Raw genomic sequence first — 57,671 nt, forward strand, 5'->3', positions numbered from 1 at the left:
GCGGGGCCTGACTCCTTCGTCTCGAAAGAACCGATGTATTTTGCCAACTGTGGCAGCAGCCCTCTCGATCAGCGGTAGTCGTCCACAGCGGTGCACGCCCGTCCATCGCCTGACCGCAGCGGTCGTTGCTAGCCGGGCTGCTGTCGACGGTTGAGTGCAAGAGTGGCTGTTGGCTGGCCGTAATGCATAGACGAAGGGACTCGTTGCCGACGTCGGTTGACGCATGCTCGCCTGCTCGCCCCGGCGGCCAGCACAGGCTGTACTCGCCTCCGCTGGCCAGCCTGCTGCCAGGATGCAGTGGCTGCACGATAGCCCCCCGTGACGTCCAAAGCGGCGGCAATGTCAATAGATTGTGATCAAAGCCTCTCTAGTGTTTACGCCTTTACTGGCTGATTTCCTTTGATTACCTTGGGTAGGTCAGCAGCTTCCATAGGAAGGGGTACGCCGAGATTATGGGCGCGAAGAGGTTTCTCGTCGTCGGATTGACCGCTGCTTTTGCAGCCCTGTCAGCAATCAGTACCAGTTCACCGGCGATTGCAACTGACGTCGGACCCGCCGGCACTGCCTACGGTTGCGGATATCCGCAAGTCTGCTTCTACAAGACTCAGGCTAATTGGAACGCAAGGGACTGGACTGCCGCGTATCAGGACATCACCAGCGGCTACCAGAACCTAAGCTCCGGCGCTTACGGTGCCTACTACGTATACAATTCTCGGAACGACGATGGGGCGCTGCTGCATTTTAGTAATGGCTACACTTACTGCCTTGCCCCCAGCACGTACGTCAACAACTCGGCAACTCCCACAGGCTTCTGGACGGTAGACAAAATTCGAATTATGGATTCGCCCACCTGCTAGCAGCCTTCAAAACGCACGCAATCATGGTGTTAGTTTCCGTACGATCCTGCTTGCTTTTGTCCTCCCGTCTGCCGGCCCGGACATCGTGGAGCGGGGCAGGACCAGGGTGACCGCCCTACTGGCCGAGTTTCAATGGCCGTTGTCAAGGGCGGGCCTGTTGGGCTTGATTCGACTGCCAGCCCTGGGCATGGGGCGGGGCCGGTGGGTGCGTCTGGTGGCTACGTCAGTGGTGCTGCACCCGTTCCGCTCGCGGAGGCGGCGCCACTACTCGTGCCAGCGAAGATGTGGTTCAGGCCGCCGTGCTCGTCGCGTAGTTCCGGTTGGCCGTTCAGCTGTCTCGCAGCAGTGCCCGCAGCGCGTCGAGCGCGGCGGCAGGCGAGGGCTATCAACGCCTGCTGGTGCGCTTGCCGGAGTTACGGACGACTGGCGCCAGACCTGAGTCGCCGTCGCCGCTGGCACTGGCCTGAGGGGGCGAGTCGCCGGGCTCCGAGGGAATGCGCGTGGCGGAGAAAGTGTTCGGGCACGTGACGACTGCGAGGCGGGTGCCGGAGATCTAATCTTCGTGGACCGCTACACGCATTCGACTCGTGACCGGGATCGCAACGCGCTCGCGTCCTTTGCCGCCTCCGGGCGAGCATGGATCACCTGAAACGAGTCAAGGCCCCTCCGTGGAGGGGCCTTGACTCGTTCTTACCTCTGGTCGGGGTGGCCGGATTCGAACCGACGACCTCTTCGTCCCGAACGAAGCGCGCTACCAAGCTGCGCCACACCCCGAGGCGTGCCGACAAATAGTAGCCCACCCTGCGCGGGGGTCCAACTCGGTACCCCCACCGCCGTAGCGGCCCTCCTGGGTCCTTCCCCCGACCTGGCCCGGAGCCGTCGCCGGGGCCGCCAGGCCGTGCGCTGGCGGCCCCGGCGGATCCAGGCGTACGGGTCAGCGGGGGATCAGGGTGAGCACGCTCGCCTCCGGCGGGCAGGCGAACCGGACCGGCGCGGTCGGGTGGGTGCCGAGCCCGGCGGAGACGTGCAGCCAGGAGTCGGACCCGGGCCAACGGTGCAGGCCGCGCGCCATGGAGCGGGGCAGGCCGCAGTTGGTGACCAGCGCGCCGACCCCCGGTACGCAGACCTGACCGCCGTGGGTGTGCCCGGCGAGCAGCAGCCCGAAGCCGTCGGCGGCCATCCGGTCGAGGATGGCCGGCTCGGGGGAGTGGGTGAGCGCGATCGACAGGTCGGCGGAGGGCGACACCGGCCCGGCCACGGAGTCGTAGTCGTCCCGTTCGACGTGCGGGTCGTCCACCCCGAGCAGCTCGACGACCCGGCCGCCGGCCTTGACGGTGGTGCGGGCGTTGTTCAGATCCGTCCAGCCGGCGCTGACGAGGACGTCGCGCAGCTCCTCGTGCGGCAGTTCGACGCCCTCGGTGTACTCCCGGTCGGGCAGGAAGTAGCTGAACGGGTTCTTCAGGACCGGCCCGGTGTAGTCGTTGGAGCCGAAGACGAAGGCCCCGGGGAGGTCGAGCAGCGGCTGGAGAGCGCGCAGCACGCCGGGCACGGCGTCTGGGTGCGCCATGTTGTCCCCGGTGACCACGACCAGGTCGGGGTCGAGCGCGGCCAGCGACGCCACCCAGCGCTGCTTGCGCCCCTGGTCGGGCATCATGTGCAGGTCCGACAGGTGCAGGATCCGCAGCGGCTCGGCGTCGGCCGGCAGCACCGGCACGTCGTACCGCCGCAGGGTGAACATGTTGCGCTCGACGAGTGACGCGTACGCCAGAGTCGCCGCGCCGAGGGCGGCGGTTCCGGCCGCGAGCCGGAATAGTGTGCGCTTTCGCATGGCGTTCAGGGTAGTTTCACCGTCCATGAGCACGCTGAAGGACCGTCTGACCGCCGACATGCGCGCCGCACTCAAGGGCCGCGACGAGCTGACCACCTCCACGCTGCGGATGGCGCTCGCCGCCGTCGGCACCGCCGAGGTCGCCGGCAAGGCCAAGCGCGAGCTCACCGACGACGAGGTGCTCGCGGTGCTGACCCGGGAGGCGAAGAAGCGCCGGGAGGCCGCCACCGCGTTCGGTGACGCCGGCCGCACCGAGCAGGCCGCCAAGGAGGTCGCCGAGGGTGAGGTGTTGGAGCGCTACCTGCCGAAGCAGCTCCCCGACGCCGAGCTGACCGAGCTGGTCGCGGGGGCGCTCGCCGCGGGCGGCTTCACCGGCAAGGCGCAGATGGGCCCGGCCATGAAGGCGGCCCAGGCGGCGGTGGCCGGCCGGGCCGAGGGTGGCCGGGTCGCCGCCGAGGTACGCCGGCAGCTCGGCCTCTGACCGAACCGCACCGACCCACGTACGCGAAACGGGCGGGCACCCCACGAGGGGGTGCCCGCCCGTCCGGTTGTCCGGCTGGCTCAGCCGCCGGGGCGGCTGGGTGGTCGGCCGGGGTTGGTCGGCGGACTACCCGGGCCACCCGGTTCGCCGCCGCCGGCGCTGATCTGGATGGTCACCACGCCGCCCTTGATGGTCCGGCCGTCGGGGCTGGTGCCGGCGGCCTTACCGGCAGGGCAGCTCGACGGGACCTGGACGTCGGAGATGATCGCGTCGAAGCCCTCCGCCTTGATCCGCGACTTCGCCTGCTGCGGGTCCAGGCACTTCACGACGGGGATCCGGCGCTGGTCGCCCTCGGAGATCTTCTGGCCCGGGGGCGTGAAGTTGATCCTCGGCTTGCCCTTCATGGCGTCGCGCAGCGTCTCGTAGACCGGCGGGTTGATGCCGTCGCGCTCCTTGTGCTTCATCTTGACGTTGGTCTGCGGCCAGTCCGGGTCGGCCATGATGCCGGCCACCGCGTACTGCTTGGTCATCGCGACCAGGGAGGCGGTCTTCTCCGAGTCGGTGGTGCCGGACTTGCCGGCCACCGGCGCGTCGACGATGCCCCGGACGTTCCCGGCCGTACGGCTGCCGCCGCACTTGCTGGTGGAGGAGTTGTCACCGACCGGGCAGCGGGCGGCGTCGACGGCGGCGCGGGCCACCTCGGTGCTGACCCGCTTCTCGCAGCGCGGGTTGGCGATGTCGAGCTTCTTGCCCTCCGGGTCCTTGATCGACTGCACCGGGATGGGCTCGCAGTACTTGCCGTCCGCCGCCAGGGTGGCGTAGGCGTTGGCCAGGTCCAGCGGGGTGGTCTGCGAGACGCCGAGGGTGAAGGCGCCCCAGTCGTGTGCGGCGTCCTTGGTGCCGCTCAGCCGGAGGTCCTCGCTGGTGCGGAACTGGATGCCGAGCCGCTTGGCCGCGTCGACCACGTTCTCCGCGCCGACCTGCTGCTGGAGCGGCACGAAGTACGTGTTGACCGACTGCGCGAAGGCGCTCCACATGTTCTGTACGCCGCCGGCCTTCATGTTGGAGTTGGTCGGGCAGTACAGGTTGGTGCCCGGGCAGGCGGCCTTCCCGGGCTGGATCCTGTACTCCGACTTGAACTGCTGCGGTGCGTTGATCGTGTAGCCGAGCGGGATGCCCTTCTCCAGCGCGGCCACGATGGTGAAGATCTTGAAGACCGAGCCGGCCTGGTAGCCGGTGAGGCCGTCGCCGCCGGTGAGCAGCGGGTTCACGGTGTTCGGATAGTTGCCGAGCCGCTTCTTCTTCTTCAGCTTCGGGTCGCTGTGTGGCTTGTTGACCGGCTTCTTCGGGTCGTCGAGCTTGAAGGTGCGGTTCACCGCCAGCGCCCGCACGTAGCCGGTGCCCGGCTCGACCACCGCCACCATGGCGGCTTCCTTGGCGGACTCCTTCTTGGCCTTGCGGACGGCCTTGTCGGCGCCCCGCTGGGCCTGCGGGTCGAGCGTGGTGACCACGCTGTAGCCGCCGCTCTTCAGCCGCCGCTCCCGGTCGTACGAGGTCGAGCCGAACGCCTCCTGCTGCATCCACCAGCGGTAGAAGTAGTCGCAGAAGAAGCCCCAGCCCTTCTCGTTGGCCGAGACGCAGCCGTTGGGGGCCCGCTTGCCGGTGACCGTGAGCTTGACGGCCTTCGCCGCGTCCGCCTCCTGGCGGGTGATGGCGCCGGTCTCGACCATGTTCTCGATGACGTAGTCGCGCCGGTCGACCGCCGCCTTGTAGCCGCTCGGTCGGGTCGGGTCGTTGCTGCTCGGCGCCTTCACCATGCCGGCGAGCATGGCCGCTTCCTCGATCTTGAGCTTGCTCGGCGGCTTGTTGAAGTAGACCTGGCTGGCGGCGTAGATGCCGTACGCGCCGTTGCCGAACGCGGCGATGTTCAGGTAGCGCTCCAGGATCTCGTCCTTGGAGAGCTCCTTGTCGATCTGGATGGCGTAGCGCATCTCGCGTAGCTTGCGGGCGCTGGTGTCCTCGGTGGCCGCGACCACGTCCGCCGGGTGGCTCGCCGAGTAGGCGATGGCGAGCCGGACGTACTGCATGGTCAGCGTCGAGGCGCCCTGCTGGCTGGCCGCGTTCGACTGGTTGTTGACGAAGGCCCGGGCGATGCCGTTCAGGTCCACGCCGTTGTGCTTGTAGAAGTCGTGGTCCTCGGCGGCGACGATCGCCTTCTGCATGATCGGCGCGATGTCCTTGAGCTTCACGTCGCGACGGTTCTCGTCGTACATGGTCGCCAGCGGGGTCTTGCCGTCGGAGGCGTACAGGTAGCTGATCTGCGGCGCGCGGGCCACGGTCAGCTCCTTGGGCAGTGCGCCGAAGGTCTCAGCACCGGCCTTCGCGGCCAGCCCGGACATCGCCACCGCGGGGAAGGCCGCCGCCGCGACCACCACACCGGCCAGTAGGCCACAGATGAGTAGCGATGCGGCGTTGGTAAAGACATTGTGGTCACGTTTCCGCATCCAGGTCACCTCGACAGGGTACGCGAGTAGGGAACGAGGGGCGCTGGGGCGTTCTTTCCCCATTTCCTGCGCGCGCCGACCTCGTTGTGCTAAACGCACGACCCCCGGTGCGTGGTTGCGTGAATCCGCCGCCGAGTCTCCCTCCTGCAAGAGGGGGCCCGCAGCGTTTTCGCGGACTTCGACGGGGTAACCGGCGGTCGCAAAGCCCGGGAAGCCGGGAGTGTCCGGAATGATGGATTTCGCCGACAACGTTGCGTAATCAGTCGACTACAGAGCATGATGGTGGCGGCGACAGCGCCACATGTCGTCCGTGCCGCCTTGGGGAAGGCAGGCCGGGCGATCGGGGGGAATTGCCGGCTGGTCCGCGACGGGGTCGGTAGGTACTGCAAGGGGGGACGTGTACAGATGGGCATGATCACTGACTGGCCGTCGCTGGCGGCGTGTCAGAACGGGGACCCGGACGCGTTGTTCGTACAGGGTGCCGAACAGAACGTGGCGAAGCGGATCTGCCGGAGCTGCCCAGTTCGGTACGAGTGCCTGGCCGACGCGCTGGACAACCGGATCGAGTTCGGCGTGTGGGGCGGCATGACCGAACGCGAACGCCGCGCGCTGTTGCGCCGTCACCCGCAGGTGGCGAGCTGGCGCAAGATGTTCGAGGCCGCGATGAAGAAGAACGCCAAGGACAAGGCCGGCAAGGACAAGATCCTCGTCACCACGGCCGGCTGAGCGCCGTCATGGCCGGCTGAGTGCCGTGCCGATCGTCCGCAGCCCGTCGACGTCGTGCACGTCGGCGGGCTGCGCGGTCACCGGCACCGCCGGCACCGCCGGGAACGCCTCGGTGAACCGGGCCGCCACCTGCTGCTCGCGTACCGCCTGCTGGGCCAGCGCGGCGTGGGCCCGCAGCACGTCGACGGTGCCCTGGTGCCCACCGAGGCCGGTCAGCCGCTCCGCGGCGGCCAGGCTCTTCGCCGCGTCGAGGCCGGGCACCGCCGGGCGGTGCACCCGGTTGAGCACCAGGCCCGCCAGCGGCATCTTCTCCTCGCGCAGCCGGCCCGCGAAGTAGGCGGCCTCCCGGACCGCGTCCGGCTCCGGCGCCGCGACCAGCAGGAACGCCGTCTCCCGGGCCTGGAGGATGCGGTACGTCTGCTCGGCGCGCTGCCGGAAGCCGCCGAACATCGAATCCAGCGCGGCGACGAAACCGGACAGATCCGTCAGCAACTGGGCCCCGAGCACCTTCTGCACGATCTTGGAGAACATCCCGAACGAGGCCGTGACCAGGCTGAACATGCTCCGCCCGCCGGTACGCGCCGGCGCCAGCAGCAGCCGCAGCATCCGCCCGTCGAGGAAACGGGACAGCCGGGCCGGGGCATCCAGGAAGTCCAGCGCCGAGCGGGACGGTGGGGTGTCCACCACGATCAGGTCCCACTCGCCCCGGGCGTGCAACTGGCCCAGCTTCTCCATCGCCATGTATTCCTGCGTGCCGGCGAAGGTCGAACTCATGGCCTGGTAGAAGGGGTTGGCGAAGATCTCCGCCGCCTTCGCCGGATCGGTGTGCTGGAGCACCACGTCGTCGAAGGTGCGCTTCATGTCGAGCATCATGGCGTGCAGCTCGCCGCCGCTGGCCTCGACGTCGATCCCCTTCACCTGGCGGGGGGTGTTGTCCAGCTCGGTCAGCCCGAGCGACTGGGCCAGCCGGCGGGCCGGGTCGATGGTGAGCACCACCGTGCGTCGGCCGTGCTGTTCGGCGGCCCGCAGCGCGAGCGCGGCGGCCGTGGTCGTCTTTCCCACCCCGCCCGCCCCGCAGCACACCACGATCCGGACGCCCGGATCGGCGAGGATCTGATCGACGTCCAACTGCGGCGCCGCGTCTTCGGAAGGCACCAATCGAGCGTATCGGGCCGAGTCGGTCCGCGCGCCCGTGCCGGGTCCAGGTGTGAGTCAATCCGCCCGCAGGAGAGTCGCGGCGAGCCGGTCCAGGCCGGCCCGGTCCACCCCGTCGGGCAGCAGCGGCAGCTCGATCATCGGCAGCCCCAGCTCCACCAGGTCGGTCCGGAGCGAATCTTCCAGCTCGCGGCGGATGGCCTGGTCGCGTGCCTCGGCGGCCAGCCCGGCGACGGTGTTCCGGTCGGTCGGCAGCCCGGCGGCGCGCAGCCCCCGCTCCAGCTCGGCGGCGGTCACCACCCGGCCCGCGGGCACCGGCGGCCGGGCGCTGTTGACGATCACCCGCCCGACGGGGAAGCCGAGCTGGGCCAGTTCGGTGATCGCGTCGACGGTCTCCTGGACCGGCATCTCCTCGAGCAGGGTGACGACGTGCACGGCGGTGATCGGGGAGCGCAGCAGCGCGGCGACCCCCTCGCTCTGGGTCTTGATCGGGCCGACCTTGGCCAGCCGGGCCGTCTCGGCGGTGACGTTCAGGAACCGGCCGATCCGCCCGGTGGGCGGCGCGTCCAGCACCACCGCGTCGTACGCGCGCCGCTGCCCGCTGGTGCGGGTGGTCGCCTCCTTCACCTTGCCGGTGAGCAGGACGTCCCGCAGGCCGGGGGCGATGGTGGTGGCGAAGTCGATCGCCCCGAGCTTGCGCAGCGCCCGGCCGGCCGCGCCGAGCTTGTAGAACATGTCGAGGTATTCCAGCAGGGCCTCCTCGGCGTCCACCGCCAGGGCCCGCACCTCCCCGCCGCCCGGCGCGTCGGTCAGGTGCCGCTCCTCGTACGGCAGCGGATCGGTGTCGAAGAGCTGGGCGATGCCCTGTCGCCCCTCGACCTCGACCAGCAGCGTGCGCCGGCCGCCGGCGGCCAGCGCGAGGGCCAGCGCCGCCGCGACGCTGGTCTTGCCGGTGCCGCCCTTGCCGGTCACGACGTGGAGGCGGGCCGGCCACTCCGTAGCGGCCGGGTCGGCCGGCGACTCTGCTGCTCGCACCCGTCGAGCCTATCCAGGCCGTGGAGTCAGCCGACCTCGCAGACCCACCAACCCGTCTGCTTCACCACGGTGAACCGCAGGTCCTGGTCGGCCACCTTCTCGTCGGCGGTGGTCATGGTCACCTTGGTGATGACCGTGGCGCGGTCGGCGGTCTGGTTGTCCACCTGTGGGCTGCTCCATCTGAACCGGGGGTTCTGGTGGGCCGCAACGTGCTTCTCGACCTCGGCCACCTTGGCGGCGACCTTCTTCTCGTCGCGGGACGAGGAGCAGACCAGCCCGGCCGCCCGGTCCGCGTCGCGGTCCTGGTAGACGGCCTTGAGGAACTCGTCCACCGCGACCGCCGGCTCCTTGGCGCCCTCGCCACTCTCGGCGTCGCGCAGCGTCAGGAACGCGACGACGCCGCCGACGGCGCAGAGCAGCAGGATCACGGCCAGGGCGATGGAGGCGATGAGCACGCCGCGCTTCTTCCTGGGTGCGGCGGGCGGCTGGTACGCCGGGTCCCCGGCCGGGGGCGGCGGGCTCGACGGGTCCGGGGCGGCCGTCGGCGCGGGCGGGGCGGCGGCGTCGGGAACCGTGGGGGTGTCCGGCTGCTCGGCCGGCGATCCGACGGGACCACCACTGGGCGGTTGGGTCATCTCATTCCCCCGGGGTTGCGACGTCGTCGCCTGCCCCGGCGACGCGCGTGATCGAGCTGGCGGCGAGCCGGCGAGCGCCCGTCCGACCGGAAGGGTAGCGGTCGGTTCCCCGCTCCGGGGGGGCGGCGAGTGCCGTCGGGTTCCTTACCAAGACTGTGTCGCATATGTGACTTCACGTGATCGAACGTGCGCGTCCTGTTTGCGGGTCTGTCGCCACGGACCTACGTTCTCAGCGGTGTGGGGGACGGGGCGGACGGACGGTCCGGGCCCGTGAGCGTTGACGTGACCAGGCACGACGTCCGGAGGCAAGGCATGCGCGACGTGGACAACATCCATCGAGCCCAGTTCCCGGCGGGGGACCGGGCGCGGCGGCCCGGGTCCGGCTTCTCGGGCGAACCCGAGGGTAGCGCCGGCCTGCCCGTCAACGAACGGTCGTACCGGCGGCTCGCCGAGCCCGTCGAGGCGGTGCGCCCGGCCGGCCGGCCGGGCCCGGGCGGCCGGGACGAGGAGGAGCCCGGGTACGTCATCCACCTGCCGATCCGGGTCGCCGACCTGAGGGCGGCCACCGCGCTGGCCGGCACCGTCGCCACCTCGCTGAGCTTCCTGACCGAACTGGACGCCGGCGAGACCACCGTGTCCAGCACGGACGACCAGAACAACCGGCACCGGGTCTTCTGCGACCTGCTGCTGGCGGACCGCTCCCGCTGCCCCCAGCCGTACGAGCACGGTGGGCCCTGCGGGGAGGTGCCGATGCCTCCGGAGCAGCGTCCCGCGTCCCGCCCGTCCGCCGGACCGTAGGCTGTGCGTCGAGAAGTCGAACTCCATCCGAGGGAGCCCTCCACCAATGCAGAAGTGGGAATATTCCACGGTCCCGCTGCTGGTCCACGCGACCAAGCAGATCCTCGACAACTGGGGTGAGGACGGGTGGGAACTCGTCTCCGTGGTTCCCGGTCCCAACCCGGAGCAGCTCGTCGCCTACCTGAAGCGGCCGAAGGCATGAGCGAGCGGAGCGAGCGAGTCATTCTGTTCAGGGCGTCGGTGTCTCCTGACACCGCCGAGCGCAGCGAGGTGGCGGCATGAGTAACGGTCCGCACGCGAAGCTCGCCGAGCTCGGGCACACGCTGCCCGAGGTCGTCCCGCCGGTGGCCAGCTACGTGCCGGCCGTCCAGTCCGGGCAACTCGTCTACGTCTCCGGGCAGTTGCCGAGTGTCGAGGGCAAGCTGCTCGCCACCGGCAAGGTCGGCGCCGGCGTCTCCGCCGAACAGGCCAAGGACCTGGCCCAGCGGTGCGCCCTCAACGCGCTGGCCGCGATCGACTCGCTGGTCGGCCTGGAGAACGTCGTCAAGATCGTCAAGGTGGGCGGCTTCGTCGCCGCCGCCCCCGGCTTCACCGCCGTGCCCGGCGTGATCAACGGCGCCTCCGACCTGTTCACCGCGGTCTTCGGTGAGGCCGGCCGGCACGCCCGCAGTGCCGTGGGCGTAGCCGAACTCCCCCTCGACGCCCCCGTAGAGGTAGAGGTCATAGTCGAGGTCTCCTGACCCACGCCGCCTCCCCCGCGATCTTGCACTTTATGCCCCGGCAAAAGCCGTGAAGTGGGACGTATCAAGGGCTGAAACTGCAAGATCGCGGGGAGTGGCCGGCGGGGCCGTACGATCGCAGCCATGACCGGGCACTTCACCGCGCCGGCGGCGGCGCTTGCCGGCGAGTTGCCGGGTTGGGTTGCGTTGCTGCTTGCTCCTAATCCGGGGCCTATGACGCTTGATGGGACCAACACCTGGGTTCTGCGTGCTCCGGGGCAGGAGCACGCCGTTGTCGTGGATCCGGGGCCGGCCGACGAGGGGCACCTGGCGGCGATCGTCGCGCGGGGGCCGATCGGGCTGGTGCTGATCACCCACGGCCACCCCGACCACACCGACGGCTCGCGCCGCCTGCACGACCTGCTCGACGGGGTGCCCGTACGCGCCGCCGACCCGGCACACACCCTCGCCGGGCAGCCGCTGGCCACGCCCGGCGAGGAACTGGGCGGTCACGGCCTGAGCGTCCGGCTCGTGCCGACCCCCGGGCACACCGGCGACTCGGTCTGCTTCCTGGTCGAGCACGGCGACGAGCGGGTCATCCTCACCGGCGACACCATCCTGGGCCGGGGGACCACCGTGGTCGCCCACCCGGACGGGGACCTCGGGGACTATCTGGCCAGCCTGGAGCTGCTCTCCGCGTACCGGGGGATCCCGGCGCTGCCGGGGCACGGCCCGGCGCTGGCCGACTGCGCCGCCGCCGCCGACTTCTACCTGGCCCACCGCCGCGCCCGGCTCGACCAGGTCCGGGCGGCGGTCGCCGAGGGCGCCAGCACCGCCGCGGAGGTGGTCGCGACGGTCTACGTGGACGTCGACCGGTCGCTGTGGTGGGCCGCCGAGTGGTCCGTCCGGGCCCAGTTGGAGTACCTGGGCCGGGAATCCGGCGGAGGTACCGCGAGGTTGGAGCAAGCGTGACCTGCCCGGTGTGTGGAACCGTCGCCGTGCCCGGCGCGCGGTTCTGCCACAACTGCGGCGCCGCGCTGCCGGCCGCCGCGACGCTGCCCGCGGCCGAGCGCCGGGTGGTGACGGTGCTCTTCGGCGACCTGTCCGACTTCACCTCCTGGTCGGAGGACCTCGACCCGGAACGCGTCGGCGCGGTCACCGACCGGGTGCTCGCCGCCCTGGCCGGCGCGGTGAAGACGTTCGGCGGTCACGTCGACAAGCTCACCGGCGACGGGATCATGGCGGTCTTCGGCGCGCCCGTGGCGCACGAGGACGACGCCGAGCGGGCCGTCCGCGCGGCGCTGTCGATGCAGCGTGCGGTCCGCCGGGTACTCGACGACGAACGGGGCGGCGGCGCGCCGCTCGGCCTGCGGGTCGGGCTGAACACCGGCGACGTGATCGCCGGCATCCAGGCCGCGATCGAGTACACGGTCATCGGCGACACCGTGAACACCGCCGCCCGGCTGGCCGACGCCGCCGCCGTGGGAGCGATCTACGCGGGGTCGCGGACCTCCGCCGCCACCCGGCACGTCGCCTCCTGGCGGGCGCTGCGTCCGCTGCGGCTCAAGGGCAAGCGCGAGCCGGTCGAGGCGTACGAGCTGCTCGGTCTCCTGGACGCCCCGGGCACCCGGTCCGGCCTCGGCGACGAGGCCCCCTTCGTGGGCCGGGAGACCGAGATCGGTCGGGTCGCCGGCCGGCTGGCCGAGGTGATCGACCGCGCCGAGCCCCGGGTGCTGCTGATGACCGCCGAGGCCGGGATCGGCAAGTCCCGCTTCGCGGCCGAGGTGGAACGCCTCGCCGCCGGCTACGACGTCGGCGCCGGCCGGTACGCCGCGCACACCGGCGCCCGGGTGCTCTCGGTGCGCTGTGCCGCGTTCGGCGAGCGGCGCCGGCTCGCACCCCTGGCCGACCTGGTCCGGGCGGCGGTCGGCCTGCCCAGCGACGCCGCCACCGCGCTGACCCGCCCGGCCGTCGAGGAGCGCCTGCGCCGGCTCGGCCAGCGACTCAGCCGCTCCGGCGCTCCGGCGCCGGTCGCCACCGACCAGTTGCTGGCCCTGCTCGGGTACGCCGAGCTGCCCGGCGGCGGCCCGGCCGAGCAGGGCGAGTGGGGCACCGCCCAGCCGGCCGACGCCGACGCGGTGCCGAACGCGGTCGCGGACCTGCTCACGGCGCTCGCCGGGGAGGCGCCCCTGGTGGTCGTCGTCGACGACCTGCACGACGCCACTCCCGAGACCACCCAGGCGCTCGGGGTCACCCTGTCCCGGCTCGCCGGCCCGGTGCTGGTGCTGCTGCTCGGCCGGCCCGAGCTGGTGCGTACCGCCGGGGCGCTGACCCGGGTCGCGGACGCCGAGGTGCACGGGCTGCCGCCGCTGCGTGGCGCCGACGCGGCCCGGCTGCTCACCACCTACCTCAACGGCGGCAGGCTGCCGCAGGCCGACGCCGACCGGCTGCTCGCCACCGCCCAGGGAAACCCGTTCTACCTGGCCGAGCTGGTCACCCTGCTGATGGAGCGGGGTGCGCTGACCGCCGTCGCCGAACGGAACTCCCCGACCTCGGGGAGTTGGCGACTGGTGCCCGGCTCGCTCGGCAGCCGCCTGCTCTCCCGCGACCTGGCCGCGGTGCTCGCCGCGCGCATCGACGCGCTGCCGGCCGAGGCCCGCTCCGTGCTGCGGGACGCGGCGGTCGTCGGCGACACGGTGCCGGACGGGGCGCTGGAGGCGCTGCGCGAGCAGCGGGCCGGCCGTGACGGCCGACCGGCGGCGGTGGTCGCCGTCGAGCTGGAGCGGGCCGTCGAGGAGCTGCTGCAACGCCGGATGCTGCACCGCACCCGCACCGGGTACGCCTTCGCGACCCCGCTGATGCGGGAGGCCGCGTACGCCGGGGTGAGCAAGGCCGAGCTGGCCGAGCGGCACGCGGCGCTGGCCCGGTGGGCCGCGCCCGACCCGCTGTCGGGGGCGGGCACACCGGGCGGCTTCGCCGAGGCGGCCCGGGACGTCTTCGTGGCCCAGCACGTGGAGCGGGCCGCCGCGCTGGCCGACGCGGTCGGGCTGCGGCCGGACGCGCCCGCGCGGGCCGTCGTCCCGCTGGGCGTCGTCGCGCTCGGCGGGGCCGCCCGCCGGTCGCTACAGGCGGGCGAGCCCGCGTTGGCCGTGGAGTACGCCGAACGCGCCGCCGAACTGGCCCGCGACGGCGTGCCGGCGGCCGACCGCGTGGTGCACGCCCGGGCGCTGCTCCAGATCGGCCGCTCCGCCGACGCCCTCGCCTCCGCCGAGAAGATCGCCGCCAACGCCGGCGACGAGTCCGCCGTCCGGACCAGCGCGCTGCTGCTCGCCGGGCAGGCCCACCAGACCATGGGCGACCAGGTGCGTGCGACGGACAACTGGCAGGAGGCGTTGCAGGTGGCCACGGCCGGGGGACTGCCGACGATGCGTGCCTCGGCGATGCGCCGCCTCGGGATGGCCGACTTCATCGCCGGGCGGTTGGGGCAGGCCAGCAGCCGGCTCGCCGCGTCGTACCAGGTGAGCCTCCAGGCGCAGGACCGCCGGGGGCAGGCCTGGTCGTTGCAGAACCTGGCCTGGGTGACCACCACCCGGGGCGACTTCGCCGGCACCGATGCCGTGCTCGGCCGGGCCGCCCGGCTCTTCGCCGAGCTGAAGGACCCGTACGGGCGGGCCTGGCTGCGTGGCACCACCGCCTTCGCCCGGCTGCTGGCCGGCCGGCTGCGGGAGGCGTGCCGGCTGGCGCAGGTGTTCCTGCCGTTCGGCGAGCGGGTCGGCGAGGCATGGGCGGTGGGCACGCTGCGCGCGGTCGAGGCGTTCGCCACCGCCGAGCTGGGCGAGCTGGCCGAGGCGGACCGGGGGGCCCGCCGCGCGTACCGGGAGTTCGCCGCCGCCTCCGACGACTGGGGGCGCGGGTTCGCGCTGGTCGTCCGGGGGGTCGTGGCACGCGGGCTGGGCGAGCCGGGGCACGCCGCCGACCTGCTCACCGACGCGCTGTCGTACGCGGAGCGGACGTCACACCCGTTGCTCACCGGGATGGCCGGCACACTGCGCGGATTCGTGGCGCTGGACCTGGGCGACTACGACACGGCCGAGCGGGCCGCCCGGTCGGTGCTGACCGCAGTGGAGCCGCACAACCCGCAGGCGCCCGCCCAGGTGGGACCTCGGGTGCTGCTGGCCACCGCCCGGCTGGCGGCCGGCGACTCCGCGACCGCCGTCGGGCTGCTCGCCCCGGTGGCCACCGCCGCCGCCAACGTGCCCTCGCTGCTCTTCTCCCGCCGCCAGACCATGGCCCGGTACGCTTCCGCGCTGCTCGCCCACGGCCAGTGCGAGCAGGCGCTGGACTGGGCCCGGCGGGCCGTCACCGCCCCGGCGGAGGACGTGCGCAGCCAGGTGATCGCCGCGAGCGTGCTCGCCGAGGCGCTCGCGGCCTGCGGCCGGTCGGAGGAGGCGCTGGCCAGTGCCGAGGAGGCGGTCCGCCTGGCGTACGCGACCGAGCAGCGCAGCGAGCGTGCCGCCGCCGACGCGCTGCGCGCCCGCCTCGCCACCCCCTAGTCCCGCCGCGAATCCGGGCACGGGGAAGGTCTGCCGATTCCGGGGATGCGGTGTGTCGGGGGTGGCCGATAGCGTGTCAGGTCCGAGGGGCGGTCGGTCGTGCGACCGCGTCGGATGTGGGGAGGGCCGTGATGAGGTTGCCGCGTTCGGCCGCCGGATGGACGATCGCGGTCTTCGGCGTGCTGGCCCTGGTCATGGGCGCGGTCGGGCTGGTCTGGCCGGAGGCGTTGCTGCGCCTGCTCGGCTTCGAGGTGCCGGCGACCCGCGCGGTCGGCGACCACACCGGCACCTTCCTGACGGCCTCCTCGATGGCCTCGTTCAACATGGGGGTCTACTACCTGCTCGCCACCGCCACCGAGTGGCGCCCGTTCTTCCGGTTCACAGTGGTGTTCCGGCTGGTCACGTTCACGGTGTTCAGCATCGCGGTGCTGGCCGACATCGCGCCCGGGCGGTTCTTCGGGGTGGCGCTCTGGGAGGGCCTGGGCGCGGTGGCGACCGCCGCCGGGCTCTGGTGGGACGACCGTCGCGCGGGTCCGGCAGCGGCGGGCGGTGGAGGCGTCTCCGCCGCCGGTGCCGTACCGGCCGCTGATGCGGTTCACTGAGTCGTCAGTCCGATTGGGTATTTTCAGAGCTGTGACCGAGACCCCGCCCGGCGCCCTGCCGTTGCCCATTGTGCCCGGTCTGACCGATCTGCACGTGTTTGCCAGGGGAGGCTACGCGACGATCTACAAGGCGACCCAGATCTCGGTGGGGCGCGAGGTTGCGGTCAAGGTGGAGAATCGCACGCTCGACAGCGAGCATGACCAGGCCCGCTTCCTGCGCGAGGCGCGGGCCGCCGGGCGGATGTCGTCGCACCCGCACGTGGTCGACCTCTTCGACGTTGGGGTCACGATCGACCAGCACCCCTACCTGATCATGGAGCTCTGCGACGGCTCGTACGCCGAGCGGATGCGGACCTCGCCGCTCGGGCCGGCCGAGACGCGTGACCTCGGGGTCAAGATCGCCGACGCGATAGCCCACTCGCACGCGGCCGGCGTGCTGCACCGCGACGTGAAGCCGGCGAACATCCTCCACTCGCACTTCAACCCGGCGGTACTGGCCGACTTCGGGCTGGCCGTGGTGGGCGAGATGCGTGACGCCTCGGTCGCCCTGGAGGTGCTCACCCCGGCCTACGCGCCGCCGGAGATGTTCAACCACAGCCCGCCGTCGCCCGCCGTCGACGTCTACGCCCTCTGCGCCACCCTCTACGCGGTGATGCACGGCCGCCCGCCGCGCTGGCAGTCCGAGCGCAACCCCAGCCTGGTCACCGTGCTGGAGATGTTCCACCAGCCGGTTCCCGGCCTGCCCGGTGTGCCGGCCAGGATGATCGACGTGCTCCGGGTCGGGATGTCCAACGATCCCGGCGAACGTCCCTCGGCCGTCGAGCTACGCGACCTGCTGGCCGGCCTGCCGCTCGACCCGGCGGGTGGCGCGGGCGGCCCGGGGGCCCCGGTCATCGGCGGCTCCGGCCCCGTCGGCCCGTACGCCGTCGACCGGGTTTCCCGGCCCGCCCCGCGACCGCCGGTAGAGGATCCGCACCCCACGGTGCCCACCGTCGGCCAGCGGCGTCGGCGGCGCTGGTTCCTCGGCGGTGCCGGGATGGTCGCGCTGGTCGCCTCGGCCGGCGCCGGTGCCTGGCTGGCCGGCACGGTGTCCACCCCGGGCCCGTCACTGACGGCCGACGCGGCGGCGACGAGCGTGGCGGCGACGAGCGCCGTGCTGCCCGCCTGTGCCCTGACGACCGGGCTGCCCGCCGGCGCGGGCTGCGCCGACGAGTTGGAGTGCTTCGGGCCGATGGAGGTGCTCGGCACGCGGGCCCGCGCTGCCCGGGTGCCGTGCGAGGGCCAGCACACCTGGGAGAGCTATGCCGAGGGCCGGCTTCCCGACACCCTGGTCGGCGCCGACCACGACGAGGTCAGCGCCGACGCGGCGGTGCGGCGGGTCTGCAACGAGACCACCTTCCGGCTCACCAGCGGGATCAGCTACGCCGGCGGCTGGAACCTGGAGGTGCTGCCCCCGGCCGGTGCGGAAGCCGACCGGACGTACCGCTGCCTGGCCGGGCGCGGGCTCGACGCGCTCGCCTCACCCACCCTCACGGGCCGCTGAGCCGCCGCGTCCCCGGTGACGTTCCCGCATGGCGCGGACCGCCTCCCGGTGGTCGAGCGACTCCAGCGTGTCGGCGTCGATGCCGTACATGCCCCCGGCCGGGTGCCCCGGGACGCCCGGCGTGACCGCCGGTTCCGTGTCCTCCTCCTGCCGGACCGCCGCCACCGACACCGCCGCGATCATCGTCGACAGGACGCAGAGTAGCGCCAGGGTCACCCCGACGAGATCCTGACGTCCCCACACGATCAGCGTCACCAGCAGGGAGGCCGCCGTCAGCGCCGCGACGACCGCCTTCGCCCGCGCGTCGGGCCTCGGAATACTCACCCGTCAAGGATGTCCCCGGCGGGGCTGCTGTCAACCGGGAGGCCACCGCCGGTGCGATGATTTCGCGCAAAGATCTTGTTCCGCGCGAGAGGGCGAATAGCGTCGACCGTGAAATATTCGTTACATCGCCTGACGGCTTGTCGGATATATGGCCCCTCGCCAGCCGATATTCATAGCTGGCGCTCCCTAGAGTGACGGAGGTCGAGCCACGGCTCGACCGTCCTGTCGCCCACCGGAAGGCGTCCACATGCCACGACGAAACCGGTCCCTCGCCGCCGCGGGAATCGCCGGCGTCCTCCTCGCTGGCGCCGCGGTCACACCCGCCACCGCCGCACCGTCCCCCGCTGGCGGGGACCGTCCGGTCACCTCCGACCGGACCAGCCCCCAGGAGGCCCGCCGGGTCGACCGGGTGCCCACGCCCGACCTGGACTGGTACGCCTGCTACGACTACGCCGAGTGCGCCACCGTCCGGCTGCCGCAGGACTACGACAAGCCGAACGGCCCGACGACCGAAGTCGCCGTGCTGCGGGTCAAGGCCCGCGACCAGCAGCGCAGGATCGGTAGCCTCTTCATCAACCCGGGTGGCCCCGGCGGCTCCGGCACCTCCGTCGCGCTCGCCGCGCCGTACTTCATCAGTGACGAGGTGCTCGACCGCTTCGACATCGTGGGCGTCGACCCGCGTGGCGTCGGGGCGAGCCAGCAGGTCAGGTGCTTCCCCTCCGTGAAGGAACAGACCCGGGCGTACGCCGGGCTGAACGTGGCGTTCCCGTGGACGAAGGCCGAGGAGAAGGCGTACGTCGCCTCCTCGAAGGCTGTCGGAAAGGGCTGCTCCAGCACGGGCAAGCCGCTGACCGGCGCCATGTCGACCGCCGAGGTCGCCCGGGACATGGACGTGCTGCGCCGCGCCGTGGGCGACCGGAAGCTCACCTACCTCGGCTTCAGCTACGGCAGCGTGCTCGGCCAGTACTACGCCAACATGTTCCCGGACCGGGTCCGTGCCCTGGCGATCGACGGCGTGCTGAACCCGAACGACTGGGTCGGTCAGGGCCGGGCACGCAACCTGCCTCAGGAGGACCGGATGCGCAGCGGGCAGGGCGCGTACCAGGCGCTGCGGGAGATCCTGGTGCGGTGCGACCGGGCCGGCGCCCAGGCGTGCCCGCTGGCCGAGGGCGACCCCGTCGCCTCGTTCGAGCTGGTCGCGAAGCGGCTGCGGGCAAAGCCGGTGGTGATCGAGGATCCCGAGTTCGGCACGGTCACCATCACGTACGCCGACTTCATCGGCGCCAACCTGAGTGCGCTCTACGGGCCGGAGGGTTACGCCGAGGTCGTCGACCTCACCGCCGCGCTGCTGGTGCTCACCGACCCGGCGTCGTCCCCGGCCGCCCGCCGCCCCGCGTCGGTCCACGTGACCCGGCAGGCCGCCGAGGTCCGTGAGCAGGCCCGACGGTACGACTTCCCGTACGACAACGGGCTGGAGACCTTCCTCGGCGTGGACTGCACCGACGGGTACCACCCCAAGGACGCCGGCTCGTTCCCGGCGCTGGCCGCGAAGGCCGACAAGCGCGACCCGTACTTCGGCCGACTCTGGACCTGGCTCACCTCGCCGTGCGCCCGCAAGACCTGGACCGTGCGGGATGAGGACGCCTACACCGGGCCGTTCAACCGGCGCACCAGCGCCCCGGTGCTGGTGGTGGGCAACTACTGGGACCCGGCGACCAACTACCGGGGTGCGGTGAGCTCGGCCCGGCTGCTGCCGAACAGTCGCCTGCTCAGCAGCGACAGCTGGGGGCACACCGCGTACGGGACGTCGGCCTGCGCGACCGGCGCGATCGACGCGTACCTGCTGCGCGGGGCGCTGCCGGCCAACGGCAGGGTCTGCGTGGGCGACGTCCAGCCGTTCGTCGCACTGCCGGAGGCGGCGGCGAGCCGGCGGGCGGAAACGTCGAAGGGCGCGCTGGCCGCCCAGGGGGCCCCGGGCCGGGGCGAGCCGAAGCGGCTACCCCCGGTGGTCGCCCCGCTGCCGGCGGTCGGCACGCTGACCGTCCGCTGAGGACCCGGGGTGCGGCGGGCGTTCGGGTGCCCGCCGCACCCCGGCCGCGTTGGGCACACCGCGCGACGGGTGCCCGGGGCCGGCTGGCCACGACGGCGCTCTCTCGGTGCCAGTCGCAGGGGAGCAGACATGATCACCCTCAGGCGGAGGAAGTCCAGTCACAGCAATGCGGGCGGTGACTGAGGTTGCCACCCCGTCCCAGAGGGGTCATGGCCCGTGACAGCAAGGACCGACACGCCCCGATGTTGTCCTCCACCGCAGGCCAGTGGGCGCGCAGAATGTGGGCGTCCCCAGGTGATCAGGACACCATGGACGTTATCTGGCCGTTTTAAGGTCCATGGCGTCCTGATCACCCTTGGATGAGCGTGGTCAACAGCAGCGGCTTGACAGCGTTTCACGGGTGGATCCTCCGCCGGCCGGCACCGTGGCGGCGCTTGGAGTTGACCGCGGCTCCGGATTCCGGTCGGGTTTGCTGGTTGCGCCAGCGAGGCAGCCCTCACCCGCCGGTCCCTCAGTAGGACTTGTCCTGGCCGAGGACGTGCTGGGCGACGAAGTTGAGGATCATCTCGCGGCTGACCGGGGCGATCCGGCCGGCCCGCACCGCGCCGAGCAGCGTGGCCACGCCGTACTCGGTGGTCATGCCGGCCCCGCCGAGCACCTGGACGGCGGTGTCGACGGCCAGCGCGGCAGCCTCCCCGGCGGCGTACTTGGCCATGTTGCCGGAGACCCCGGCCTCCAGGTCGCGGCCCGCGTCGTAGAGGCTGGCCGCCTTGAGGATCATGAGGCGGGCCAGTTCGACCTGCACGGCCGCGTGTGCGAGCGGGTGGGCGACACCCTGGTGTGAGCCGATGGTCCGGCCGCCCCAGACCTTGCGGGTGGCGGTGTACTCGCTGGCCCGTTCGATGGCGTACCGGCCGGTGCCGGCGCCCATCGCGGCGACCGTGATCCGCTCCGGGTTGAGCCCGGCGAAGAGCGCCGGCAGGCCGGCGTCCAGCGACTCGCCGACCAGCGCGTCGGCGGGCAGCCGCACGTCGTCGAGGTAGAGCAGGAACTGGTTCTCCGGGGAGACGATCTCCATGTCCAGCTTGGACCGGGTCAGCCCGGGCGCGTCGGTCGGCACCACGAACAGCGCGGGCTTCAGCTTGCCGGTGGAGGCGTCCTCGGTGCGGGCCACCACCAGCACGTACTGTGCCTCGTCCACGCCCGAGATGTAGCACTTGCGGCCGGAGAGCAGCCAGTCGTCGCCGTCGCGGCGGGCCACCGTGCCGAGCCGGTGGAAGTTCGAGCCGGCCTCCGGCTCGGTGATCGCGAAGACCACCTTCAGCGAGCCGTCGGCGAACCCGGGCAGGAAGCGCTTGCGCTGCTCCTCGGTGCCGTGCTTGTTGATCACGGTGGCGGCGATGGCGGGGGAGACCACCACCAGCAGCAGCGGGCAGCCGGCCGCTGCCAGTTCCTCGCAGACGATTGCCAGCTCGGTGATGCCTCCGCCTCCGCCGCCGTACTCGGTGGGGATGTTGACGCCGAGGTAGCCCAGCCGGCCGGCCTCGGTCCACAGTTCGGTGGTGTGCTCGCCGGCCTTCGCCTTCGTGACGAAGTAGTCGTGGCCGTACCGCCGGCCCAGCGCGCGGACGGCGTCGCGGAGCTGGTCCTGCTCGGGGGTGAGGTCGAAGTTCATCGTGGGTCCTCCAGGATCACTCGGGGTCGACCACGGCCAGCACGGCGCCGGTGTCGACCTGGCCGCCGGCCGGCACCGGCAGTTCGGCGACCACGCCGTCGGCCGGGGCGAGCACGGGATGTTCCAGCTTCATCGCCTCCAGCGTCAGCAGCAGGTCACCGGCTGCCACCCGCTGCCCGACCTCGACGTGCAGCCGGGTCACCGCGCCGGGCAGCGGCGCGACCAGCGACCCGGCCGCCAGCTCCGTGGTGGGCTCGGGGAAGCGCGGCAGCTCCGCCAGACTCGCCGCCCCGTCCGGGCCGTCCACGAAGACCTCCGAGGACACCCGGTGTACGCGGTACGCCCGCCGCACCCCGTCGACGTCGAGCACCACCCGGTCCGGAGCGGCCGACACCAGCGAGACCGTCGGCGGGCTGTCTGCTGGCTCGGCGGGGGTGGTGCCGTCGTGGCTGGCCGGTGGGTCGGTGGACCAGTCAGCGAGCGCGCCGACGCGGTCCAGCCGGTAGCGGACCTCGATCTCGCCGTCCGGCCCCGCATAGCGGGTGACCTGCGGGAAGGCGGGCACGTTGCGCCAGCCCGACGGAAGCCCGGCGAGCACCGGCATGTCGGCCCGCCGGGCGGCGGCGGTGGCCAGCGCGGCAGCCAGGGCCACCAGCGGGAGTTGGCCGGCGGGCAGCAGCGGGGCGAAGACCTCCTCGTGCCGGTCCAGGAAACCGGTGTCGATCTCCACGGCGCCGAACTCCGGGCTGCGCAGCACCCGGACCAGCAGGTCCCGGTTGGTGGTCACGCCGTGCAACTCGGCGCGGGACAGCGCGTTGGCCAGCAGCCGGATCGCCTCCGCTCGGGTCTGCCCCCAGGCGATCACCTTCGCCAGCATCGAGTCGTAGTACACGCCAACCGTCGAGCCGTCCACCACGCCGGAGTCCAGTCGCAGGCCGATCGCCCGGAGGTTGCCGAACTCCCGGGCCACCCCGGGGACCGCGAACCGGTGCACGGTGCCGGTGGCGGGACGCCAGCCCTGCGCCGGATCCTCGGCGCAGAGCCGCACCTCGATCGCGTAGCCGCGCATCCGGTGCGGGTCGGTGGCGTTCTCCGGCAGGGGTTGGCCCTCGGCGACCATCAGTTGCAGGCGGACCAGGTCCAGCCCGGTGCAGAGTTCGGTGACCGGGTGCTCCACCTGGAGCCGGGTGTTCATCTCCAGGAAGAAGAACTCGCCGGTCGGGGCGAGCAGGAACTCCACCGTGCCCGCGCCGACGTAGTCGACCGCCCGTCCGGCAGCCACCGCCGCCTCGTGCAGCGCCGTGCGTACCTCGGGCGGGAGGACGCCGGGCGCCTCCTCGACGAGCTTCTGGTGCCGGCGCTGGATCGAGCACTCACGTACGCCCTGGACGGCCACCGTCCCGTGCGTGTCGCCGAAGATCTGCACCTCGACGTGCCGACCGCGCTCGACGTACCGCTCGACGAAGACCGTGCCGTCGCCGAACGCCGCAGCCGCCTCGCGGCGGGCGGAGGCGACGGCCTCGGCCAGCGCGGCGGCGTCCCGGACGATCCGCATACCGCGCCCGCCGCCGCCGGCGGACGCCTTCACCAGCACCGGGAAGTCGGTGATCTCGTCGGCGTCGGTCCAGGTGGGCAGCATCGGCACGCCCGCCTCGGCGAGCAGCGCCTTCGCCGCCACCTTGTCGCCCATCGCGGCGATCGCCTTGGCCGGCGGCCCCACCCAGGTCAGCCCGGCGTCGGTCACCGCCGTGGCGAACGCGGCGTTCTCGGCGAGGAAGCCGTAGCCGGGATGGACGGCGTCCGCCCCGGTCCTGCGGGCCGCGTCCAGGATCAGGTCGATCCGCAGGTACGTCTCGGCGGGCGTGTTCCCGGGCAGCCGGACCGCGTGGTCGGCCTCGGCGACGTACGGGGCGTCGGCGTCGGCGTCGGAGTGCACGGCCACCGTCTCGACGCCCAGTGCCCGGCAGGTGGCGAAGATCCGGCGGGCGATCTCGCCCCGGTTCGCCACGAGAAGTCGGGTGATCACGGGTCCTGCCTCTCGGTCGGGGGATTCCTGCGCACGGGGATCACATCCGGAAGACGCCGAAGCCGTCGGCGCCCCTGACCGGTGCGTTGTGGATGGCCGAAAGGCAGAGCCCGAGCACGGTACGGGTGTCCCGGGGGTCGATCACCCCGTCGTCGTAGAGCCGGCCGGAGAGGAAGAGCGCGCCGGACTGCGACTCGATCTGCTGCTCGACCATCATCCGCATCGCGGTGTCGGAGTCCTCGTCGTAGTCCCGGCCCCGGGCGGCGGCGGCCTGCCGGGCCACGATGGAGAGCACCCCGGCGAGCTGCGCCGGCCCCATCACCGCCGACTTGGCGTTCGGCCAGGTGAACAGGAACCGTGGCTCGTACGCCCGCCCGCACATGCCGTAGTTGCCGGCCCCGTACGACGCGCCCAGGTTGACCGTCAGGTGCGGCACCGTCGAGTTCGACACCGCGTTGATCATGAGCGCACCGTGCTTGATGATGCCGCGCTGCTCGTACTCGGTGCCGACCATGTAGCCGGTGGTGTTCTGGAGGAACACCAGCGGGGTGTCGGTGGCGTTGGCGAGCTGGATGAACTGGGCCGCCTTCTGCGCCTCCTCGCTGAACAGCACGCCCCGCGCGTTGGCCAGCACCCCGACCGGGTAGCCGTGCAGCTCGCCCCAGCCGGTGACCAGGGCGGTGCCGTAGGCCGGCTTGAACTCGTCGAACTCGCTGCCGTCGAGCACCCGGGCCAGCACCTCGCGCGGGTCGAACGGCACCTTCAGGTCGGCGCTGGCGATGCCGAGCAGCTCCTCCGGGTCGTACTTCGGCGGCTGCGGGGACGGGTTGCGCGGTGGCGGGCCCTGCTTGCGCCAGTTCAGCCGGCGTACGCACTGCCGGGCCAGCCGGATGCCGTCCCGCTCGTCCGACGCCAGGAAGTCGGCCAGGCCCGACGTCGTGGCGTGCATGGCCGCCCCGCCGAGGGACTCGTCGTCGGTGACCTCGCCGGTGGCCATCTTCACCAGCGGCGGCCCGGCCAGGTAGACCTGCGACCGGTCCCGAATCATGATCACGTGGTCGGACATGCCCGGCACGTACGCGCCACCGGCGGTGGCGTTGCCGAAGACCACGCTGACCGTGGGGATCCTCGCGGCCGAGAGCCGGGTCAGGTCACGGAACACCCGCCCGCCCGGGATGAAGATCTCCGCCTGGGTGGGCAGGTCCGCGCCGGCAGACTCGACCAGGTTCACCATCGGCAGCCGGTTGGCCAGGGCGATCTCGCCGGCCCGGCGGGTCTTGGCGAGCGACCACGGGTTCACCGCGCCGCCGCGTACCGTCGGGTCGTTGGCGACGATGAGGCACTCGACGCCCTCGACCACGCCGATGCCGGTCACCACGCTGGCGCCGACGGGGAAGTCGGTGCCGTACGCGGCCACCGGCGACAGCTCCAGGAACGGGCTGTCCGGGTCGAGCAGCAGCTCGATCCGCTCCCGGGGGAGCAGCTTGCCCCGCTTGTGGTGCCGGGTCACGTACTTCTCGCCGCCGCCGGAGCGGGCCCGGTCGAGTTCGGCGTCCAGCTCGGCGAGGCGCTCCAGCAGGGTCTCCCGGTTGGCCCGGTGCCCCGGCGAGGACGGGTCGGTCGCGCTGCGCAGAGTGGTCATAAGCCCATGCCCTTCGCGATGATCTCGTTCATGATCTCGGTGGTGCCGCCGCCGATGCCGAGGATCCGGGCGTCCCGGTAGTGCCGCTCCACCTCGGCGTCGCGCAGGTAGCCGTAGCCGCCGTGCAGCTGGAGCGCCTGGTCGACCACCTCGGCACAGGCGGCCACCGCGACGTTCTTCGCCATCGCCACCTCGGTCACCACCGGCTCGCCCGCCGCCACCCGTGCCGCGACCTGGTGCACGTACGCCCGGGCCGCCTCGGTGCGGGTGTGCATCTCGGCCAGCCGGTGCCGGACGAGCTGTCGGCTCGCCAGGGGACGGCCGAACGTGGACCGGTCCCGGCACCAGCGCACCGCCAGCTCCACCGAGCGCTGCGCGATGGCGTACGCCTGGGTGGCGAGGGAGAGCCGTTCCGCGGCGAAGTTCTGCATGATCGCCAGGAAGGCCGTGTTCTCCTCGCCGACCCGGTTGGACACCGGCACCCGTACGTCGGCGAAGGACAGCTCGGCGGTGTCCGAGCAGTGCCAGCCGAGCTTCTCCAGCCGGCGTCCGACGGTGAAGCCGGGCGTGTCCTTGTCGATCACCAGCAGGGTCAGGGCGCCGCTGCCGGGCGGCAGGGTGCAGACGGCGGTGGTCACGAAGTCGGCCCGGATGCCGCTGGTGATGTAGGTCTTCGAACCGTTGACCACGTAGTGGTCGCCGTTCCGCCGCGCGTGGGTGCGGATGCTCGCCACGTCCGAGCCGCCGTCGGGTTCGGTGATCGCCAGCGCGCCGATCGTGGTGCCGGCCAGCGTCGGCCGGACGTACCGGTCGATCAGCTCCGGGTCGCCGGAGGCGACGATGTGCGGCAGCGCGATGCCGTGCGTGAAGAGCGCCGCGATCAGCCCGGACGAGCCGCCCGAGCGGATGATCTCCTCGGTGACGATGATCGAGTCGAGCAGGTCGCCCCCGCTGCCGCCGACCGCCTCCGGGAAGCCGATGCCGAGCAGGCCGAGCTTGGCGGCGGTGGCGTGCAGCTCGCGAGGGATCTCGCCGGCCCGCTCCCAGTCGTCCAGGTGCGGCAGCACCTCCCGGGTGACGAAGGCGCGGGTCAGCTCCCGCAGCTGCCGCCGTTCCGGCGTGTCCACGATGGTCATCGGCCCTCCCCGGGCGCCATGCCGCCGGGCGGTGCGTCCAGGCCGGGCGGTGCGTCCAGGCCGGGCGGTGCGTCCGGGCCGGGCGGTGCGTCCGGGCCGGGCGGTGAGTCCGGGCCGGGCGTGAGGTTCGCCGGCAGGTCGACGAGCCGGGAGCGGAGCAGCTCGCCGAGCGCCTTGGCCTGCGGATCGAACCGGGTGGAGGCGGCCACCCCCTGCCCGAGCAGGCCCCGGACGACGAAGTTGACCGACCGCAGGTTCGGCAGCTCGTACCGCTGGACGGTCAGCGGCGCGGTCTCCGGCAGCAGCTCGTGCAGCCGGTCGGTGGTGAGCCAGCCGCGCAGCCACGACCAAATCGCGTCGGTGCGGGCCCAGACGCCCAGGTTGGCGTCGCCGCCCTTGTCGCCGGAGCGGGCCCCGACCAGCTCGCCGAGCGGCGCGCGTCGGGTGGGCCGGTCGGCCGGCGAGGCCGGCGGGTCGGCCTCCGGTGCGGCGCCGTCGGTCGGGTCGGCGGCGGGCGCCGGCTCGTCGGGGCCGACGGTGCGGGACGGCGGCGGGATCGGCTTCCGCTCGCCGGAGGGGAGCACCGCGACGTGCGGCACCGCGTCCTGCGGCACGGCGTCGGCGGTGAACACGCCGTAGGGCGTCGCGTCGCCGGGCAGCGTGGTCAGCGTGCAGCCGGGATAGGAGGCCAGGGCCAGTTCCACCGCGGCGGCCGAGAAGGCCCGCCCGGCCCGCGCCTTGTCGCCGTCCCGCAGGTGTACGTGCAGCAGCGCGCTCGCAGCCTCGGTGTCGGCCGCGTCCGGGTGGTCGGTGCGGGCCAGGGTGAACTCCAGCCCTTCCGGGCCGACGGACGCCTCGATCTGGCCCCGGACCAGGGCCGCCTTTGCGGGGATGTCGAGCCCGCACAGGACGAAGGTCATCGAGTTGCGGAAGCCGCCGAGGTTGTTGACGCCCACCTTCAGGGTGTCCGGCGGGGGCGTGCCCCGGACGCCGCTCACCCGCACCCGGTCCGGCCCGTCGGCGCACAACTCGACCGTGTCCAGCCGGGTCACCACGTCCGGGCCGAGGTACGCGGGGCCGCCGATCTCGTAGAGGAGCTGGGCGGTGACCGTCTCCACGGTGACCGCGCCACCCGTGCCCGGGTGTTTGGTGATCACACAGGAGCCGTCGGGGTGCAGTTCGGCGACCGGGAAGCCGGGGCGTCGCCCACCGTCGGGCAGCTCGGTGAAGAAGCTGAAGTTGCCCCCGGTCACCTGCGCCCCGCACTCGAGGAGGTGACCGGCCACGGTCGCCCCGGCCAGCGCGTCCAGGTCGTCGCGGCCCCAGCCGAACCGGGCGATCGCCGGCCCGACCACCAGGGACGCGTCGGTCACCCGGCCGGTGACCACCACGTCCGCGCCGCTGTCCAGGCAGGCGGCGATGCCGTACGCCCCCAGGTAGGCGTTTGCCGTCAGCGCGTCCGGGCGGGCGAGGGCGTCGCCCTCGACGTACCCGACCCGTACGGTCAGGCCGAGCCGGTCGGCGAGCGACCCGATCGCGGCGGCCAGGCCGGCCGGGTTCAGCCCGCCGGCGTTGGTCACGATCCGCACGCCACGATCCAGTGCGGTGCCGAGGCAGCCCTCCAACTGGCGCAGGAAGGTCTTCGCGTAGCCGAGGGCGGGGTCGCGCAGCCGGTCCCGGCCGAGGATCAGCATGGTCAGCTCGGCCAGGTAGTCGCCGGTCAGCACGTCCAGTTCGCCGCCGTCGAGCATCTCCCGCCAGGCCGCGAACCGGTCGCCGTAGAAGCCGGAGGCGTTGCCCACCCGCAGCACCTCGCTCATGCCGGCACCTCGCCCGCCACGCGGCTCGCGGCGCTGGCACCGGTCATCCTGGTCGCGTCGGTCCCGGCGCTGGTGCCGGTCATCCTGGTCGCGTCGGTCCTGGCGGCCTTGGGCGGGCGGCCGGGGCCGGGCGGGCCGGCGAAGGCCTGCGCGACGTCCAGCCACGCGTCGGCGACCGGGCCGGTCGCCGACAGTGCCAGGTCCGCGTGGTGCCTCCGCTGGGTGACCAGCAGGCAGAAGTCGAGGGCGGGGCCGGTGACCCGGTCGGCGGCGTCGGCCGGGCCGTACGTCCAGGTGTCGCCGTCCGGCGCCGCCAGCTCGACCCGCACCGGCTCCGTCGGCGCGGGCCGGCCGTGGGCGGCGAAGCTGTGGCCGAGGGTACGGAAGCCGAGGTGCGCGACGTGGCGCAGCCGGGCCGATCCGGGGCGGGTCACGCCGAGCGCATCGGCCACGTCCGTGCCGTGTGCCCAGGTCTCCATGATCCGGGCGGTGGCCATCGAGGCGGCCGACATCCGGGTGCCGAACCACGGCAGCTTCCCGCCCTCCGGCACCCGTGACAGCGCGTCGGCGAGCGCCGCCCGGCCGGCCCGCCAGCGGGTGAGCAGCTCGGTCGACGGGACGAGGAACTCCTCCGCGCCGGCGTCGACGAGTCGGGCGGGGTCGGACGCGGTGACCACGGCGGCGAGGAACGCCTCGGCGTCGGTGGCGGCGAGCAGCGCCACGTGGTCGGTCCAGGCGAGGTGGGCGATCTGGTGCCCGACGCTCCAGCCCGGCGACGGCGTGGCCTGCTTCCAGTCGGCCGGCGGTGGGCCGGTCACCAGGTCGTCGAGCTGCTCGGACTCGTCGGCCAGGTCCGCGAGCAGGGCCTTGAGGTCGACCATGGTGCCTCCGAGGGCTGGACGGGCCGGTGAGGGCGGGCGGTCAGGGGGTGAGCAGGGTGGCGAGCTGGCGCTTCCAGGTGTGCAGCAGGGCGGTGCGGCGGGACGAGTCGTCGTTGAGCAGGTTGGCCACGCCGAGCCCACGGAGCAGATCGAGGGTCGCCTGCACCGCCTCGCGTACGCCCGGGCGGCGTTCGTCCACGTCGAGCAGCGCGACGGTGAGCCGGTGCATCTCGCGGCCGACCCGGGCCTCCAGCGGCACCAGGGCCTCGCGTAGCTCCCGGTCGGTGCGCGCGGCGACCCAGAGTTCGAGGGCGGCGACGAAGAGCGGGCCGGTGAAGGCCACGCCGAGCAGGTCGATCACCCGGTCGAGCCGTTGCGGGCCGGGCGGCAGCGCCTCGGCCTCGGTGCGCAGCTCCTCCGCCCGCCGGTCGGCGAGGTGGGCGACGGCGGCCGTGACCAGCGCGGCCCTGGTGGGGTAGTGGTGCAGTTGGGCGCCGCGCGAGACGCCGGCCCGGGCCGCGACGACGGTGGTGGTGGTGCCGGACCAGCCGTGCTCGACCAGGCACTCGACGGTCGCCTCCAGCAGCCGGGCCTGGGTGGCGCGGCTGCGCTCCTGCTGGGGGACACGGGTCGATGCGGGCACGAGGCCAGCGTGCCGCCCTGGAAACAAACAGTCAAGACTGACTTTTTCTGGAGGTGGGAGGGTGGCTCGACGGCCTTCGACGGGCCGAGGCGGTCGGACGCTGTCGAGCTGCCCCTACTGATGGGGCAGAGTTCCCGGCCCGGCCCGGCCCGGCCGTCTTGCGGATGACGACCGGGGCGTGGTGTCGGCTGCGCACCGCCAGGAGCCGTTGGTCCTGTGGACGGGGCAGCTCGACACGGTGTGACAAGTGTGGTCCCACCCGGACAGGAGCCTGCGCGGTCGTTACCCGGACCCAGGTGACCGCTCCGCGCGGCGAACCACCGTAGGCGGCATCGGGGAGGTGACGCCCCGGTGCAGGGCGGGGACTGTTCAGCGGCCGTCGCGCGGGGCGAACACCGCGAGCGCGTCGGCGTCGCTGTGCTGGGAGCGCAGGTATTCGTCCGCCCACGCGGCGGCGTCGGGAAAGCCCGACTCGGCGGCCACCCGGGCGCAGGCGGCCTCCACGTCGAAGGGGGTGCGCCGCAGGTGCACCCCGGGCCCGAGGAGCGCCCAGAAGGCGCCGGGGCCACCGTAGGGCATCCCGATGCTGCCCGGGTTGACGATCAGCCGGCGGTCGGCCAGCCGGGTGAACGGCATGTGGGTGTGCCCGCAGACGACCGTCCCCACCTCGGCCGGCACGTCGGCCAGCACCTCCGTCCACCGTTCCATCCGGGAGTCGACGAGCACGACCTCCTCGTCGTCACGGGGGGTAGCGTGGCAGAACAGCACCGGGCCGAGGCCGCCGATCTCCATGGTCACCGTCAGCGGCAGCGCCGCCAACCGGGCCACCTGGTCGTCGCGGAGCTGCTCCGCCGCCCAGTTGGAGACGTCGATCCGGGAAGGGCGGCCGGCCCGTGCCTCCACCAGCTCGCGGTCCGCGTTGCCCCGCACCCAGCAGGCCCGGTCGCCGAGCCCGGCGAGCACGTCCAGCACCTCGACCGGCTGCGGACCGGCCGCGATGTCGCCGGTGAGCACGATCAGGTCGGCGGCGGCGACGTCCGGCTCGGCCAGTACGGCCTCCAGCGCCGGCAGCGCACCGTGGATGTCGGAGAGAACAGCGACCCGGTTCAGCATCGCTCCACCGTGCCCACCGGCCCACGCCGGTGTCCAGCGATTCTGCCCCGGGCAGACGGAGCCCGGGGCGGACCCGACCGAGGCGACGTCAGACGCGGGCTCGGCGGGCCAGGCGCTCCGGATCGAGGATGATGATGCTCTTGCCGTCCAGGCGCAGCCAGCCACGCGAGGCGAAGTCGGCGAGTGCCTTGTTGACCGTCTCCCGGGAGGCGCCGACGAGCTGGGCGATCTCCTCCTGGGTGAGGTCGTGGGTCACCCGCAGCACGCCGCCGTCGCGGGTGCCGAAGCGGCCGGCCATCTGGAGCAGGTTCTTGGCGACGCGGCCGGGCACGTCGGTGAAGATCAGGTCGGCCAGCGAGTCGTTCGTCCGTCGCAGCCGGCGGGCCAGCACCCGGAGCAGCTGCTCGGCGATCTCCGGCCGGTTGTTCAGCCACGGGCGAAGGGACTGCTTGCGCAGCCGCACCAACCGGGTGTCGGTGACCGCGGTGGCGGTCGCCGTACGTGGGCCGGGGTCGAAGAGCGACAGCTCACCGACCATGTCCGACGGGCCCATGACCGCGATCAAATTCTGCCGGCCGTCGGCGGCTCGCCGACCTACCTTGATCTTGCCGGACAGCAGGATGTAGAGACTGTCGCCGGGCTCGCCCTCGTTGAAGACGATCTCGCCCTTGCGGGCCTCCAGCGTCTCCATCTCCTTGGCGAGCGCTTCGGCAGCCTCCGGGTCGACGCCCTGGAAGATTCCACTGCGGGCCAGTACCTCATCCATCGCGCACCTCCGCCTGCGCGTGCCGTCCGTCGGCCGGGTCCGCCGTCCGCTGATCCCCTCGCGCGTCGCCCAGTCTAGGCGCACGTGAGCAGCAATCAGAGGAGCACCCCTGGAATCTTGATCGTTGGGCGTAACCCGCCCGACCTGATCAAACAGTAGGATCACGCGCCCGTCCGGGTGCCGGCCGGCCCCGCCGACACCCGGGTCGTAGGGTCACCACGTGCTGAGTGAACCCGTGCTGACCGCCCGTCGCGAGAACGGTCGGGACGTCCCGCTGTTGGTCTGGCGCGCCGACCGCCCGCTGCGCGCGGTCAGTTCCGCGCCGCTGGGCGGCGGGATCGGCGTCCGGCACTGGGTCGTCAACGCGACCGTGCCCATGTCGTACGACCGGGACGATCCCGCCGACCACCTGGCCGAACTGGCCGACCGGCTCGACCTCGACGGGCCCGGGGTGGGCCTGCTGACCGGGGTGGACGTCGCCGAGCTGGTCGCCCGGACGGACACCGGCGTGCGGGTCTGGGCGACGGTCGGCCTGGGCACCCCGGTCCGGGCGGCGGAGCCCGCCCCGGCGGCGCTGGCCCAGCGGGTCGGCACCGTCAACATCGTGGTGTACGTCCCGGCCCGGCTCGGCGACGCCGCCCTGGTCAACGCGGTGGCCACGGCCACCGAGGCGAAGGTGCAGGCGATCGCGGAACTGGGCGTGCCGGGCACCGGCACCCCGACCGACGCGGTCACCGTCCTCTGCCCGGTCGACGGCCCGGAGTCGGCGTACGGCGGACCGCGCTCCACCTGGGGCGCCCCGCTGGCCCGGGCCGTGCACGCCGCGGTGACGGCCGGCGGCGGCGTGGGCACCGTGGTCCCGTGGTCGGACCGACCGGCAAGCTGATACTTCACCCGATCGGCTCTCGTTTCGGCGTTGCACACCCGATAGGGTCGCGCTCGATGTACGCTGCCGCCTCCCCTCCGCGTCGCCGCGCCGCAGTCGCCCTCGGCGCGCTGCTCGCCGTCCTGCTCACCGCCGGCTGCGGGGGTCCCGATTCCGGGGCCGACGCCGTCTGGGAGACCGGCGCGGGTGGTGGTGACACCGGCACCCCGGTCCGCTCGGGCGAGCCCACGAAGCCCGCCGAGCAGGCGATCTCGCTCTCGGCGACCGGCGACATCATCATCGGCAACGCGCCGAATCGGCTGCCCCCCAACGGCGGGAAGGGCTTCTTCGACTCGGTCGAGAAGGCGCTCGCCGCCGACCTGGTGATGGGCAACCTGGAGGAGCCACTCACCGTCGACACCGGCACCGGCAAGTGTGGCCCGAACTCGACCCGCTGCTTCCAGTTCCGGGCCCCGCCCGAGTACGCCGCGCACCTGCGCGACGCCGGCTTCGACCTGCTCAACCAGGCCAACAATCACGGCTACGACTTCGGCCCGAAGGGCTACGAGAACACCCAGAAGGCGCTGGAGAAGTACGACCTCGCGCACACCGGGGCGCCCGACCAGATCACCGTGGTCGACGTCAAGGGGGTCAAGGTCGCGGTCGCCGGCTTCTCGTCGTACGTCTGGTCCAACAGCCTCACCAACATCGCTGCGGCGAAGAAGGTGATCACCAAGGCGGCCGGCATGGCCGACGTGGTCGTGGTGCAGGTGCACATGGGCGGCGAGGGCTCCGAGAAGACGCGGGTGCGGCCGGGCACCGAGATGTTCCTCGGCGAGAACCGGGGCGACCCGGTCAAGTTCTCCAAGGCGATGATCGACGCCGGGGCGGATCTGATCGTCGGGCACGGCCCGCACGTGCTGCGCGGCATGGAGTTCTACAAGGGCCGGCTGATCGCGTACAGCCTGGGCAACTTCGCCGGCGGGGGCAACTCGCTGAGCAACGCCGGCCGGCTCGGCTGGGGCGGGGTGCTCAAGGTGTCGCTGAAGCCGGACGGCAGCTGGGCCGGCGGCTCGTTCGCCTCGACGTACATGAACTCCATCGGCAAGCCGACCATGGACCGCGACGACCGTGGGCTCGGCCTGTTGAAGCAGTTGACCAAGAGTGACTTCCCGGAGACCGGCGCCGGGTTCGACGACTCCGGCGCGATCAGCGCGCCGCAGGGCGGCTGACCGGGCCGTACGACGCGTGGCCCCGGCCGACCGTCGGCCGGGCGACGTAGGCTGGCCGGCGTGACCACGAGCTCTTCCGGCTTCACCGAGACCGATCTCGGGCGCACCCGTCGCGCCCGCCGGATCGGCCGGGCGCTGACCGACACCCACCCCGACGCGCACTGTGAACTGGACCACTCCAACCCCCTGGAGCTGGCCGTCGCGACGATCCTCTCCGCGCAGTGCACGGACAAGAAGGTCAACGAGGTCACCCCGAAGCTCTTCGCCCGCTACCCGAGGGCCGCCGACTACGCGGGGGCGGACCGGGCGGAGCTGGAGGAGTTGATCCGGCCCACCGGCTTCTACCGCAACAAGACCGACTCGCTGATCAAGCTCGGCCAGGCCCTCGTGGAGCGGTACGACGGCCGGATCCCGGGCAAGCTCGCCGACCTGGTGACGCTGCCCGGCATCGGCCGCAAGACCGCCAACGTCATCCTCGGCAACGCCTTCGACGTCCCCGGGATCACGGTCGACACCCACTTCCAGCGGCTGGTCCAGCGCTGGCGGCTGACCGCCGAGACCGACCCGGTCAAGATCGAGCACGCGATCGGGGCGCTCTTCCCCCGGCGCGACTGGACCATGCTGTCGCACCGGATCATCTTCCACGGCCGGCGGGTCTGCCACGCCCGCAAGCCGGCCTGCGGCGCGTGCACGCTGGTGAAACTCTGCCCCTCGTACGGCACCGGCCCGACCGACCCGGCGGCGGCCGCGAAGCTGCTCAAGGGCCCCCGGGCCCGGGACCTGGCGGTGGCGGCCGGGGTCGACCCGGAACTGGTGCCGGTCCAGGCCGTCGTGGCGGAGGCACCGTGAGCACGAGGAGCGAGCCGGTGTTGCGAGCCCCACAGTCGCGAACCACGGTGAACCGATGAACCGCCGACTTGCCGCCCTGCTGGTGCCCGTGCTGCTGGCCGTCGCGGGGTGTACCGCCGGCACCGAGGAGAAGGACCCGGGCCCGTCCGACCGGCAGCAGGCCGCCGCCAACCGGCCGTCGCCCTTCCAGGACTGCTCCGCCCTCGGTACGCCACCCGCGTCCGCCGCACCGGCCCCCCCGTCCGGGGCCGGGGGGCAGGCGTTACCCGAGCTGACCCTGAACTGCTTCACCGGCGGTGCCCCGGTCGCCCTGCGGGACGTGCGCGGCCCTGCGGTGATCAACGTCTGGGCCTCCTGGTGCCCGCCCTGCCGCAAGGAACTGCCCGCCTTCCAGCGGCTCAGCGAGCGGGCCGCCGGCCGGCTGCACGTCATCGGGGTCAACAACCAGGACAGCCGCGAGGCCGCGAAGGGGGCCGGTGAGGACTTCGGCCTCCGCTTCCCCGTCCTGTTCGACCAGGGCGAGTCGTTCAAACGGGCGCTCAGAGCCAAGGGCATCCCCGTGACCGTCTTCGTCGACGGGCAGGGCCGCGTCCGGCACGTCGACTCCTCCGGCGCCCTGGACGACGCCCGCCTGGCGGAGCTCGTCCGCCAGCACCTCGGCCTGACGGTGCCAACGTGAGCCGCAGACGGGCGCGGCGGGGCGCGGGGGTGCCGGCGTGAGCCGCCGGCCGCCGGGCTGGCTCGACCCGCTGGTGACCCGGCTCGGCAGCGCGCGCAGCGAGGACTTCACCCGGCTGGTCACCCCCGAGAGCGGAGGGCGGGAGAGCGCGGTGCTGGTGCTGCTCGGCGAGCAGCCCGACACGGGCCCGGACGTGCTGATCCTCCAGCGGGCGGCCACCCTGCGCAACCACGCCGGCCAGCCCGCCTTCCCCGGCGGCGCGGCCGACCCCGAGGACGCCGACGTCCGGGCGACCGCGCTGCGCGAGGCGAACGAGGAGGTCGGCCTCGACCCGGCCAGCGTCACCGTCATGGCGGAGCTGCCGAAGCTCTGGATCCCGGTCAGCGACTTCGTGGTCACCCCCGTGCTCGCCTGGTGGCACGACCCGCACCCGGTGCATCCCCGGGAGCCGGCCGAGGTGGCACACGTGGCCCGGCTGCCCGTCACCGAGCTGATCGACCCGGCGAACCGGATGCGGGTCCGCCACCCGAGTGGTTGGATCGGTCCGGCCTTCTCGGCGCGCGGGATGCTGGTCTGGGGGTTCACCGCCGGGGTGCTGTCCGCCCTGCTGGAGATGGGCGGTTGGGCCCGGCCGTGGCCGCGCGACCGGGTCGTGGAGCTGCCGCCGACCGGGGCCGCCCCGGCACCCTCGGCCGGCACCGACGCGGTCGACGAGACCCCGGTGCGCTGACCGGACGGTCACCTTCCGCAACCGATGGTCATCTCGCGGGCGCGGTGCCCGTACGCTTGACGGGTGTCCGCCGTGGATCTCGTACTGCTGCTGCTCATGCTCGTGTTCGCGATCAGCGGATACCGCCAGGGGTTCGTCATCGGGGTGCTGTCGTTCTCCGGGTTCTTCCTGGGCGCGCTGGTGGGACTCCAGGTGGGGCCGCTGCTGGCCCAGCAGTTCGTCGCCAGCGGCACCCGGGTGCTGATCTCCCTGGTGGCGATCTTCGGGCTGGCGGTGGTCGGTCAGGCGCTCGCCGGCTGGATCGGTTCCCACCTGCGCAAGACGATCACCAACGACGTCGTCAAGCGGGTCGACGACATCGGCGGGGCGTTCGTCTCGCTCTTCGCCGTGCTGCTGGTCGCCTGGCTCGTCGCGGTGCCGCTCGGCTCGTCGTCGCTGCCCTGGCTGGCATCCTCGGTACGCAACAGCGCGCTGCTCACCGTGGTCGACCGGGTCCTGCCCGACCAGGCGCAGCAGCTCTCCACGGCGCTGCGGGACACCGTCGACACCAACGGCTTCCCCGATGTCTTCGGCGACCTGGCACCCACCCGGGCCCGGCAGGTGTCCCCGCCCGACCCGGCGCTCGCCGGCTCACAGGTGGTGGTCAACAGCCAGCGTTCGGTGGTCAAGGTGCTCGGCTCCGCCCCGAGTTGTTCGCGCCGGATCGAGGGCTCCGGCTTCGTCTACGCCGACGACCGGGTGATGACCAACGCCCACGTCGTCGCCGGCACCCGATCCACCGTCATCGAGCTCAACGGCGACCGGTACGACAGCAAGGTGGTCGTCTACGACCCCGACCGGGACCTGGCCGTGCTGCACGTCCCCGGGCTGCCCGGTCCGTCGATGCGTTTCGCCGCCGGCAACGCGGGCAGCGGCGCGGACGCGATCGTGCTGGGCTTTCCGCTCGACGGGCCGTACAACGCCCAGTCGGCGCGGATCCGGGACGTCGACCGGATCACCGGGCCGGACATCTACTCCGCCGGCAACGTGACCCGGGAGGTCTACACGATCCGCGCGCTCGTGCAGAGCGGCAACTCCGGCGGCCCGCTGGTCTCCTCGAACGGACTGGTGCTCGGTGTGATCTTCGCGGCGGCGGCCGACGACCCGAACACCGGTTTCGCGGTGACCGCGGCCGAGGCCCGTCCGGTGGCCCTGGCCGGAGCCGAGCGCACCCGCGCCGTCGGCACCGGCGAGTGCACCTGACCGGTCAGCGCGTCACGTCTGCCGCCGGTCAGCTCCCGACGCCTGCCGCCGGCCCGTGACCCTCGGGTGCCGGCCGGCCGGCCGGGACGGCCCGCCAGACGGTGAGGGCGGCGGCGGTCGCGGCCACCACGGCCGCGCCGAGCAGCCAGCCGGCCAGCACGTCGCTGGTCCAGTGCACGCCGAGGGCCACCCGGCTGAACCCGGTCACCAGGGCGAGCAGCAGGGCGGCCGACCAGAGCACCCGGCGCGCGACCGGGCGGGCGTACGGGAGGAAGACCACCAGCAGCACCCCGGCGGCGAGGGCGGCGTTGAGCGCGTGCCCGGACGGGAAGGCCAGGCCGGGCGCCTCGGCCACCGGGTCGGGCAGGTCCGGCCGGGGCCGACCGAAGAGCAGCTTGAGCAGCGGGCTGAGCAGGCCACCGACCGTTATGGTGACGGCCACCCAGACCGCCAGCTGCCGGGCACCCCGACGGACCAGCCAGAGGACCAGGAGCAGGGCCCCGACGCGTAGCGGCATCGGGGCGAACACGTCGGTCCAGAGGGTCAGCAGGCGTACCCACGCCGGGTGGTCGGCGGCGTGGCCGGCCAGCGCGTCGGTGACCGCCGTGTCCAGCCGGCGCAGCGGGGACCAGTCTCCCAGGACCAGTACCGCCAGCAGCGTGAACGGCACCGCCACCAGGAACGCGGCCCCCGCGGCGAGGGTCAGCCGGAGGCCCCGGGCGTCGTCCGGGTGCAGGCGGCGGCCCCGCCACGTGGATCGTGGCGGGGCGGCGAGGGTACGTGGGCCGGACCGGCTCATGACACTCGTCCTACCCGGAACGCGGCCCGGTCAGACCCGGTCCGGGCCATCCACCGGCGAGGCCAGCGGGGTCCACCGGCGGAACCGGCGCACCATCAGCGCCGCCCCGGCCAGCACGGCGACGAAGAACGCTGCCCCGGTCCACAACTGCTCCGGCGTGCTCTCCTCGTGCCCGCCCGCCGGCTGCGCCGCCCACCGGGACTGCTGGCGCGGGGCGGTGAAGCCGAGCGGGTCACCGCCGACCCTCGCGACGTCGGGCTGAGTCGACCCCGGTGCCGGGCCGAACCCGACCACGCCCGGCGAGGACTGGTCGTCCAGCGGGTTGCGGCCCACCGAACTCACCTCGGCGTCCAGCGCGGCGACCGGGTCGACCATGCCGTACCCGAAGCGGTCGTCCCGGCCGGTCGGGCCGATGTCGCGGGCGGTGCTGAGCAGCCGGTTGACCACGTCGCCGGCGGACATCTCCGGGTAGCGGGCCCGCACCAGCGCGGCGGTGGCGGCGACCAGCGGTGCCGCGAAGCTGGTGCCCTGCACCCGCCAGTAGCCGCCCGGCCGGGCCCCGACCAGGCCGGTGGCGGGGGCGGTGAGCACGGTGGCCCGCCCGGTGATCGAACCGGACCAGAGGTTGTCGCTGTCGCGCTCCGACCCGGCGACCGCGATGACGCCCGGCTCACGCGCCGGGTACCAGACCTTCGAGTCGGACGAGGCGCCCAGGTTGCCGGTGCAGGCCACCACGACGACGTCCCGGACGAAGGCGTAGTCGAGCGCCGCCGCCAGGGCGGGGCTGTCGCCGCTGCCGCCGAGAGACAGGTTGATCACGCGGGCGCCGTTGTCGACGGCCCAGCGCACGCCCTTGGCGACGATCAGCGCGTCGTCGTAGCGGTTCTCGGCGTCGAGGACGCGGACCGGGAGGATCCGGGCGTCCGGCGCCAGGCCGACGGCCCCCCGCTTGTCGTCGCTGCGGCCGGCGATCAAACCGGCCACCGTGGTGCCGTGGCCGACCGGATCGGGATCGCCGGCCGAGCCCCGGGGTGCGACCAGGTCGAGGCCGGGCAACACCTGGCCGGCCAGGTCGGGATGGGCGGCGTCCACGCCTGAGTCGATCACCGCGACGGTGACTCCCCGCCCGGTCGAACTGCGCCACGCGCTCTTCGCCCGCAACATGTCGAGCTGCCACTGCTCGTCGCGGACCTGGTCGGGGCGGTTCTTGCTGTCGGGGGCCGCGAGGACGACGGTGGCCGTCTGGTGGAGGACCGGTCGGGCGGCGGGCTGCCGAGGAGCGGCGTCGGCCGCCGTGACCGGACCCGCGACGGACACGACGACGGCCGCCATGCCGAGCAACGTACGTCCGGCGATCCGCCGAACCGCTGGCGGACAGCTGTGCCGCACGGTCGTCACATCCCTCAGGCATTCATCGCGACGCAAACATGACGATCGGAGATTACCGGTTCCTCGCGGCCTTGCGGGCCGTTCCGGGGACACCGGTCACGGTGCCGGCAGATGGGCCAGCTGGACCAGACGTACGCCTCCGCGCCGGGTGACCAGCCGGCCGCGTCCCGGGGGCAGTGGACCGGGCTTGACCGGGCCGACCAGCGCCCCCTCATCCGGGCTGCCCGCCATCACCAGCCCCGCGGTGGAGAGTTCACGCAGGCGCTGGGCCAGCGGCTCGTACTGGGCCCGTCCGGCACCGCCCGAGCGGCGGACGAGCACCAGGTGCAGGCCGACGTCCCGGGCGTGCGGCAGATGCTCCTCCAGGGCGCGCAGCGGGTTGGCCGGCCCACTGGCGACCAGGTCGTAGTCGTCGACCAGCACGAACAGCTCCGGCCCGGACCACCACGACCGTTGCCGCAGCTGGGCGGGCGTGACCTCGGGGCCGGGCGCCCGGGCCGCGAGGTAGCCGGCGGCCGACTCGATCAGGTCGGTGGTGTGCGCCGCGGCGGAGCCGTACCCGATCAGGTGCGGCGACATCGGGTCGGTCATGTCCGCCAGGCTGCGGCGGTAGTCGACCAGGATCACCCGGGCCTGCTCGGGGGTGAACCGGGCCATGATCGAGGTGGCCAGCGCGCGCAGGAACGACGACTTGCCGCACTCGGCGTCGCCGAAGACCACGAAGTGCGGCTCGGTGGCGAAGTCCAGCACCACCGGGCGCAGGTCCGCCTCGGCGATCCCCACGGGAATGTGCAGGCCGGTGGTCGCGGTCAGGTCCAGCTCGGCGTACGGAAGCACCGGCGGGAGCAGCCGCACCGGGGGCGCGAGCGGGCCGGCCCAGCTCCCGGCGGCCTGCTTGACCAGGTCCGTCGTGTCCCCGCCGGAGGCGGCCAGCTGCGGCAGCGCGGTGAGGAAGTGCAGGCTCTCCGCGGTGATGCCCCGGCCGGGGGTCTTCTCCGGCACGTTCGTCGCCGCCCGGCGGGCCACCAGCGAGTCGGCCGGGTCGCCGAGGCGCAGCTCCAGCCGGGAACCGAAGAGGTCCCGGATCGCCGGCCGGAAGTCCAGCCAGCGCACCGCCGTCGCCACCACGTGCACCCCGTACGACAGGCCCCGGGTGGCCAGGTCGGTGATGAGCGGCTCCAGGTCGTCGTACTCGCCGCGCAGCGTGGCCCAGCCGTCCACCACCAGGAACACGTCGCCGAACGGGTCGGTCCCGGGCTGGCCGGTGCCCGCCAGCGCGGCCCGGCGCTGCCGCCAGGCGGCCATCGACTCCACGCCCAGCTCGGCGAAGCGCTGTTCCCGCTCGACCAGCAGGGTGGCGATCTCGCCGACCGTACGCCGGACGGCCGTCGGGTCGGCGCGGCCGGTGACCCCGCCGACGTGCGGCAGGTCGCGCAGCGCGGCCAGCCCGCCGCCGCCGAAGTCGAGGCAGTAGACCTGCACCTCGGTCGGGGTGTGGGTGAGCGCCAGGGCGCAGATCAGCGTGCGCAGCGCGGTCGACTTGCCGCTCTGCGGCCCGCCGAGCACCGCGACGTGGCCGGCGGCGCCGTCCAGCGCCAGCCAGAGCAGGTCGCGGCGCTGCTCGAAGGGCTTGTCGACCACCGCGACCGGCACCTGGAGCGCGCCGTGCAGTTCCGGGTTGCCGAAGGTGAGACCACGCGCCGGGTCGACGCCGACCGGCCCGAGCAACTCGTCCAGCGCCGGCGCCCGGCCGAGCGGGGGGAGCCAGACCTGGTGGGCGGGCGGCCCCTGCCCGGCCAGCCGGTCGACCATCAGCTCCAGCACACTCTCCGAGCCGCCCTCGTCGGCGGTGGCGGGCAGGGCGGGTGGCCCGACCGGCTCCGGCTTGGGCACGAGATGGGTGGAGAAGGTGAGCAGGCGCGGGGCCCCGGCGCCTCCCGCGCCCGGTGCCGAGCCGCGCCGGCGCAGCGCCCCCGAGACGTACGCGGCCTTGAACCGGACCAGCGGTTCGGTGCCGAAGCGCAGGTAGCCGTGGCCGGGGGAGCGGGGCAGCTCGTGCGCGTCCGGCACCCCGAGCACCGTGCGGGACTCCAGCGCCGAGAAGGTCCGTAACCCGATCCGGTACGACAGGTGGGTGTCGAGTCCACGTAGCCGCCCCTCTTCCAACCGCTGGCTGGCCAGCAGCAGGTGCACGCCGAGCGACCGGCCCAGCCGGCCGATCTGCACGAACAGGTCGATGAAGTCGGGCTTGGCCGAGAGCAGCTCGGAGAACTCGTCGCAGATCAGCAGCAGCGACGGCAGCGGGGCGAGCGGGTTGCCGGCGGCGCGGGCCCGCTCGTAGTCGCGCAGGCTGGCGAAGTTGCCGGCCCGGCGCAGCAGCTCCTGGCGGCGGACCAGCTCGCCGTTGATGGCGTCGACCATCCGGTCGACCAGCGGCAGCGCGTCGGCCAGGTTGGTGATCACCGCGGCGGTGTGCGGCAGCCGGTCGAAGGAGGCGAAGGTCGCGCCGCCCTTGAAGTCGATCAGCACGAAGTTGAGCTGCTCCGAGCTGTGCGTGGCGGCCAGCCCGAGCACCAGCGTGCGCAGCAGCTCCGACTTGCCGGAACCGGTCGCCCCGATCAGCAGGCCGTGCGGCCCCATCCCGTCCTGCGCCGACTCCTTCAGGTCCAGCTCGATGGCGCCGCCGTCGGCGCCCACCCCGATCGGCACCCGCAGCCGCTCCCGCGCGGACCGGGGCAGCCAGCCCTGCTCGGCGGTGAAGCCCTCCGGGTCGCCGAGACCGAGCAGCTCGGGCAGGCCCAGCTCGGCGCCCGGTGGGGCGTCCGGGCCGCGGGCCGCGGTGGCCAGCCGCAGCGGGGCCAGCCGCCGGGCGACGGCCTCCGCGTCGACCGGGTCGAGCCGGTCCGCCGTACCGACCTCGGCGGGCCCCTGCGCGGAGTGCGAGTGCAGTCGGCCGCGGCGCAGCTCCAGCAGCAGCGCGAACCGGTCCAGCAGGCGCGGCGGCGGGGTGTCCAGGTCGATGATCGTGACGGCGTCGATGCCGCCGTCCCCGGTCAGGTCGGTGGCTCCGGTCAGGTCGCCGCCGTCGAGCACCACCACCACGTGCGGGCCGTCGGTGGCCGGGCCGGCCGGGCTGAACCGGGACCGGCTGGCCAGCACCTCGTCCAGCAGCCCCTCCAGCTCCGCCCCCGCGCTGGTGACCAGCCGGACCGGGCCGAGAGCGTCGGTGCGGGTGGGATGGTGGGCGTGCGGCAGCCACTTGACCCACTCCCAGGCGGCCCGCCGCTCCGGCCCGGCACAGACCGCGACGAGCAGCTCGTCCGGGGCGTGGAAGACCGCGAGCTGGGCGAGCATCGCCCGGGCCAGCGCCTGGGCGGCCGGCCCGTCGGCCGGGCCGGCGGTGGCGTCGCGTACGAAGACCCGCGCGAAACTGCGCAGCGAGAGCGCCACCGGCAGGTCGGGCACCACGGAGTACGCGTCCAGGAACCGGCGCAGCGCGCCGGCGGTCATCGGCTCCAGCTCCTCCAGCGGGCGGGTGACCGGAGGGGCCAGCGGGGTGGCGAGGGTCTGCGGGCCGACAGCGACCCGGACCACCGCGAAGTCCGGGTCGGTGGGGCGGCGTTCCCAGACCCGGTGGCTGTCGACGGTCGACCAGAGCCGGCCCGGATCCGGGTGCCGGTAGTAGAGCCCGGCGCGCTGCTGCCCGGCGGTCTGCCGGACCCGGCGCCGCAGCACGGTCAGGTGCCGCAGGTAGTCCCGCCGGGCGGCCATCATCTCCGACTTCTTCGGGGTGCCGGAGGCGCTGCCCCACGAGGTCACCAGCATGGCCAGGGAGGAGAGCCCGAACATCCCGCCGACCACGTAGGAGTACGCGCCCCCGCCGCGGCCGAACATCATCGCCATCGCCACGGTGCCGCCGAGCATGGGCAGCACCATGAACAGCTGCTGCCAGCGTCCGCCGGCTACGGCGGGGATCTCCGGCGGCGCGTCCACCGGCAGCTCACCCACCGGGATGTCCGGCGCCGGTCGGCGGGGCGGCCGTTTGATGACGACAGTGGACACTCGACCTCCTGACAGCGCTCGGTGACCCGAGCCTGGCTCATGGTAGGTAAAGTCCTGTCGTCCGCGCAGCCACCAACCCTCGCCGAGGATGGAGACCAGTCGATGACGATCGGGTTGGCCCGGGTCACCATCAGCGCCCCCCAGCGGCGCGTGGACGTCGCGCTGCCCGAGCAGGTTCCGCTGGCCGAGCTGCTGCCCGAGGTGCTGCGGCACGCGGGCGAGGGGCTCGCCGACGACGGCGAACGGCACGGCGGCTGGGTGCTGCGGCGTACCGACGGGGCGGTGCTGGCCACCGCGCAGGCGCTGCTGCCGCAGGGGGTCCGCGACGGCGAGGTGCTGCACCTGGTGCCGGCCCGCGCGCAGTGGCCCGAGCTGGAGTACGACGACGTGGCCGAGGCGATCGCCGACGGTGCCCGGCGGCGCGGTGGGGCGTGGTCACCCGCCGCCTCCCGCACCGCCGCCCTGGCCGGGGCCGCCGTGCCGCTGGCCGTCGGGCTGCTAGCCGTGACGGCCGGTGGCCCGGCGCACGAGGCGGCCTGGCCGGTCGCCGCCGTGGTGGCGCTGCTGCTCACCCTCGCCGGGGTGGTGGCGTCCCGCGCCCACGGGGACGGGCCGGCGGGCGCGACCCTGGGCGGCTACGCCCTGCCGTACGCGGCCGTGGCGGGCGCCCTCGCGGTCAGCTCCGGCGATCCGGTCGGACCGGTCCCGGGGCTGCGTTGGATCGGCGCGCCCGAGCTGCTGGCCGGGTCGATGGCGCTGCTGCTGGTGTCGGTGCTCGGGCTGGCCGGCGTCGCCACCCGGCTCCGGGTCTTCGTGGCGGGTGCCACCGCCGGGTTCGCCGGCGCGCTGGCCGCCCTCGGCGGACTGCTGCTCAGCCCGGCCGGCACGGCGGCGGTGCTGCTCTGCGTGCTGGTCTTCGCCGTGGGGGCGATTCCCCTGCTGGCCATCCGGCTCGGCAAGGTGCCGCTGCCCCCGATCACCCTGCCCACCAGCGAGCCGGGCGACGCCGACCGGGCCCGCGACCTGCCCGACCGGGACCGGGTCTACGCGGCGGTGGCCCGCACCGAGGAGATGCTCACCGGAATGCTGCTCGGGCACGCCGTGCTGGCGGTCGCCGCCGCGGTGGTGCTGGGCCTCTCCGGCGGGGTCGCCGGCCGGCTGCTGGTGGCGGTCGCCGCGGCTGTGCTGCTGCTCCGCTCCCGGCTGTTCGTGTCCCTGCGCCACCGGGTGCCGACCGTCGCCGCCGGCCTCGTCGGGTACGCCGTGCTGGGCGCCGTGCTCGTCGAACGGTCCGGCCCGACCGCCCGGCTCGCACTGGTCGTCGGTGGGCTGGTGCTGGCCCTCGTGGCGGTGGCCACCGGCACTACGTACGCCCGCCGGCCGGTCTCCCCGTACGTCGGCCGGATCGCGGACCTGACTGACACCGCCCTGGTGGTGTCGCTGGTGCCCGTCGCCTGCGCGGTGCTCGACCTGTACGACCGGGCCCGGGGGCTGCTCGGCTGAGCGGCCCCCGGGCCCGTCGGTGGTCAGTGCCGGGTCAGTGCGCGGACTCGCCGCGCGCCTCGGCGTCCCTGGCGCGCTGGTACGACGCCACGATCTCCGCCTCGGCCTCGATCCGCCCCACCCAGGTGGCGCCCTCGACCGACTTGCCGGGCTCCAGGTCCTTGTAGACCTCGAAGAAGTGCTGGATCTCCAGCCGGTCGAACTCGCCGAGGTGGTGGATGTCGCGCAGGTGCTCCTGGCGCGGGTCCTCGTAGGGCACGCAGAGGACCTTGTCGTCGCCGCCCTTCTCGTCCGTCATCCGGAACATGCCGATGGTGCGGCACCGGATCAGGCAGCCCGGGAAGGTGGGCTCGGGGACCAGCACGAGCGCGTCCAGCGGGTCGCCGTCCTCGCCCAGCGTGCCCTCGATGAAGCCGTAGTCGGCGGGGTACTGGGTGGAGGTGAAGAGGGTGCGGTCCAGCCGGATCCGGCCGGTCGCGTGGTCGACCTCGTACTTGTTGCGGTGACCCTTGGGGATCTCAACCGTCACGTCGAAATCCATCTGCACGCTCCCTCGTCTGCCCACGCTGGCCAACGGAAACCAGCGGCCCGCCGCTCCCGCACGGGTGTTTGCCCACCCGGGCTCCGGCCGCCGCATAGTGTTCGGACCGAAGTAGTGTCACCCAAGCAGATTTCCGCGGGGGAGGAGGGGGTCGTGGGGAGGGAAGATTCACACTACCGTCCGGATGCCGGCGCTGGACGGGGTACCGGGCGGTCTGCTTCCGGCGGTGCCACCGGACGGTTCCCGGTGCCCGACACGCACCTCTCCCAGCCGACGGCTTCCCCTGGCGACCGCGACCTGACGCCCGGCCCGCCCCAGGGTGACGGCATCCCGGCCGACGCCTGGTCCGGTGACGGCGGCCAGACCGGCCCGACCGGCCAGGACCACCGGCTCCAGCCAACCGATCTCTGGGCCGTCGCCGCGGCCCGCCCCGCCGGCGGGCCACCCGGCCCCGGCCAGGCCCCGCTTCCCGAAACTTCCGCGCCCCCGCCGTCGCGCCGCCGGACCCTGCCCGTCGTGCTGGCCGGGGTGCTCGTGCTCGTGCTGGCCGCCGTCGGGATCGCCGTGGTCCGTCCAGGACCGGTGGCGGACTGGCTGGGCGACGAGCCCGCCGACCGGGGGGCCGCCGCGCAGGCGGCGGAACCGGCTCCCGCGGCGGTGCTGGCCGGCGCGGACGCGAACGCCCCGATGCCCACCTCCGAGGGCGTACGCGCCGCGCTCGCCCCGCTCGTGGGCGTGCCCGCTCTCGGCGACCGGGTCCACGTCTCGGTGGCCGACGTGGCCACCGGCCAGCCGCTCTTCGGCCGGGGCGAGGACGACGGCACGGTGCCCGCCTCGGTGACCAAGCTGGTCACCGGGGTGACGGTGCTCGCCGCGCGGGGCCCGGCGTACCGCATCCAGACCCGGGCGGTGGCCGGCGCGACGCCGGGCGAGGTGGTGATCGTCGGCGGCGGCGACCCCACGCTGGCGGTCGACAAGAAGGGCTTCTATCCGGGTGCGGCCCGCCTGGACGACCTGGCCGGCCAGGTACGCGACGCCCTCGGCGGCACCAAACCGACGAAGGTGACGGTCGACTCGTCGCTCTACTCGGGCCCGGTCTTCGAGCCGGGTTGGGACGACGACATTCCCACCGGTGGCTACGGCGGCCCGATCACGGCGCTGATGACCGACGGGGCCCGCAGCGACGTGACCCGCGCGAAGAAGGACGAGGCGGCCGGCAACCACTGGGCCGAGCGGGTGTCCCAGCCCGACCTCGCGGCCGGCAGGGCCTTCGCCCGGCTGCTGGGAGTGCCGGCCGACGCGGTCAGGCGTGGCACCGCCCCCGACGCCGCGCCCCCGGCCGCGACCCCGGGGCCCGGCGCCGAGCTGGGCAAGGTGGAGTCGCTGCCGATGGTCCGGCTCGTCGACATCATGATCAGCGACAGCGACAACATCGTGGCCGAGGCGCTGGCCCGGCAGGTCGCGCTGGCCCGCAACCAGCCCGCCTCGTTCGCCGGCGCCGGCTCGGCGATGGACGCGGTGGCCGGGGAGCTCGGCCTGCCGGCCGACGAGCTGACCCTCGCCGACGGCAGCGGCCTGTCCCGCAGTAACCGGATCAGCCCCTCGCTGCTCACCGACCTGATCGTGCTCGCCGGCGGCGGCAGCCGCTCCGAACTGGCCGCGATCTTCGGCGGCCTGCCCGTCGCCGACTGGTCCGGCACCCTCGCCGGCCGGTACGGAACGGCGGCGACGAAGGCCGGCGCCGGGGTGGTCCGGGCCAAGACCGGGACGTTGACCAAGGTGCACGCGATCGCCGGCCTGGTCAGCACGGCCGACGGGCGGCTGCTCGCCTTCGCCGTGCTCACCGACGCGGTGCCCCCGGACGGGCTGACGTCCGCCCGGGTGGCGCTGGACCGGATCGGCGCCACCCTGGCCAGCTGCGGCTGCGGCTGACCGGCCCGGCTGCGGCTGCCGTCGAACGGCCCGGCGGGGCGCACGTCAGGCGTGACCGGTGTCGATCGCCCGGCGCGAGCCCGGGCCGGGGTGTCGCGGCGCGGGTACGGTGGGGTGCATGGCGCAGTTCGTGGACTGGGATCTGGCCGCCGCGACCGCGGGGGCGCTGAGCAAGTCGGGCCCCCGGGTGTCGTACACCGAGGCCACCGATGTGGTCAGTGACCTGCGGCGGTTGACCGACGAGGCGGCGGGGCACGTCGCCGACTACACGGGCCTGCGCTCGCAGGTGTCCCACCCGCCGGTGCGGGTGGTGGACCGGCGGGACTGGGCGGCGACCAACATCGCCGGGCTACGCGAGGTGATCACCCCGCTGGTCGGCCGGCTGACCAAGGACAAGCAGCCCGGCGCGCTGACTGAGGCGATCGGCTCCCGGGTCACCGGGGTGCAGGCCGGCACCGTGCTGGCCTACCTCTCCGGCCGGGTCCTCGGCCAGTACGAGGTCTTCTCCGCCGACCCGGGGCAACTGCTGCTGGTCGCGCCGAACATCGTCGAGGTGGAGCGCAAGCTGGGGGCCGACCCGCGGGACTTCCGGCTCTGGGTCTGCCTGCACGAGGTGACCCACCGCACCCAGTTCACCGCCGTGCCGTGGATGCGGGCGTACTTCCTCAGCGAGGTGCAGGCCTTCGTGGACGCCTCGTCCAGCGGCGGTGAGCACCTGCTGGAGCGGCTGCGCCGGGGCGTGGCCACCCTCTCCGACGCGGTGAAGGACCCGGAGAGCCGCACCAGCGTGCTGGACATCGTCCAGACCCCGGCGCAGCGGGCCGTGCTGGATCGGCTCACCGCGCTGATGACCCTGCTGGAGGGGCACGCCGAGTTCGTCATGGACGGCGTCGGGCCGCAGGTGGTTCCGAGCGTCGAGCGGATCCGGGCGGCGTTCAACCGGCGCCGGGAGGCCGGCAACCCGCTGGAGAAGGCGATCCGCCGGCTGCTCGGCGTGGAGGTCAAGATGCGCCAGTACGCCGAGGGTCGCAAGTTCGTGCACGGTGTGGTCGACCGGGTCGGCATGGCGGGCTTCAACAAGATCTTCAGCTCGCCGCTCACCCTGCCCCGGCTGGACGAGCTCGGCGACCCGGACGCCTGGGTTGCCCGGGTGCACGGGCCGGTCGGCCCGGCCCCGACCGCCGGCTGACCGTACGCCGGTGGCCGCACTCGCCCCGCCGGTGGCCGCGATCCGGGTCGCGGTCCGTCGCGCGCTGATCGACCTGCCGCCCGGGGGGCCGGTGCTGGTCGCCTGCTCCGGGGGTGCGGATTCGCTCGCGCTGGCCGCCGCCACCGCGTTCGTGGCGCCCCGCCTGGGCCGCGCCGCCGGCTTGGTGACGGTCGACCACGGCCTCCAGGAGGGGTCGGCGCAGCGGGCCGCGGCGGTGGTGAGGTGGGCCCGCGAGGTCGGCCTGGCGCCGGTCGAGTCGGTGCGGGTCGAGGTGGCCGGGCGACCGGGCGGGCCGGAGGCAGCCGCCCGCGAGGCCCGCTACCGGGCGCTCGCCGACGTGGCCGCCCGGCTCGGGGCAGCGGCCCTGCTCACCGGGCACACCCGCGACGACCAGGCGGAGACCGTGCTGCTCGCGCTCGCCCGGGGCGCCGGCCCGCGCGGCCTGGCCGGGATGCCCGTGCGACGGGACCTCGACGGGGTGCCGCTGCTGCGCCCGCTGCTCGAGGTCGGCCGGGAGCAGACCCGCACGGCGTGCGCGGTGCTCGGGCTGAGCCCCTGGGAGGACCCGCACAACGCCGACCCGTCGTACGCCCGGGCCCGGGTCCGGGCCGACGTGCTGCCCGCCCTGGTTCGCGCGCTCGGGCCGGGGGTGCTGGACAACCTGGCCCGGACCGCCCGGCTGGTGGCGGCGGACAACGCCGTCCTCGACGAGTTGGCGGGCGCCGCGCTGGCCGACGTCCGCCACCCCGACGGCGGGCTCGCGGTGCGGGCGCTGGCCGATCTTCCGCCCGCGGTGCGCGGCCGGGTGCTGCACGCCTGGGCCCGGGAGTTGGGGGCGCCGCCCGCCGCCCTGTCGCACCGGCACGTGACCGCCCTGGACGCGCTGGTGACCGGCTGGCGGGGGCAGGGGCCGGCCCACCTGCCGGGCGGGCTCCGGGTGCTCCGCCGCGACGGCCGGCTCGCCGCCATCGACTTCCGCTGACTCGCCCCGCCGGAAACCGGGGCCTGGTTCCGGGGCCGCGGGATCCGCCGGTAGGCGGTAGACATGGCGGATGGCGTACCCCCGACAGCCGCTCTTCGCGCCGCACGGCGCGGTGGCGACGAGCCAGCCGCTGGCCGCGGCGGCCGGCCTGGCCGTGCTGCGCCGCGGCGGCAACGCCGTCGACGCGGCGCTGGCCACCGCGATCACCCTGACCGTGGTGCAGCCCCCGTCCAACGACATCGGCGGCGACCTGTTCGCGATCGTCTTCGACGGCGAGCGGCTGCACGGCCTCAACGCCTCCGGCCGGTCCCCGGCGGCCCTGACCCGCGAGCTGGTGCTCGCCGCGACCGGAGGGCGTGGTGAGCACCCGGTCGACGCGTTGGGCGGCGCGCAGCGGGCCGGGCCGGCGATGCCCGCCCGGGGGTGGTTGCCGGTGACCGTGCCCGGCGCGCCGGCCGGCTGGCGCGACCTGCACGACCGCTTCGGCTCGCTGCCCTTCGCCGAGCTCTTCACCGACGCGATCGGGTACGCCGAGCACGGCCATCCAGTCTCTCCGGCCGTGGCGGGGATCTGGTCGCGGGCGCTCGCCGCGCACGTCGACCTGACCGACGCGGAACACGCGGAGTTCGACCGGGTGTTCGCGCCCGGCGGCCGGGCGCCCCGGGCCGGGGAGCGCTGGCGCAACCCCGACGCGGCGCGGACCCTGCGGCTGATCGCCGACACCGGGGCGGAGGACTTCTACCGGGGCGGGATCGCGGCGGCGCTGGCCGGGCACTCGGCCCGCACCGGCGGTCTCCTCACCGGCGACGACCTGGCCCGGCACACCTCGACCTGGGTGACCCCGGTGTCCGCCCGCTACCGGGGCCACGAGGTCTGGGAGCTGCCGCCCAACGGGCAGGGCCTGGCGGCGCTGCTGGCGCTGCACATCCTGGACGGGGCGGAACTCGCCGGTCTGCCACTCGCCGAGCGGCTGCACCGGCAGATCGAGGCGATGAAGCTGGGCTTCGCCGACGCGCACGCCCACGTCGCCGACCCGGAGCGGGTGCCGGTGCCGACGGAGGCGCTGCTCTCGCCGGAGTACGCGGCGGCCCGGCGCGCGCTGGTCACCGAGCGGGCCGGCGAGCCGACCGCCGGTGACCCGGAGCGCGGTGGCACGGTCTATCTCTGCACCGCCGACGCCAGCGGCATGATGGTCAGCCTGATCCAGTCGACCTACCTGGCCTTCGGCTCGCGCGTGGTGCTGCCCGGGCACGGCTTCGCCCTGCAGAACCGAGGGCTCGGGTTCCGCCTCGATCCCGCGCATCCCAACGTGGTGGGGCCGGCGAAGCGGCCGTACCACACCATCATCCCCGGCTTCCTCACCCGGGACGGACGGCCGGTGGGCCCGTTCGGGGTGATGGGCGGGCACATGCAGCCGCAGGGGCACGTGCAGCTGGTCTCGGCGACCCTGGACGGCGGGCTCGACCCGCAGGCGGCGCTGGACGCGCCGCGCTGGTACTGGCACGCCGGTCGGACGGTGCTGGTCGAGTCGGAGCTGGTCGCCACCGCCGAGGGGCGGGCGGCGGTCGCCGAGCTGCGGGCCCGGGGCCACGAGATCGCCGTCGCGCAGGAGCCGGCGGTCTTCGGGCACGGGCAGGCGATCTGGCGGCTGCCGGACGGCGGATACGTGGTCGGCTCGGAACCCCGGGTGGGCGGTGGGATGCTCGGCTGGTGACCGGGCTCAGGCCTCCACCCGGTCGCGGAAGGTGGCCCGGTAGTTGTGCGGGGTGGCGCCGACCCGGCGGGCGAAGTGGTGCCGCAGCGCTGCCGAGTCGCCGAAGCCGGCCCGGTCGGCGACGGCCTCGACGCTGAGCCCGGTCTCCTCCAACAGCCGCCGGGCCAGCAGCACCCGCTGGTTGGTCAGCCAGTCGTGCGGCGTGGTGCCGGTCTCGGCGCGGAACCGCCGGGCGAACGTGCGCGGGGACATCTCCGCCCGGGCGGCCAGCTCGTCGACGGTCACCGGCCGGTCCAGGTGCCCCATCAGCCACTCCAGCACCGGCTCCAGAGTCGGCGCCTCGGGGGTCCTGGGGATGGGCGTCTCGATGTACTGCGCCTGCCCGCCGTCGCGGTGCGGGGGGACCACCATCCGGCGGGCCAGCCGGGTGGCCATCGCCGAGCCGTGTTCCTGGCGGACGAGGTGCAGGCATGCGTCGATGCCGGCCGCCGTGCCGGCGCTGGTGAGCAGCCGGTCGTCCTGCACGTACAGCGAGTTGCAGCGGACCCTGGCGGTCGGGTGGCGGCGTTGCAGTTCGTCGACGTACCGCCAGTGGGTGGTGCACTCCCGGCCGTCGAGCAGGCCGGCCTCGCCCAGCACGAACGCGCCGGAACAGACGCTGAGCAGGTACGCCCCGCGATCGGCGGCCCGGCGCAGGGCGTCGAGCACGGAGGCCGGGACCACGATGCCGTGCTGGTGGGCCGGCACGGCGACCAGATCGGCCTCCTCGATCGGGCCGAGGTCCGTGTGCGGGGTCAGGTGGAAGCCCGACGAGGTGCGGACCGGTGCCCCGTCGGGGCTGCACACGTGGAAGCGGTAATCGGGGAACCCGTCGGCGGTGCGGTCGGTCCCGAAGACCTCGGCGAGGACCCCGAGCTCGAACGTGGCGACCCGGTCCAGGGCGAGGACGGCGACCGATCTGAGCATGTGACGAGGGTAACCGCGCGGCTGGCAGGAAATCGAGGGGGCGTGGCATTTCTGCCACTGTCCGGGCGGTGGCAGTCGACGGAAACTGGTTCCAGTCCGGTGCGCACCGGCGGCGAAAACAACAGCAACCATGCGAAAGTGAGCGCCGCCATGGAGATCCTGCTCTTCCTGCTCTTCTTAGTCATCCTCGCCGTGGCCTCGGCCGCCGGCCTCACCGCCGACAGCCGGGACTCAGCCGACTGGAAGCCGTCCGACGACGGTCGCCGCTGGCGGTCACGCGCCTGCTGAGATGTTTGGTGGCCTTCGTGGAGTTCATCCCGGGTGGGACCGTGCCCAAAAGGGCCGGCCCCGCCGACGGGGGCCATCCGGCGTACGGCAGGCTAGGAGTCATGGCTGACGGCTCCTGGTACGACGCCGACATCGACCACGTGATCATCTCGGAGGCGCAGATCCGCGAGAAGACCGCGGAACTCGCCAAGCAGGTCTCGGCGGACTACGCCGACGTCGATGACGGGCTCCTGCTGGTCTGCGTCCTCAAGGGCGCGGTGATGTTCATGGCCGACTTCGCCCGGGCGCTGGGTCGCAGCGGGCCGCCCGCCGAACTCGAGTTCATGGCCGTCTCCTCCTACGGCCAGGGCACGACCTCCTCCGGGGTGGTCCGCATCCTCAAGGACCTGGACCGGGACATCGCCGGCCGGCACGTGGTCGTGGTCGAGGACATCGTCGACTCCGGCCTGACCCTGTCCTGGCTGCTGCGCTACCTGGAGTCCCGCTCGGCCGCGAGCGTCGAGGTGGTCGCGCTGTTCCGCAAGCCCGACGCGGTCAAGGTGCCGGTGCCGGTGAAGTACGTCGGTTTCGACATCCCGACCGAGTTCGTCGTCGGCTACGGTCTCGACTTCGGCGAGCGCTACCGCGAGGTGCCCTACGTCGGCGTCCTCAAGCCCGAGGTGTACGCCCGGGCCTGAGCCCTGGGCCCCCGGCCTGAGCCCCCGGCCCGGCCTGAGCCCTCCTCGTATCGGTGTCCGTCGAGCGGACGTTCAGCGGGCTCCCAGTGAACCGGTCTACGGTATAGGCCGGTGGCGTGGAAGTTGTCTTCACGCCCGAACCATCGGACCGCGGGACCGGGCGGACGGAAGGTCGGGCAGGGAGTTCCCGTCACGCCGGTTGGACCCGGTTCGCCCTACGCGTAATTGTTTGGCTCGCATGCTCGCTCCGCGCGCGACGATGTTCGGATCGTGCGTGATCGTGGGGCTGGCAGGCTCGCTCGGTGCGCGCACAGCTGTTTCCTTTGTGCGCGACTGCGGGGCTCGCAAGCTCACTCCTCGCGTGCACGGTGTACCGTCGAATGACCGCGGCGCGGCAGTTTCGTGCCTCGGGGTCGAGTCGGCCCGCACGGCGGCTCCGGCCGCCGCCACAGGCGGCGACACCATCAGACGGTCAGGACGTCGATCAGGAGGATGCGGGCGCCTCGGCGCTCGACAACAGTATGGAACGTACGCGTTTCTTCCGCCGACCGGTGGTCTGGATCATCCTGGTCATCCTCGGCGCCGTTGTGCTCAGTCAACTTTTCACCGCTGGTCCCAGCTACCACCGGGTGGACACTTCCGTTGCGCTCGACCAGCTCAACACCGGCAAGATCAAAAAGGTCGTCTTCCAGGACAAGGAACAGACGATCCAGCTCGACCTGGAGCAGAAGACCAAGTTCGGTGACACCAACACCGACCTGATCGAGGCGCAGTTCCCCTACGAGGTCGGCGCCGAGGTCTGGAACGAGGTCCTCGAGGCCAAGGCGAACAACCGGGTCACCGGCCCGGCCGACGCCAAGGTGTCGTCCGACAGCATCTGGGTGAGCCTGCTGGTCAACCTGCTCCCGATCGCCCTGCTGGTACTCCTGCTGCTCTTCTTCATGTCGCAGATGCAGGGCGGCGGCTCCCGGGTGCTCAACTTCGGCAAGTCCAAGGCGAAGATGATCACCAAGGACACGCCGAAGACCACGTTCGCGGACGTGGCCGGCGCCGAGGAGGCCGTCGAGGAGCTGCACGAGATCAAGGACTTCCTGCAGAATCCGGCGAAGTACCAGGCACTGGGCGCCAAGATCCCGAAGGGCGTCCTGCTCTTCGGCCCGCCCGGCACCGGTAAGACGCTGCTGGCCCGCGCCGTCGCCGGCGAGGCCGGGGTGCCGTTCTACTCGATCTCCGGCTCGGACTTCGTGGAGATGTTCGTCGGTGTCGGCGCCAGCCGGGTCCGTGACCTCTTCGAGCAGGCCAAGGCGAACGCCCCGGCGATCGTCTTCGTCGACGAGATCGACGCCGTCGGTCGTCACCGCGGCGCCGGCATGGGCGGCGGCCACGACGAGCGCGAGCAGACGCTCAACCAGCTGCTCGTCGAGATGGACGGCTTCGACACCAAGGGCGGGGTCATCCTGATCGCCGCCACCAACCGGCCGGACATCCTCGACCCGGCGCTGCTGCGCCCGGGCCGTTTCGATCGGCAGATCCCGGTGGACGCCCCCGACATGGAGGGCCGCAAGGCGATCCTGCGGGTGCACGCCAAGGGCAAGCCGTTCGCCCCCGACGTCGACCTCGACGCGGTGGCCCGGCGCACCCCGGGCTTCAGCGGCGCCGACCTGGCCAACGTGATCAACGAGTCCGCGTTGCTCACCGCCCGCAAGGACGAGCGGGCGATCAGCAACGACTCCCTGGAGGAGTCGATCGACCGGGTGATCGCCGGACCGCAGCGCCGGACCCGGGTGATGAGCGACCAGGAGAAGAAGATCACCGCGTACCACGAGGGTGGGCACGCGCTGGTCGCCTGGGCGTTGCCGCACGCCGCGCCGGTGCACAAGGTGACGATCCTGTCCCGCGGTCGGTCGCTGGGCCACACGCTGGTCCTCCCCACCGAGGACAAGTACACCCAGACCCGCGCCGAGATGGTCGACACCCTGGCGTACGCGCTGGGTGGGCGGGCCGCCGAGGAACTGGTCTTCCACGAGCCGACCACCGGCGCCGGCAACGACATCGAGAAGGCCACCCAGCTGGCCCGCGCGATGATCACGCAGTACGGCATGAGCTCCAAGCTCGGCGCGATCAAGTACGGCACCAGCGGCGACGAGCCGTTCCTCGGCCGCAACATGGGCCACGAACGGGACTACTCCGACGTCGTCGCCGCCGAGATCGACGGCGAGATGCGGGCGCTGATCGAGCTGGCCCACGACGAGGCCTGGGAGATCCTGGTGGAATACCGGGACGTCCTGGACAACATCGTGCTGGAGCTGATGGAGAAGGAGACCCTCTCCACCGCCGACATGGCCCGGATCTGCGCCCGGGTGGCCAAGCGGCCGCCGATGGCGCCGTACAACGGCTTCGGCAAGCGCCAGCCCTCCACCGAGCCGCCGGTGCTCACGCCGGCGGAGAAGGACGCGCTCAAGGTGCAGGCCCAGGCCGACGGCGCCCAGGCGACGGTGGGCGGCAGCACCTCGAACAACTCCAACAACTCGGACGGTATGCACTGAGCAGCGACCCGACGGCCAGTTCCCGGGAGCACCGGGGACTGGCCGTCTCCGCGACCGAGCCGGACGGCGACGACACTCTCGACTACGTGGCCGCGCGCCTGATCAGCGGCAGGCTCACCGGTCGGCCCGTCGAGGAGACCGTGGACCTCGGGCGGATCGAGAAGGCGGTCCGCGAGATCCTCATCGCCGTCGGGGAGGACCCGGACCGCGACGGGCTCCAGCAGACCCCGGCCCGGGTGGCCCGCGCGTACGCCGAACTCTTCGCCGGCCTCCGGGTCGACCCGGCCCAGGTGCTCAGCACCACCTTCGAGGCCAACCACGAGGAGTTGGTGCTCGTCCGGGACATCGACGTGATGAGCCTGTGCGAGCACCACCTGCTGCCGTTCCGGGGCAGCGCCCACATCGGCTACATCCCGGGCCCGGACGGCCGGATCACCGGCCTGTCCAAGCTGGCCCGCCTGGTCGAGGTCTTCGCCCGCCGGCCACAGGTGCAGGAGCGGCTCACCTCGCAGGTCGCCGACCTGCTGATGGAGCGGCTCGCGCCGCGCGGCGTGGTGGTGGTGCTCGAGTGCGAGCACATGTGCATGGCGATGCGCGGCATCCAGAAGTCGGGTGCCAAGACCATCACCTCGGCCGTGCGGGGCACCCTCCAGCGCGACGCCAAGTCGCGCGCCGAGGCGATGGCGCTGATCATCCACCGCTGACCGCGACAGATCGGCCGGCCGCCCCACCAGGGTCGGCCGGCCGAGCCGTCTGCGCCCGGTGCGGGAGACGTCCCTGTGGGTTCCGTCCGGTGGCGATCAGGGCCGGCGCGTCGTGTCGCGGGGCCTGGCGAGCAGGCGGATCAGCCGGCCAGCATGGCGAGCAGCAGGCCCGCGCTGACCAGCACCCCCGGAACCAGGCACACCAGAGCGCCAAGCCGGGCCGTGCGGTCCACCCGGCCGCCGTCCGGCGGGGGGAACAACCGGCCGACGCCGATCCAACCCGCCGCGAACGCCACCGCCGGCATCGGCAGCCCGAAGACCAGCGCGGCCACGCTCGCCACCCCGGTGCCGGTCGCCACGAACAAGGCCACCTGGATCACCGGCACCAGCAGCGCCAGCGGCCCGTACACCAGCAGATTCCGGGGGCGCGGTGGCCAACCGGCCAGCCGTGGCAGCCCACGCGCGGAGAGCGCCGCGTCCGCGGCTTCCGCCCGGCCACGGGCGGCGCGCAGCGCGGCCAGCACCGCCGCCGGCCCACCCGCCATCGACCGGGTCGCCTCGGTCAGTTCCGGCGGCGTCGGGACCAGCGAGATCGGCGGTACGCCCCGCTCGCGCAGCCGAGCCTCCTGCGACGCCAACCGGGTGCGTACGGCGGTCAGCTCCTCGCGGGCGGCCTGCACCGACCGGGCCTGCTCGCCGGCGGCGGTGGTCGCGTCACGGCGTATCCCGTCGAGTTGGCGGGCGGCGGCGAGGTACTCGGTCCACGCGGCGGACACCGCGTCTGTGTCCGCCCGCCCGCCGTTGTCAGCGCGATCCGGTGCCGGGTCGGTGCCGGAACGCTGCCGCCCCGGCGTGGCCTGCCCTGACCTGCTCCGTGCCCCGTGGCGGGTCATGCCGGCTCCCCCTCCCCGGCGAACGGGACCAGCACGGTGCCCTGCTCGCCAGGGCCGTCCCAGAGCATCGCCCGGCCGGGGCGGGGCCGCCACTGCACCTGCCGGCCGAAGACCGACGTGAGCTGCGCGCCCGGCAGGTCCACCACGGCCACGGCGGCGAGCTTGTCCACCTCGCCCTCCGGTTCCAGCAACGCCGCGAACGACGGCACCGTCCGCCAGCGGCCCAGCAGGTGCCGGCCGGCGGACGGACCCTCCCGCAACAGCGTGCGTAGCCGCTCCGCAGGCAGTTGCGCCGGCGTCAGCACGTCCAGTCCGAAGACCACCAGGTAGGCCGGCACGGTGTCGTCCACGGCGGC

General features: G+C 73.4%; 45 protein-coding genes, 1 tRNA gene and 2 pseudogenes (1 of these 48 cut by a window edge). 25 read left to right on the forward strand and 23 right to left on the reverse strand.

Annotated elements, in window-relative coordinates; translation table 11 throughout:
* Window positions 1–1,554: 1,554 nt before the first annotated feature.
* Both GA0070608_RS11255 and GA0070608_RS11260 read right to left on the reverse strand, forming a co-directional pair.
* Window positions 1,555–1,631 (reverse strand) — tRNA-Pro (locus tag GA0070608_RS11255).
* 160 nt (window positions 1,632–1,791) lie between these two features.
* Window positions 1,792–2,685 carry a metallophosphoesterase gene (locus tag GA0070608_RS11260; RefSeq protein ID WP_091626360.1) on the reverse strand — a complete coding sequence of 298 codons (894 nt, stop codon included), beginning with the start codon at window positions 2,683–2,685 and terminating at the stop codon, window positions 1,792–1,794.
* Between the two features lie 25 nt (window positions 2,686–2,710).
* Between GA0070608_RS11260 and GA0070608_RS11265 the strand changes: the two genes are divergently transcribed.
* On the forward strand, window positions 2,711–3,166 hold the full coding sequence (locus tag GA0070608_RS11265; protein WP_091626363.1) for a GatB/YqeY domain-containing protein: 456 nt from the start codon (window positions 2,711–2,713) through the stop codon (window positions 3,164–3,166).
* Window positions 3,167–3,246: 80 nt separating this feature from the next.
* Here GA0070608_RS11265 and GA0070608_RS11270 read toward each other — a convergent pair whose 3' ends face one another.
* Window positions 3,247–5,670: a penicillin-binding protein gene (locus tag GA0070608_RS11270; RefSeq protein WP_091626366.1), complete on the reverse strand. Its 2,424-nt coding sequence runs from the start codon at window positions 5,668–5,670 to the stop codon at window positions 3,247–3,249.
* Between the two features lie 405 nt (window positions 5,671–6,075).
* On the opposite strand from GA0070608_RS11270, the gene GA0070608_RS11275 reads away from it, so the two are divergent.
* Window positions 6,076–6,396, forward strand: coding sequence for a WhiB family transcriptional regulator (locus GA0070608_RS11275; RefSeq protein ID WP_089003040.1), 321 nt, complete (start codon window positions 6,076–6,078; stop codon window positions 6,394–6,396).
* Window positions 6,397–6,402: 6 nt separating this feature from the next.
* Here GA0070608_RS11275 and bagB read toward each other — a convergent pair whose 3' ends face one another.
* Genes bagB through GA0070608_RS11290 form a run of 3 tightly spaced genes read right to left on the reverse strand, consistent with a single transcriptional unit; the run spans window position 6,403 to window position 9,221 of the window.
* On the reverse strand, window positions 6,403–7,554 hold the full coding sequence (gene bagB / locus GA0070608_RS11280) for an ArsA family ATPase (RefSeq protein WP_176733694.1): 1,152 nt from the start codon (window positions 7,552–7,554) through the stop codon (window positions 6,403–6,405).
* Between the two features lie 54 nt (window positions 7,555–7,608).
* Window positions 7,609–8,586, reverse strand: coding sequence for an ATPase BagA (bagA, locus tag GA0070608_RS11285; protein ID WP_091626372.1), 978 nt, complete (start codon window positions 8,584–8,586; stop codon window positions 7,609–7,611).
* A gap of 26 nt (window positions 8,587–8,612) precedes the next feature.
* Window positions 8,613–9,221 carry an Rv0361 family membrane protein gene (locus GA0070608_RS11290; protein ID WP_091626374.1) on the reverse strand — a complete coding sequence of 203 codons (609 nt, stop codon included), beginning with the start codon at window positions 9,219–9,221 and terminating at the stop codon, window positions 8,613–8,615.
* A gap of 312 nt (window positions 9,222–9,533) precedes the next feature.
* On the opposite strand from GA0070608_RS11290, the gene GA0070608_RS32590 reads away from it, so the two are divergent.
* From GA0070608_RS32590 to GA0070608_RS11325, 7 genes are all read left to right on the forward strand, one after another.
* A complete protein-coding gene (locus GA0070608_RS32590; RefSeq protein ID WP_091626379.1) occupies window positions 9,534–10,019 on the forward strand; it encodes a hypothetical protein in 486 nt (161 codons plus the stop codon).
* Window positions 10,020–10,065: 46 nt separating this feature from the next.
* Window positions 10,066–10,221, forward strand: a complete 156-nt coding sequence (gene sp36, locus GA0070608_RS11300; RefSeq protein ID WP_018222171.1) for a Sp36 family protein — start codon at window positions 10,066–10,068, stop codon at window positions 10,219–10,221.
* Window positions 10,222–10,297: 76 nt separating this feature from the next.
* Window positions 10,298–10,759: a RidA family protein gene (locus GA0070608_RS11305; protein ID WP_091626382.1), complete on the forward strand. Its 462-nt coding sequence runs from the start codon at window positions 10,298–10,300 to the stop codon at window positions 10,757–10,759.
* Window positions 10,760–10,882: 123 nt separating this feature from the next.
* Window positions 10,883–11,710 (forward strand): MBL fold metallo-hydrolase, encoded by an 828-nt coding sequence (locus GA0070608_RS11310; protein ID WP_091626385.1) that lies wholly within the window; start codon window positions 10,883–10,885, stop codon window positions 11,708–11,710.
* On the forward strand, window positions 11,707–15,291 hold the full coding sequence (locus GA0070608_RS11315) for an adenylate/guanylate cyclase domain-containing protein (RefSeq protein WP_091626388.1): 3,585 nt from the start codon (window positions 11,707–11,709) through the stop codon (window positions 15,289–15,291). The genes GA0070608_RS11310 and GA0070608_RS11315 overlap by 4 nt, the downstream gene beginning before the upstream one ends.
* Window positions 15,292–15,422: 131 nt before the next feature.
* Complete coding sequence (locus GA0070608_RS11320) at window positions 15,423–15,893, forward strand: hypothetical protein (protein WP_091626392.1); 471 nt, start codon at window positions 15,423–15,425, stop codon at window positions 15,891–15,893.
* Between the two features lie 31 nt (window positions 15,894–15,924).
* A complete protein-coding gene (locus GA0070608_RS11325; protein ID WP_091626395.1) occupies window positions 15,925–17,436 on the forward strand; it encodes a serine/threonine-protein kinase in 1,512 nt (503 codons plus the stop codon).
* Here GA0070608_RS11325 and GA0070608_RS11330 read toward each other — a convergent pair.
* On the reverse strand, window positions 17,413–17,760 hold the full coding sequence (locus tag GA0070608_RS11330; RefSeq protein WP_091626399.1) for a hypothetical protein: 348 nt from the start codon (window positions 17,758–17,760) through the stop codon (window positions 17,413–17,415). The two genes, GA0070608_RS11325 and GA0070608_RS11330, sit on opposite strands and share 24 nt — an antisense overlap.
* 247 nt (window positions 17,761–18,007) lie before the next feature.
* On the opposite strand from GA0070608_RS11330, the gene GA0070608_RS11335 reads away from it, so the two are divergent.
* A complete protein-coding gene (locus GA0070608_RS11335; protein WP_091626402.1) occupies window positions 18,008–19,810 on the forward strand; it encodes an alpha/beta hydrolase in 1,803 nt (600 codons plus the stop codon).
* Window positions 19,811–20,321: 511 nt separating this feature from the next.
* Here the strand turns inward: GA0070608_RS11335 and GA0070608_RS11340 are convergent.
* The 9 genes and pseudogenes from GA0070608_RS11340 to GA0070608_RS11380 all read right to left on the reverse strand — a co-directional run bounded on the left by GA0070608_RS11340 (window position 20,322) and on the right by GA0070608_RS11380 (window position 31,512).
* Window positions 20,322–21,485, reverse strand: coding sequence for an acyl-CoA dehydrogenase family protein (locus GA0070608_RS11340; RefSeq protein ID WP_091626405.1), 1,164 nt, complete (start codon window positions 21,483–21,485; stop codon window positions 20,322–20,324).
* 16 nt (window positions 21,486–21,501) lie between these two features.
* A complete protein-coding gene (locus tag GA0070608_RS11345) occupies window positions 21,502–23,511 on the reverse strand; it encodes an ATP-binding protein (RefSeq protein ID WP_091626408.1) in 2,010 nt (669 codons plus the stop codon).
* 40 nt (window positions 23,512–23,551) lie between these two features.
* Window positions 23,552–25,153 carry an acyl-CoA carboxylase subunit beta gene (locus GA0070608_RS11350; RefSeq protein ID WP_091626410.1) on the reverse strand — a complete coding sequence of 534 codons (1,602 nt, stop codon included), beginning with the start codon at window positions 25,151–25,153 and terminating at the stop codon, window positions 23,552–23,554.
* The gene (locus tag GA0070608_RS11355) at window positions 25,150–26,289 is read right to left on the reverse strand and encodes an acyl-CoA dehydrogenase family protein (RefSeq protein ID WP_091626412.1); all 1,140 of its coding nucleotides are present in this window, start codon (window positions 26,287–26,289) and stop codon (window positions 25,150–25,152) included. Before GA0070608_RS11355 ends, GA0070608_RS11350 begins: the two co-directional genes overlap by 4 nt.
* A 116-nt stretch (window positions 26,290–26,405) precedes the next feature.
* Window positions 26,406–28,109 (reverse strand): annotated as a pseudogene (locus tag GA0070608_RS11360) (acyclic terpene utilization AtuA family protein); the annotation flags it as partial.
* 95 nt (window positions 28,110–28,204) lie between these two features.
* Window positions 28,205–28,990, reverse strand: a pseudogene (locus tag GA0070608_RS11365) (TIGR03084 family metal-binding protein); the annotation flags it as partial.
* Between the two features lie 40 nt (window positions 28,991–29,030).
* Window positions 29,031–29,633 (reverse strand): TetR/AcrR family transcriptional regulator, encoded by a 603-nt coding sequence (locus tag GA0070608_RS11370; protein WP_091626419.1) that lies wholly within the window; start codon window positions 29,631–29,633, stop codon window positions 29,031–29,033.
* Between the two features lie 369 nt (window positions 29,634–30,002).
* Window positions 30,003–30,746 carry a metallophosphoesterase family protein gene (locus GA0070608_RS11375; RefSeq protein ID WP_091626423.1) on the reverse strand — a complete coding sequence of 248 codons (744 nt, stop codon included), beginning with the start codon at window positions 30,744–30,746 and terminating at the stop codon, window positions 30,003–30,005.
* Between the two features lie 88 nt (window positions 30,747–30,834).
* Complete coding sequence (locus tag GA0070608_RS11380) at window positions 30,835–31,512, reverse strand: Crp/Fnr family transcriptional regulator (protein ID WP_091626426.1); 678 nt, start codon at window positions 31,510–31,512, stop codon at window positions 30,835–30,837.
* A 220-nt stretch (window positions 31,513–31,732) separates the two neighbouring features.
* Between GA0070608_RS11380 and GA0070608_RS11385 the strand changes: the two genes are divergently transcribed.
* The 6 genes from GA0070608_RS11385 (at window position 31,733) to GA0070608_RS11410 (ending at window position 37,109) form a co-directional block, all read left to right on the forward strand.
* The gene (locus tag GA0070608_RS11385; protein ID WP_091626428.1) at window positions 31,733–32,398 is read left to right on the forward strand and encodes an adenosylcobinamide amidohydrolase; all 666 of its coding nucleotides are present in this window, start codon (window positions 31,733–31,735) and stop codon (window positions 32,396–32,398) included.
* Window positions 32,399–32,454: 56 nt separating this feature from the next.
* A complete protein-coding gene (locus tag GA0070608_RS11390; protein ID WP_091626432.1) occupies window positions 32,455–33,609 on the forward strand; it encodes a CapA family protein in 1,155 nt (384 codons plus the stop codon).
* Between the two features lie 60 nt (window positions 33,610–33,669).
* Window positions 33,670–34,458: an endonuclease III gene (nth, locus tag GA0070608_RS11395; protein ID WP_176733695.1), complete on the forward strand. Its 789-nt coding sequence runs from the start codon at window positions 33,670–33,672 to the stop codon at window positions 34,456–34,458.
* Window positions 34,459–34,513: 55 nt separating this feature from the next.
* Complete coding sequence (locus GA0070608_RS11400) at window positions 34,514–35,137, forward strand: TlpA family protein disulfide reductase (protein WP_091626437.1); 624 nt, start codon at window positions 34,514–34,516, stop codon at window positions 35,135–35,137.
* Window positions 35,138–35,174: 37 nt separating this feature from the next.
* Window positions 35,175–35,867: an NUDIX hydrolase gene (locus GA0070608_RS11405; protein ID WP_091626440.1), complete on the forward strand. Its 693-nt coding sequence runs from the start codon at window positions 35,175–35,177 to the stop codon at window positions 35,865–35,867.
* Window positions 35,868–35,930: 63 nt separating this feature from the next.
* The gene (locus GA0070608_RS11410) at window positions 35,931–37,109 is read left to right on the forward strand and encodes a MarP family serine protease (RefSeq protein WP_091626443.1); all 1,179 of its coding nucleotides are present in this window, start codon (window positions 35,931–35,933) and stop codon (window positions 37,107–37,109) included.
* A 28-nt stretch (window positions 37,110–37,137) separates the two neighbouring features.
* Here the strand turns inward: GA0070608_RS11410 and GA0070608_RS11415 are convergent, their stop codons facing one another.
* From GA0070608_RS11415 to eccCa, 3 genes are all read right to left on the reverse strand, one after another.
* Window positions 37,138–37,908 carry a phosphatase PAP2 family protein gene (locus GA0070608_RS11415; protein WP_091626446.1) on the reverse strand — a complete coding sequence of 257 codons (771 nt, stop codon included), beginning with the start codon at window positions 37,906–37,908 and terminating at the stop codon, window positions 37,138–37,140.
* 30 nt (window positions 37,909–37,938) lie between these two features.
* Window positions 37,939–39,306, reverse strand: coding sequence for a type VII secretion-associated serine protease mycosin (gene mycP / locus GA0070608_RS11420; RefSeq protein ID WP_411970793.1), 1,368 nt, complete (start codon window positions 39,304–39,306; stop codon window positions 37,939–37,941).
* An 87-nt stretch (window positions 39,307–39,393) separates the two neighbouring features.
* Window positions 39,394–43,359 carry a type VII secretion protein EccCa gene (gene eccCa / locus GA0070608_RS11425; RefSeq protein ID WP_091626451.1) on the reverse strand — a complete coding sequence of 1,322 codons (3,966 nt, stop codon included), beginning with the start codon at window positions 43,357–43,359 and terminating at the stop codon, window positions 39,394–39,396.
* A gap of 102 nt (window positions 43,360–43,461) precedes the next feature.
* On the opposite strand from eccCa, the gene eccD reads away from it, so the two are divergent.
* Window positions 43,462–44,862, forward strand: coding sequence for a type VII secretion integral membrane protein EccD (gene eccD, locus GA0070608_RS11430; protein WP_091626454.1), 1,401 nt, complete (start codon window positions 43,462–43,464; stop codon window positions 44,860–44,862).
* A gap of 34 nt (window positions 44,863–44,896) precedes the next feature.
* On the opposite strand, the gene GA0070608_RS11435 is transcribed toward eccD, so the two are convergent.
* Window positions 44,897–45,403: an inorganic diphosphatase gene (locus GA0070608_RS11435; RefSeq protein WP_091634882.1), complete on the reverse strand. Its 507-nt coding sequence runs from the start codon at window positions 45,401–45,403 to the stop codon at window positions 44,897–44,899.
* 507 nt (window positions 45,404–45,910) lie between these two features.
* On the opposite strand from GA0070608_RS11435, the gene dacB reads away from it, so the two are divergent.
* The 4 genes from dacB (at window position 45,911) to GA0070608_RS11455 (ending at window position 51,241) form a co-directional block, all read left to right on the forward strand.
* Window positions 45,911–47,335, forward strand: coding sequence for a D-alanyl-D-alanine carboxypeptidase/D-alanyl-D-alanine endopeptidase (gene dacB, locus GA0070608_RS11440; RefSeq protein WP_245716096.1), 1,425 nt, complete (start codon window positions 45,911–45,913; stop codon window positions 47,333–47,335).
* A gap of 118 nt (window positions 47,336–47,453) precedes the next feature.
* Entirely contained in the window at window positions 47,454–48,524 is a 1,071-nt protein-coding gene (locus GA0070608_RS11445; RefSeq protein WP_091626459.1) for a zinc-dependent metalloprotease, read from the forward strand.
* A 10-nt stretch (window positions 48,525–48,534) separates the two neighbouring features.
* Complete coding sequence (gene tilS, locus GA0070608_RS11450) at window positions 48,535–49,527, forward strand: tRNA lysidine(34) synthetase TilS (RefSeq protein WP_091634885.1); 993 nt, start codon at window positions 48,535–48,537, stop codon at window positions 49,525–49,527.
* A gap of 70 nt (window positions 49,528–49,597) precedes the next feature.
* Window positions 49,598–51,241 (forward strand): gamma-glutamyltransferase family protein, encoded by a 1,644-nt coding sequence (locus GA0070608_RS11455; protein WP_091626462.1) that lies wholly within the window; start codon window positions 49,598–49,600, stop codon window positions 51,239–51,241.
* 6 nt (window positions 51,242–51,247) lie between these two features.
* On the opposite strand, the gene GA0070608_RS11460 is transcribed toward GA0070608_RS11455, so the two are convergent.
* Window positions 51,248–52,207 (reverse strand): GlxA family transcriptional regulator, encoded by a 960-nt coding sequence (locus GA0070608_RS11460; RefSeq protein ID WP_091626466.1) that lies wholly within the window; start codon window positions 52,205–52,207, stop codon window positions 51,248–51,250.
* Between the two features lie 42 nt (window positions 52,208–52,249).
* Between GA0070608_RS11460 and GA0070608_RS11465 the strand changes: the two genes are divergently transcribed.
* From GA0070608_RS11465 to folE, 4 genes are all read left to right on the forward strand, one after another.
* A complete protein-coding gene (locus GA0070608_RS11465; RefSeq protein WP_141719449.1) occupies window positions 52,250–52,495 on the forward strand; it encodes a hypothetical protein in 246 nt (81 codons plus the stop codon).
* Between the two features lie 101 nt (window positions 52,496–52,596).
* Complete coding sequence (gene hpt, locus GA0070608_RS11470) at window positions 52,597–53,172, forward strand: hypoxanthine phosphoribosyltransferase (protein WP_091626472.1); 576 nt, start codon at window positions 52,597–52,599, stop codon at window positions 53,170–53,172.
* A 521-nt stretch (window positions 53,173–53,693) separates the two neighbouring features.
* Complete coding sequence (gene ftsH / locus GA0070608_RS11475) at window positions 53,694–55,718, forward strand: ATP-dependent zinc metalloprotease FtsH (protein ID WP_091626478.1); 2,025 nt, start codon at window positions 53,694–53,696, stop codon at window positions 55,716–55,718.
* 38 nt (window positions 55,719–55,756) lie between these two features.
* Window positions 55,757–56,422, forward strand: a complete 666-nt coding sequence (gene folE / locus GA0070608_RS11480; protein WP_091626483.1) for a GTP cyclohydrolase I FolE — start codon at window positions 55,757–55,759, stop codon at window positions 56,420–56,422.
* Between the two features lie 140 nt (window positions 56,423–56,562).
* Here the strand turns inward: folE and GA0070608_RS11485 are convergent, their stop codons facing one another.
* Both GA0070608_RS11485 and GA0070608_RS11490 read right to left on the reverse strand, forming a co-directional pair.
* Window positions 56,563–57,315, reverse strand: coding sequence for a hypothetical protein (locus tag GA0070608_RS11485; RefSeq protein WP_091626486.1), 753 nt, complete (start codon window positions 57,313–57,315; stop codon window positions 56,563–56,565).
* Window positions 57,312–57,671, reverse strand: the final stretch of a protein-coding gene (locus tag GA0070608_RS11490) for an FtsK/SpoIIIE domain-containing protein (RefSeq protein ID WP_091626490.1). The gene runs 2,181 nt beyond the window's last position; the window shows 360 of its 2,541 coding nt (coding positions 2,182–2,541); its start codon lies off the right edge, out of view — the gene reads right to left on this strand; it ends in the stop codon at window positions 57,312–57,314. Before GA0070608_RS11490 ends, GA0070608_RS11485 begins: the two co-directional genes overlap by 4 nt.

The organism is Micromonospora peucetia (assembly GCF_900091625.1).
Lineage (GTDB): Bacteria > Actinomycetota > Actinomycetes > Mycobacteriales > Micromonosporaceae > Micromonospora > Micromonospora peucetia.

What these genes read in the sequence shown, in the direction of transcription:
- GA0070608_RS11400 (WP_091626437.1), top strand. Translation starts at nt 34,514, where the DNA reads ATGAACCGCCGACTTGCCGCCCTGCTGGTGCCCGTGCTGCTGGCCGTC.
- GA0070608_RS11375 (WP_091626423.1), bottom strand. Translation starts at nt 30,746, where the DNA reads ATGCTGAACCGGGTCGCTGTTCTCTCCGACATCCACGGTGCGCTGCCG.
- GA0070608_RS32590 (WP_091626379.1), top strand. Translation starts at nt 9,534, where the DNA reads ATGCGCGACGTGGACAACATCCATCGAGCCCAGTTCCCGGCGGGGGAC.
- GA0070608_RS11460 (WP_091626466.1), bottom strand. Translation starts at nt 52,207, where the DNA reads ATGCTCAGATCGGTCGCCGTCCTCGCCCTGGACCGGGTCGCCACGTTC.
- GA0070608_RS11390 (WP_091626432.1), top strand. Translation starts at nt 32,455, where the DNA reads ATGTACGCTGCCGCCTCCCCTCCGCGTCGCCGCGCCGCAGTCGCCCTC.
- GA0070608_RS11320 (WP_091626392.1), top strand. Translation starts at nt 15,423, where the DNA reads ATGAGGTTGCCGCGTTCGGCCGCCGGATGGACGATCGCGGTCTTCGGC.
- GA0070608_RS11310 (WP_091626385.1), top strand. Translation starts at nt 10,883, where the DNA reads ATGACCGGGCACTTCACCGCGCCGGCGGCGGCGCTTGCCGGCGAGTTG.
- GA0070608_RS11335 (WP_091626402.1), top strand. Translation starts at nt 18,008, where the DNA reads ATGCCACGACGAAACCGGTCCCTCGCCGCCGCGGGAATCGCCGGCGTC.
- hpt (WP_091626472.1), top strand. Translation starts at nt 52,597, where the DNA reads ATGGCTGACGGCTCCTGGTACGACGCCGACATCGACCACGTGATCATC.
- GA0070608_RS11485 (WP_091626486.1), bottom strand. Translation starts at nt 57,315, where the DNA reads ATGACCCGCCACGGGGCACGGAGCAGGTCAGGGCAGGCCACGCCGGGG.
- GA0070608_RS11340 (WP_091626405.1), bottom strand. Translation starts at nt 21,485, where the DNA reads ATGAACTTCGACCTCACCCCCGAGCAGGACCAGCTCCGCGACGCCGTC.
- GA0070608_RS11290 (WP_091626374.1), bottom strand. Translation starts at nt 9,221, where the DNA reads ATGACCCAACCGCCCAGTGGTGGTCCCGTCGGATCGCCGGCCGAGCAG.
- GA0070608_RS11350 (WP_091626410.1), bottom strand. Translation starts at nt 25,153, where the DNA reads ATGACCACTCTGCGCAGCGCGACCGACCCGTCCTCGCCGGGGCACCGG.
- GA0070608_RS11355 (WP_091626412.1), bottom strand. Translation starts at nt 26,289, where the DNA reads ATGACCATCGTGGACACGCCGGAACGGCGGCAGCTGCGGGAGCTGACC.
- GA0070608_RS11380 (WP_091626426.1), bottom strand. Translation starts at nt 31,512, where the DNA reads ATGGATGAGGTACTGGCCCGCAGTGGAATCTTCCAGGGCGTCGACCCG.
- GA0070608_RS11445 (WP_091626459.1), top strand. Translation starts at nt 47,454, where the DNA reads ATGGCGCAGTTCGTGGACTGGGATCTGGCCGCCGCGACCGCGGGGGCG.
- GA0070608_RS11260 (WP_091626360.1), bottom strand. Translation starts at nt 2,685, where the DNA reads ATGCGAAAGCGCACACTATTCCGGCTCGCGGCCGGAACCGCCGCCCTC.
- ftsH (WP_091626478.1), top strand. Translation starts at nt 53,694, where the DNA reads ATGGAACGTACGCGTTTCTTCCGCCGACCGGTGGTCTGGATCATCCTG.
- GA0070608_RS11275 (WP_089003040.1), top strand. Translation starts at nt 6,076, where the DNA reads ATGGGCATGATCACTGACTGGCCGTCGCTGGCGGCGTGTCAGAACGGG.
- GA0070608_RS11265 (WP_091626363.1), top strand. Translation starts at nt 2,711, where the DNA reads ATGAGCACGCTGAAGGACCGTCTGACCGCCGACATGCGCGCCGCACTC.
- eccD (WP_091626454.1), top strand. Translation starts at nt 43,462, where the DNA reads ATGACGATCGGGTTGGCCCGGGTCACCATCAGCGCCCCCCAGCGGCGC.
- sp36 (WP_018222171.1), top strand. Translation starts at nt 10,066, where the DNA reads ATGCAGAAGTGGGAATATTCCACGGTCCCGCTGCTGGTCCACGCGACC.
- GA0070608_RS11270 (WP_091626366.1), bottom strand. Translation starts at nt 5,670, where the DNA reads ATGCGGAAACGTGACCACAATGTCTTTACCAACGCCGCATCGCTACTC.
- GA0070608_RS11305 (WP_091626382.1), top strand. Translation starts at nt 10,298, where the DNA reads ATGAGTAACGGTCCGCACGCGAAGCTCGCCGAGCTCGGGCACACGCTG.
- GA0070608_RS11415 (WP_091626446.1), bottom strand. Translation starts at nt 37,908, where the DNA reads ATGAGCCGGTCCGGCCCACGTACCCTCGCCGCCCCGCCACGATCCACG.
- GA0070608_RS11435 (WP_091634882.1), bottom strand. Translation starts at nt 45,403, where the DNA reads ATGGATTTCGACGTGACGGTTGAGATCCCCAAGGGTCACCGCAACAAG.
- GA0070608_RS11455 (WP_091626462.1), top strand. Translation starts at nt 49,598, where the DNA reads ATGGCGTACCCCCGACAGCCGCTCTTCGCGCCGCACGGCGCGGTGGCG.